Here is a 56,301-nt window from a genome sequence, read left to right on the forward strand (position 1 = left end):
CCCCCCCCCCCCCGCGCCGGCGCCTCGCCGCCTGCCCCCCCCCACCCCCCCCCCCCCGCTTTTCTTAGCTGTAGCGCACCTGCTCCAGCCACTCCAGCAACGGAATCGTGGCCGGCAGCAGCGGTTCGACGCCCACCGTTCCCTGCCATGCAAACGCCTGCCCTTCCAGGCTTTGCGGTTCGCCATGCCAGTCGCGGCTGATGTAGAAATGCAGCCGCACGTGCGCGTGCGGGTACACGTACTCGACGCCGCACCACTCCTCGGCGCTGTTGATGGTCAGCCCCAGCTCCTCGACAAACTCGCGCTTGAGCGCCTGCAGTATCGTCTCGCCCGGATCGACTTTCCCGCCGGGGAACTCCCAGTAGCCGTCGTACGGCTTGCCCGCCGGGCGCTGGCCCAGCAGCACGTCGCCGTTCGGCTTGACCAGGATGCCCACCGCCACGTCGACCGGCTTGACCTTCACCTCCGCGCCGCTCATGCCTGCTTTCCGGCGTAGTCCTTGGCGAACTGCCACGCCACGCGGCCCGAGCGCGAGCCGCGCTGCAGGGCCCAGCGCAGGGCGTCCGCGCGCGCCGCCTCGATCTGCGCCTCGCTGCAGCCCAGCGACGACAGCCAGTGGCCGACGATGGCCAGGTAGTCGTCCTGCTTGAACGGGTAAAAGGTCAGCCACAGGCCGAAGCGCTCGGACAGCGAAATCTTCTCTTCCACCGTCTCGCCCGGATGCAGGTCGCCGTCCTCGTCGTGCTTGTATGTCATGTTATCCGACATCCGCTCCGGCATCAGGTGACGGCGGTTGGAGGTGGCATAGATCAGCACATTGTCCGACTGCGCCGAGATGCTGCCGTCCAGCGCCACCTTCAGCGCCTTGTAGCCGCTCTCGCCTTCCTCGAACGACAGGTCGTCGCAGAAGACGATGAAGCGCTCCGGCCGCCCGGCCACGATGTCGACGATGTCCGGCAGTTCGGCCAGGTCGGCCTTGTCCACCTCGATCAGGCGCAGGCCGTCCTTGGCGAACTGGTTCAGGCAGGCCTTGATCAGCGAGGACTTGCCGGTGCCGCGCGCGCCCGTCAGCAGCACGTTGTTGGCCGGCTTGCCCTGCACGAACTGGCGGGTGTTCTGTTCGATCTGCTCTTTCTGCGGGCCGATGTGCTGCAGGTCGTCCAGCGCGATCGGCGACACGTGGGCCACCGCCTGCAGATAGCTGGCGCCGCCGCCGTTGCGCTTGCGCCAGCGGAAAGCGAAGCCCAGCTTCCAGTCCGGCTCGCGCGGCGCCTGCGGCAGCACCGCCTCCACGCGCGCCAGCAAGGCCTCGGCGCGCACCAGGAATTGTTCGAGAGGCGTCGCCATCTTAGGAACGGTAGTCGGCGTTGATGCTGACGTAGTCGTGCGACAGGTCGCAGGTGTAGACCGTGGCCGCCGCCGCGCCGCGCGCCAGCTTGACGCGCACCAGGATCTCGCTCTGCTTCATCACGCGCTGGCCGTCCTCCTCCTTGTAGTCCGGATTGCGGCCGCCGTTCTTGGCCACCCACACGTCGTCCAGGTACATATTCAGTTTGCTGACATCGAGGTCGTCGACGCCGGCGTAGCCGATGGCGGCCAGGATGCGGCCCAGGTTGGGGTCGGAGGCGAAGAAGGCGGTCTTGACCAGCGGCGAATGGCCGATCGAATAGGCGATCTTGCGGCACTCTTCGACGCTCGCGCCCTCTTCCACGGTGATGGTGATGAACTTGGTGGCGCCTTCGCCGTCGCGCACGATGGCCTGCGCCAGGAACAGCGACAGCTCGGTGACGGCGGCCGCCAGCTCGGCGTATGCCGGCGAGTCCACCGAATCGATCACCAGCGAGCCGGCGCCGGTGGCGATCAGCATGAAGGAATCGTTGGTCGAGGTGTCGCCGTCGATGGTGATGCAGTTGAACGACTTGTCGGCCACCTGCTTGACCAGCACGTCGAGCACCGGCTGCGCGACCTTGGCGTCGAACGCCAGGTAGCCCAGCATGGTCGCCATGTTCGGCTTGATCATGCCGGCGCCCTTGCTGATGCCGCTCATGGTGACGCTGTGGCCGCCGATGGTGACGCTGCGCGAACCGGCTTTCGGCTGCGTGTCGGTGGTCATGATGGCTTCGGCGGCGTTGTACCAGTTGTCGGCCTTCAGGCCGGCGACCGCTTGCGGCAGGCCGGCGATGACCTTGGCGGCCGGCAGCGGCTCGAGGATCACGCCGGTGGAAAACGGCAGGATCTGCGACGCGTCGCAGCCCAGTTGCGCGGCCAGCGCGGCGCAGGTTTCATTGGCCAGCGACAGCCCCAGTTCGCCGGTGCCGGCGTTGGCGTTGCCGGTGTTGATCAGCAGCGCGGCGATCGGCTTGCCGCTTTCCTTGGCTGCCGCCAGGTGGGCCTTGGCGATCTGCACCGGCGCGGCGCAGAAGCGGTTCAGCGTGAACACGCCGGCCACGGTGGCTGTAGGCGCCACTTTCATCACCAGCACGTCCTTGCGGTTCGGCTTCTTGATGCCGGCTTCGGCAAAGCCGATTTCGATGCCGGCTACAGGCTTCAGGGCGGAGGCGACGGGCAGAGGGGAATTGACGGCCATATAAGTGATCTCGTGGGTGGAAAGTGGGAGCCGCTATTGTAATACCTGATGACGCAAACTGCGCAGGGGCATAGTGGACGCCGCATGGCGGCCATGATGGATGTCGTACAACCCCATGATTTCGTTGAGAAAATATTCATTTTTCAACGCAAAAACCACAGAAAATTAGAACACTCGTTCGGTTTTTAATAAATGCGGTTCGTGCCGTACGGAAATTCGTTTATCGTGAGCCCCGAAATGCCCACCCCCGCATGTCACGAGACAAAAAGACGACACGATCGTCTGCCGCAGACCACACGGACAATAAATCAAAGGATACAGACCACATGAAAAAGCAAGTTTTAGCAGCTGCCGTCTTCGCCGCCACCGCCGCTCTGCAAGCGCAGGCCGGCACCCTCGATGACGGCAACCTGAGCATCAGCGGCTTCGGCACGCTGGGCGTCGCCAAGAGCAATACCGATCAAGCGCAGTTTGCCCGCTACAACCAGGCCGAAGGCGTGGCCGACAAGGCCAAGATCGGCCTGGACTCCAACCTGGGCCTGCAGGCGACCTACAAGCTCAACGACTGGCTGTCGGGCACCGCGCAGATCCTGACCCGCAAGAACACCAGCCCGAGCTTCACCACCGACCTGACCTGGGCCTTCCTCAAGGCCCGCGTCAACGATGAAGTCAGCGTGCGCGTCGGCCGCGTCGTGCCGGCCATCTTCCTGATTTCCGACTACCAGAACGTCGGCTACGCCAACACCATGATGCGTCCGCCGATCGAGATGTACGGCCAGGCCCCGATTGAAAACGTCGACGGCGCCGACGTCAACTTCCAGCGCGCCTTCGGCGATTTCAACTTCACCACCCAGGCGTTCGCCGGCGTCAGCCGCGGCAAGCTGTTCATCCCGACCGCCGGCGGCGTCGTCGCCACCTACCGCGCGCCGGCCGTCGGCATCAGCTTCACCGGCGAATACGGCCCGTTCCTGGTGCGCGTCGGCCACGCGCAAGCTGACCTGAAGAGCAACGACCTGACCCCGATCAACAGCCTGACCGCGACGCTGACCAAGGTCGGCTTCGGCCAGCTGGCCAACGACATCGGCCTGACCGACGGCAAGAAGATCGCCTTCACCTCGCTGGGCGCGACCATGGACTGGAACAGCATCCTGGTGCAGACCGAGTACGCGCAACGCCGCGCCAAGGAAGCCGTCTACATCCCGGACACCAACGCCTGGTACGTGCTGGCCGGCTACCGCGTCGGCAAGGTGCTGCCGTACTACGCGCACGCCGCCTACACCGACGCGGGCAGCTCGGTGACTCCGCCGGCCACCTTCCCGAAAACCGGCCCGCTGGGTTCGACCGTGTACGGCCTGCTGAAATCGGCCGAGCAATCGTCCGACCTGATCGGCGTGCGTTGGGACTTCGCCAAATCGATCGCGCTGAAAGTGCAGGTCGACCGCGTCAAGCCCAAGACCAAATCGGGTTCGCTGATCTACGTACCGGCAACCGGCATCACCAACAACGTTACCGTCGTCGGCGCCGCGCTCGACTTCGTATTCTGATCGGGAGGCACACATGAAAAAATTGATTATCGCCGCGCTGCTGTCGTCGCTGGCCGCCGCCGCCTCGGCGGAAACCGTCGTCATCGTCAGCCAGAAGAATCCGGCGACCCGCATGTTCTCGGAACAGGCGTCGCAGTTCTTCCTGGGTAAATCCAACCTGTTCACGCCGATCGACCAGGCCGAAGGCTCCCACATCCGCGCCGAGTTCTACCAGAAAGTCGCGGAAAAGGATCCGGCACAGGTCAAGGCCCTGTGGTCCAAGCTGGTCTTCACCGGCAAGGCCACGCCGCCGAAGGAATATCCGAACAATGCCGAGGTGAAGAAAGCAGTTGCTGCCGATCCGAAGGCGATCGGTTATATTGACAAGTCGGCAGTGGACGATACCGTCAAGGTGATCCTTACCCTGCCTTAACCCCAGGCAGCCGCTTCATCCCGCCGTCCCACAGGGCGGTGGGCGCGCTCCTGGCATACCCACCGGGAGTGCATGTTTTGAGACTATCGCTGCGCGCGAAATTCCTGCTGCTGAGCGCCGTCATCCAGGCGCTGGTGGTCGGCCTGCTGATCTGGAACAGCCTGCGCCTGATGAACCACGCCGTCAGCACCAACGCTGAGCGGGTCGCGCAAGAATACGCGGTAACGCTCAACCTCTCCCTCAGTCCCTACGCCACGCGCGGCCGCCTGCCGGAACTGGCCGGCTACCTGGCCGAAATGCTGTCCGACCCGGACGACAGCTTCCTGCGCTACCTCGTCATCCTCGACCAGGACGAACAACCTATCATCGAAGTGGGCAAGCGCGCCATGCCGCTGCCCGAAATCCTCAGGCAAGGCGGAGGCACCAGCTTCAAAGGCGTGCGCACCCTCATCAGCGGCGCCACGCTGCACGCGCGCTCGCCGCTGCTGCTGCAGGATAACCGCATCGGCTCGGTCAACTTCGGCCTGACCACCAAGGACCTGAAACAGGCGCGCGACGAGGTGATGGTCCAGGGCGGACTGATTTCGCTGGTCGGCCTGGCGCTCGGGCTGGTGCTGTTCTACGCCTTCACCCACGGCATCGGACGCCGGCTGGACGCGCTGACGGGCCAGTCGGAACAGATGGCGCTGGGCGACTACAGCAAGGCGCTGCCGGTCGAGGGCGGCGACGAGATCACCGTCTTCACCCGCGCGCTCAACACCATGAGCGCGACGCTGCGCGAGCGCATCGCCCAGCTGGAGCAGTCGCAATTGCGGCTGTCGGAATCGGAGGCGCGCTTCAAGACCCTGTTCGACATGGCGCCGCTGCCGCTGACGGTATCGGACCGCGACGGCCGCATCGTCGCCGCCAACCGTGCGCTGACGCATACCTTCGGCGCGGCCGCCACCAACCTGATCGGCAAGCGCAGCGACGAGGTGCCGTTCTGGGCCAGCGCCATCGAGCGCGAACGCATCTGGGATATGTACCGGACCGAAGGCGCCGTGCATGGCGCGGTGGCCGGCGTGCTGCTGCCCGACGGCAGCGTGGGCAGCGTGGCGATCTGGTCGTCGTCGCTGACCTTGGACGGCAACCCGTCCATCATCTGGGCGCTGCTGGACCTGACCGAGGAACTCAACGCCAAGCGCGAGCTGAAGGACTTGAACGTGTCGCTGGAGAGCCGCGTGAGCGAACGCTCGGCCGCGCTGGAGCGCGCCAACGCCGACCTGAGCGCGGCGCTCGAGACCCTGCAGCGCACTCAGGACGAGCTGCTGGCGGCGGAGAAGATGGCGTCGCTGGGATCGCTGGTGGCCGGCATCGCGCACGAACTGAACACGCCGATCGGCAACAGCCTGCTGGCGTCGACCGCGCTGCGCGACCGCGTGGTGGAATTCGACCGCCACGTGGCGGCGGGCGCGCTGCGGCGCTCCGAACTGACGGCGCACCTGGACGAGGTGCGCATGGCCAGCCAGCTGATCTCCGGTTCGCTGCACAAGGCGGCGGAACTGATCTCGTCGTTCAAGCAGATCGCGGTCGACCAGACCAACGACCAGCGGCGCACGTTCGACCTGCAGGCGGCGGTGCACGACACGCTGGCCACCTACCTGCCGCGCCTGCGCCGCAGCGGCTGCGAGGCGGTGATGCAGATCGAGGAAGGGCTGGTGTTCGACTCCTATCCGGGCGCGCTGTACCAGGTCTTGAACAACCTGATCAACAACGCGCTCAACCACGCCTTCGAGGGCCGCCACGGCGGCACCATCACCGTGCGCGGCGAGACGGTCGACGAAGGCATCGTCGAGCTGATGTTCAGCGACGACGGCGCCGGCATGCCGGAGGACGTGCTGCGCAAGGTGTTCGATCCGTTCTTCACCACCAAGATGGGCCAGGGCGGCACCGGGCTGGGGATGAATATCGTCTATAACATCGTGACCGGCGTGCTGGGCGGACGCATCACCATCGATTCGGCGCCGGGCGTGGGCACGGCGGTGCGCATGTTGCTGCCGCGCGTCGCACCGCAGCGCGAGACGAAGTAAAACGCCGCCGTGTTCGCGATCCCTTTCTGTTCTCCAGCCTACTTTGCCAGCAGCACGGTGCGGTTCAATACCAGTGTTGTCTGCTGTCCCGCCCCCGCCCCGGGCTGACCGGAGCCGACACTCAGCTTGTACTGGCCGGGCATCAACTGCCGCGTGCCATCGCGCGTAACAAAGCTCAGGTCGCGCGGCGACAGACGGAAGCTGATCTGGCGGCGCTCGCCCGCCTTCAGCGTCACGCGCTGGAAACCGCGCAGCGCCAGCCGCGGCGCGCCCTCGAATGCCGGCGGCGTCAGGTACAGCTGGGCGACCTCGTCGCCGGCGCGGGTGCCGGTGTTGGCGATCTCGGTGGTGACCACCACGCCGTTTTCCGGCGCGCCGCCCACCGGCGCTATCCGCAGCGGCGTATAGCTGAAGGTGGTGTAGCTCAAGCCGTCGCCGAACGAATAGACCGGCGTGCCGGCGTAATAGCGGTAGGTACGCCCCTGCATCGCGTAGTCGTCGAAGGACGGCAGGTCGGCCAGGCCGCGGTAGAAGGTCAGCGGCAGGCGTCCGCCGGGATCGGCGCGGCCCGCCAGCACGTTGGCGACCGCCAGGCCGCCGGCCTGGCCCGGATACCAGGCTTCCAGGATGGCGGCGGCGTTGTCCTTCGCCCACGACAGATCGAGCGCGCTGCCGTTCATCAGGACCACGACCAGGGGTTTGCCCAGCGCCTTGGCGCGCTCCAGCAAACGGCGCTGTTCCGCCGGCAGGTCCAGCGAGGTCTTGTCGCCGCCGGCAAAGCCGTCGATCTTCAGCGCCATCTCTTCGCCTTCCAGATCCGAAGTCAGGCCGACCACGGCGACGATGACGTCGGCGTCGGCGGTGCCGGCCTTCAGGTCGGCGTCGACGTCGGTCGAGACCCGTTTCCAGTACAGGCCGGGCACGCCGCTGCCGCCCGCCTCCGCATGGAAGCGCAGCGGGTAGCGCTGGCCCTGCTCCAGCCGGACCTCATGCAGTTGCAACGGTTCCGCCCATTGCGAATAGGCCACGGCTTCGACCGCCGGCCGGCCGCCCACCGTCAGCGTCCCCTTCACGCCGGTCACGCCGAGGCGGTAGGTGCCGCTCTCCGGCGCGACCAGGTCGCCGCTCCAGACCACCATGTGGTGTTCGTCGACCTGCTTCAGCTCGAGCGCATGCGATTCCAGCCCGGGCTCGATGCGGGTGGCGGCCGGCGTGCCGTCGTACTTGCCGTCGTTGCGGTTGAAGTAGTCCGCGCGCAGGCCGGGCTGGCCGTCGGGCGTGCGCAGCGCGGCCGCCGGAACCGGATCGCCGTCGGTGACCGAGGCGCCGGCGGGCACCAGCGTCACCCGCGCCTGCGGCAGCACGCGGCGCAAGCCGTCGACCACCGACACCGGCGGCGCCGACAGCGTCGAGGAGTAATTGCCGCGCAGGACGCGGGTGGCGTCGGCCAGTGGACCGATCACCGCCAGCTTCAGGCCGGGCTTGAGCGGCAGCACGCCATCGTTCTTCAGCAGCACCAGGCTCTTGGTCGCGGCCTGCAGCGCCAGCTCCTGATGCGCCGCCGTGCCGATGGCGCTGACCGGAACGGCGCTGCCGCCGCGCGGTGCGAATCCCGCTAGGTCGCCGTTGCGATAGCGCGCCGAGAACAGGCGCACCAGCGCGCGGTCGATATCGGCGCCGCCGATCAGGCCGCGCTGCCACGCTTCGCGGTAACGCGCGCTCAAGCCCGGCACGTCGCCCAGCGTCTTGGTGTTGCACTCGTTGTCGGTGCCGGCCTTCAAGGCCACGGCCACCGCGGCGGCCGGATCCGGCGCATATTTGTGCTGCTCCGAGATATCGGTCACGGCATCGCAATCGGACACCACATAGCCCTTGAAGCCCCAGGCGCCGCGCAGGGTTTGCTTGAGCAGCAGTTCGCTGCCGCAGGCCGGCTGGCCGTCGATGCGGTTGTAGGCGCACATGATCGATCCGGCCTTGCCGTCCACGATGGCGGCGCGGAACGCGGGCAGATAGGTGTCTTCCAGGTCATGCGCGGAGACGAAGACGTCGGCGAGGTGGCGGGTCGACTCCGGCCCGCTGTGCACGGCGAAATGCTTGGGCGTGGCGATCACCTGCGGCAGGTCCGGGTTCGGGCCCTGCATGCCCTGGATGAAGGCGACACCCAGCGCCGCCGTCAGCTGCGGGTCTTCGCCATACGTCTCCTGCCCGCGCCCCCAGCGCGGATCGCGGAAGATATTGATATTCGGCGACCACGTGTCGAGGCCGGTGCCGATGCGTCCCAGGTGCCCGGTCGCGCGGCCCAGCGTGTGCAGCGCGCGGACCTCGACGCTGATCGCCGAGGCGACCTGCTGGACGAGGGGGGCGTCGAAACTGGCGGCGAGCCCGATGGGTTCCGGGAAGTTGGTGGTCGGCACCGGTCCCAGCGCGCCGTGCAGCGACTCGGTCCACCAGTTGTAGGCGGGGATACCGAGGCGCGGCAGGGCCGGCGCCACGTTCAGCAACTGGTCTATCTTTTCGTCCAGCGTCATCTGCGCCACCAGGGCGCGGGCCTGCGTTTCCGCCTGGGTCCGCACATCGGCGCCCTGGGCGGCGGCCGGAATGGCCAACGCCAGGAGCAGCGCGCAGTAGGTGGATGTCCCCGTATTTTTTTTCATGTTAGTTCCAATGTTATAGAAGTCAAAAATGGTTGCGGTACCATTTTTGCTCGTGATCCTGTCGTCCAAAGTGCAGCCATGGAAATGTAATGCGGGGATTACTGAATAACCAATAACTTTTTAACGAACACCGATATCACTATGGATATCGCAGCCGTTTGCATGCGCAAAAAAAACCCGTAAAGCCTGGACTTTACGGGTTTGTTTGCTTCACGCCAGGCTGTTCAAGCCAGCTTGCCGTGGCAGGCCTTGTACTTCTTGCCGCTGCCGCAAGGGCATGGATCGTTGCGGCCGACCTTCAGGCCCAGCTCCATCAGCTGTTCGCCGCTCAGGCCTTGCAGTTCCGGCGGCAGGCCGCTTACCTGCGCGGGCGCCAGCAGTTCCTCCGGCGCGGCGTTCGGGTTGAAGTCGGCGTGCTGGTAGTGCACGTTTTCCACGTGCGACTGCTGCATGGCCGCTTCCGCAGCGTCGATCTCTTCGCGCGACTGGATGCGTACCGTCATGATCAGCTTGACCACTTCGTTCTTGATCATGTCCAGCATCTGGCCGAACAGTTCGAACGCCTCGCGCTTGTATTCCTGTTTCGGATTCTTTTGCGCATAGCCACGCAGGTGGATCCCCTGGCGCAGGTGGTCCAGCGCGGCCAGGTGCTCGCGCCAGTGGCTGTCGACGCTCTGCAGCATGACGTTGCGCTCGAAGCCGCCGAACGATTCCTTGCCGACGATATCGATCTTCGACTGGTACAGCGCGTCGGCAGCGGCCAGCACGCGTTCCAGGATGTCGTCGTCGTTCAGGTTCTGTTCCGTTTCCAGCATGGAGCGCAGCGGCAGGTCAATCTGCCACTCCGACGCCAGCGCCGCTTCCAGGCCCTTGATGTTCCACTGCTCCTCGACCGATTCCGCTGGCACGTATTCGCGTACCAGGTCGGTGAAGGCGCCGTGGCGCAGGGACTCGATCAGCTCCGAAATGTCGGTGGTTTCCAGCAGCTCGTTACGCTGCTGGTAGATCACTTTGCGCTGGTCGTTGGCGACGTCGTCGTATTCCAGCAACTGCTTGCGGATGTCGAAGTTGCGTGCCTCGACCTTGCGCTGCGCCGATTCGATCGAACGCGAAACGATGCCCGCTTCGATCGGTTCGCCTTCCGGCATCTTCAGGCGGTCCATGATGGCGCGCACGCGGTCGCCCGCGAAGATGCGCAGCAGCTGGTCGTCCAGCGACAGGAAGAAACGCGACATGCCGGGGTCGCCCTGGCGCGCCGCGCGGCCGCGCAGCTGGTTGTCCACGCGGCGCGATTCGTGACGCTCGGTGCCGACGATGTGCAGGCCGCCGGCGGCAACCACCTGCTCGTGCAACGCCTGCCAGCCGTCGCGCAGCGCCTTGGCCTGCGCGGCTTTGTCGGCGTCGCTCAGTTCAGGATTGGCTTCGACGAACTGGATCTGCTTTTCGACGTTACCGCCCAACACGATGTCGGTACCGCGACCGGCCATGTTGGTGGCGATGGTGATCGCCTTCGGGCTGCCCGCCTGGGCGATGATTTCCGCTTCGCGGGCGTGCTGCTTGGCGTTCAGCACGTTGTGCGGCAGGCCGCCCTTGGTCAGGATGCCCGACAGCAGTTCCGAGTTTTCAATCGAGGTGGTACCGACCAGCACCGGTTGGCCGCGGTCGTAGCACTCGCGGATTTCCAGCATCATGGCGTTGTACTTCTCGGCCGAGGTCTTGTAGACCTGATCCTGGCGGTCCTTGCGCTGCGAAGGACGGTTAGGCGGGATCACCACGGTCTCGAGGCCGTAGATCTCCTGGAATTCGTAGGCTTCGGTATCGGCGGTACCGGTCATGCCGGCCAGCTTCGCATACATGCGGAAGTAGTTCTGGAAGGTGATCGAGGCCAGCGTCTGGTTCTCGTTCTGGATCTTCACGCCCTCTTTCGCTTCGACTGCCTGGTGCAGGCCGTCGGACCAGCGGCGGCCCGTCATCAGGCGGCCGGTGAATTCGTCGACGATCACCACTTCATTGTTCTGCACCACGTAGTGCTGATCCTTGAAGTACAGCGCGTGCGCGCGCAGCGCCGCGTACAGGTGGTGCACCAGCGTGATGTTGGCCGAGTCGTACAGCGAGGCGCCTTCCGGCAGCAGGCCCATCTTGGTCAGGATCGCTTCGGCCTTTTCGTGGCCGGCTTCGGTCAGCAGCACCTGGTGGGCTTTTTCGTCCTTGGTGTAGTCGCCCGGGACTTCGATCTTGCCCTTGCCGTCCGGGGTTTCCTCGCCGATCTGCTGGGTCAGCAGGCGCGGCAGTTCATTGATCTTGTAGTACAGGTCGGTGTGGTTCTCGGCCTGGCCGGAGATGATCAGCGGGGTGCGCGCTTCGTCGATCAGGATCGAGTCGACTTCATCGACGATGCCGAAGTTCAGCGCGCGCTGCACGCGGTCGCGGGCCTCGAACACCATGTTGTCGCGCAGGTAGTCGAAGCCGAATTCGTTGTTGGTGCCGTAGGTGATGTCGGACGCGTAGGCCGCCTGCTTGGTGGCGTGCTCCATCTGCGACAGGTTGATGCCGGTGGTCAGGCCCAGCCAGCTGTACAGCTTGCCCATGGTTTCCGCGTCGCGCTGCGCCAGATAGTCGTTGACGGTGACGATGTGCACGCCCTTGCCCGACAGCGCGTTCAGATAGGCCGGCAGGGTCGCGGTCAGGGTCTTGCCCTCGCCGGTGCCCATTTCGGCGATCTTGCCGTAGTGCAGAACCATGCCGCCGATCAGCTGCACGTCGAAGTGGCGCATCTTGAAGACGCGCTTGCTCGCTTCGCGGCAGACGGCAAACGCTTCGGGCAGGAGCGTATCGAGCTCCTCGCCATTGGCGATGCGTTCCTTGAATGCAGGCGTTTTCGCTTGCAGCTCGGCGTCCGACAGTTTTTCCATCGCCGGCTCGAGCGCATTGATCTCGCGTACCGTTTTTTGGTATTGCTTGAGCAGCCGCTGGTTGCGGCTACCGAAAATCTGGGTCAGTAATGACATGCTTGAATTCTTGAAAAAACGCCGTTAAAAAAAGCTCTGTAGGTGAAAAACGCCTTACCGCACGGAGTTCGACTATGGCAAAAGACGGTGATTTTATCATGCGTCCGCGTCTACATTGGGTTATTGGCTTATATAACAATAGCCCAACAGTGAACAATGTCACAAAATCAAGGCATTTTAACCGGTGGTGACGTTTTTTTGCCGCTGTGATATGTTGCTGCGCATGCGCTTCAACTCTTCCAACCTGTCCATCAAACGCCGCACCGCCGTCGAGGCGACCGATTTCCTGCGCCGCGATGACAAAATGGCAGCATTGCTGCCCGCCATAGAACGCATGGCCTCGCTGCAAAAGGACTGCGCTGCGGCCCTGCCGGCCATGTTCAAGTATTGCGAAATCCTGGCGTTCGAGGATGGGCAGCTGACCTTGTCGCTGCCGAACGCGTCGCTGGCGGCCAAGCTCAAGCAGCAACTGCCCAAGCTGCAGGAGACGCTGGCGCGCCGCGGCTGGCAGGTGCACGGCGTGAAATTGAAGGTGCAGATGACCAAGCCGGCCGAGATCAAGGAGCAGATGCGCTCGCTATCGCTGTCGGATGCGGCCGTCACGGCCTTCGACGAGCTAGGCGATACGCTGGAGGCCACGCCGCAGAACGCCACCTTGATCGCGGCGCTGAAGGCCATGGTGGCGCGCCGCCGGCAAACTTCTTAAGTTAGTGCCCACTCGCGCGCCATCTGGCGCAGATAGGAGGGTGGAGCCACCTCGTTAGTCTCGAACGAGACGATTTCATACGCCTCCGGATGCTTCAGCAGCTCCAGCAGCAGCTGGTTGTTGAGCGCGTGGCCGGACTTGTGCGCCTCGTAGCTGGCCAGCAGCGGATGGCCGACCAGGTACAGGTCGCCGATCGCGTCGAGGATCTTGTGGCGCACGAATTCATCGTCGTAGCGCAGGCCGTCGGTATTGAGGATGCGGTACTCGTCCATCACGATGGCGTTTTCCAGCGAGCCGCCGCGCGCCAGGCCTATGCCGCGCAGCATTTCCACGTCCTGCATGAAACCGAAGGTGCGGGCGCGCGCCACGTCGTGCACATAGGAGACGTCGCCGAAGTCCACGTGGGCGCGCTGCTGGGTGCCGTCGACCGCCGGATGGTTGAATTCGATGAAGAAGTCCAGCTTGAAGCCGTTGTACGGGGTCAGCCGGGCCCATTTTTCCTTGTCGCCCGTGCCTTCGCGGATTTCCACCGGTTTCAGCACGCGGATGAATTTCTTGGCCGACGGCTGTTCCAGCACGCCAGCCTGTTGCAATAAAAACACGAAAGACGAGGCCGAGCCGTCCATGATGGGGATTTCCTCGGCACTGACTTCGATGTACAGGTTGTCGATGCCCAGGCCGGCGCAGGCCGACATCAGGTGCTCGACGGTCGACACGCGGGCGCCGTCCTTGACCAGCACGGACGCCATGCGGGTGTCGCCCACCGCCATGGCGCTGGCCGGGAATTCCACGATGGGCGTCAGGTCGACGCGGCGGAACACGATGCCGGTGTCGGGCGCGGCCGGACGCAGGGTCAGCTCGACCTTGGTGCCGGAGTGCAGGCCCACACCCGTGGTGCGGACCAGTTCTTTGATGGTGCGTTGTTTTAACATCCGGCGATTATAGCGAACTGTAGTTAAGGATGCTCAGCTTCGACATGCACCGCTTCGCGCCGCACCAGATAGATGCCGCTGCCGATGATGATGGCGGCGCCCAGCAGCGTGTAACCGTCCGGCAGCGTCTGCCAGAGCAGCCAGTCGATCGCCACGCCCCAGGCCAGGGCCGAGTATTCAAACGGCGCCACCACCGAGGCCTTGCCGGAACTGAACGCGCGGGTGATCGCCAACTGGCCGAGGAAGCCGCTCAGCGCCAGCGCCAGCAGCACCCAGCCGTCCTCGGCGCGCACCGGCACCCAGTGCTGGACCGACATCGCCAGGCCACCGGCCGCCATCAGCAGCAAATACCAGAACATCATCGACTCGTTGCTGTCGGTGCGCGCCAGCATGCGGCTGACGACGGCCGACAGCGCGTAGCACGCTGCCGAGCCCAGCAGCGCCAGCCCGCCCAGCGACAGGAAGCCCGTCCCCTCGGGACGCAGCACCACCAGCACGCCGAGCAGGCCGACCGCGATGGCCACCCACTGGCCGATGCCGACCTTCTCTTTCAATATGAACACGGACAGCGCGGTGATCAGCGACGGCGCGATGAAGAAGATCGAATACGCTTCGGCCAGCGACAGCGCCTTCAGGCCAAAGGCAAACGAGGTCAACATCGCGATGCCGAGCAGGCTGCGGAAAATATGCATGCCCCAGCGCACGCGGAAGATGCCGCGGAAGGCGCCGCGGTACAGCATGTAGCCGCACAGCAGCGGCAGCGAACTGAGGGCGCGCATGGCGGTCACTTGCGTGGCGGGATAGTGGGCGGACAGCAGCTTCATGGTGGTGTCCATGAACGAGAACATGGCGACCGCGGCCAGCATCGCGTAGATGCTGCGCAGGTTTTCTGAGCGGGTGACGGAGGACAGGGGAAGCTCCTTGCAACAGGTCCGGGGAGGACCACTGGAAACGTCATCATGGCGACGTCCGGAGCCAGGACCGGCAGGCTGTGCCCGGTCGTTTCGATTATAGCAAGGGGCTACTTTCCTTGCTATTCCCGTGCTCCTCTCAGTAAAGTTTCCGGCAGCTCACTCTAAAGCCGTGACCGGCCAGCCGATATGCGCAGCGCGGCGCAGGCTGGCTTTGACGACCATGCGGTGCATGGGCGCGATGCAAAACAGGTAGACCCGCCCCAGCAGATTGTGACAATGGACCACCGTCGAGACGGTCAGCTCGCGCCCGCCGTCGGCCTCCGGCCTGCCGCTGCACAGTACCGACACGCGGAAATCGAGATGCATATCGTCCTCGCCCATCACAATCTCAGTTTCGCTGGTACGGTAGACCTTGAAGATGCCAAGCCGCTCAGCCCTCACATCATGGGCCAGGGTTGCCAGATGCCTGGCGGTCTTCAGACCAAAGCCGGCAACGATCACATCGCGAAGAGTGGTGAGTTTCCCTATCCATGAAGGCTGATGCGCAAAGATGAACCGGGCCAGCAGATCCGGATCACCGGAGGCGCCGGACGGCAGCCGTATGGCAAATGCGTCGGCCAGGTTGACCGACTGGTAGAGGTCGGTGATGCTGGACTGCGCGGGAAGCGCAACCGGCGTTGCAAAGCTGAGTTCGATCGGCATGTGTCAACCATAAGTGGAACGTCAGAACGATGCAGAAACTATAACATCAAATTCCTATCGTCGTTGCCAGGCCAATCAAGTCTGCGGCAGCAGCATCACCAACTTCAGATCGTGCCGCTTGGCCGGGTGCAGCGTCACTTGATTGAGGGCCAGCTCGCCACGCAGCGGATGGCGGAAACGGCGCAGGCCACCTTCCCGGCCGACCACGTCCTGCAAGGTCCACAGTTCGGCGAAGAATGCGCTGGCCTCTGACAGTTCGGCGATCAGCCCGGCCAGCGGCTGCTCACCGGCATGGCGGCCGATGTCCGCGCGGAATTCGGCCACCAGCCGCCGGGCGCGCTCCGGCCAGTCGACGATGAGCTCGCGTGCCGCCGCATTGCCGAACATGTAGCGCAACAGATTGGGCCGGGACTGCTGCGGCTGCGACGGCAGCCAGCCGGCAAACAACCGCGCCGCCTGCGGATTCCACGCCAACGCATCCCATTGCCGGTCGAGGATGTAGGCCGGGGCGCCGATGGCCATGACGATCGCGTCCAGCGCTTCGGCCGTGCCGCCGCCGTCGTCGTGATGCGGATCGAGCCGGTCGGCCAGGCCGAACAGGTAGGCGCGTTCGGCGGCTGACAGATGCAGCACTTCCGCCAGCCGCGCCAGCATCTTGCTGGACGCCTGCACCGCCCTGCCCTGCTCCAGCCACGTCAGCCAGGTTGGGCTCACGTCGCACAGTTGCGCCAACTCTTCGCGCCGCAGGCCGGGCGTGCGGCGCCGGCCGCCGCCGGGCAGGCCCACACTGCCCGGAGTGGTGCGCTCCCGGTGTGCACGGATGAATTCGCCGAGTTTGTTGTGCATGGTAGTCCTTATACCAGGATAAGTACTTGTCTTGTTACAGGATAAAAACACGCCTATTCTGCCCTGACTCGCACAACTTTTGGAGAAAACCATGCAACAGCAAGCCGTCGTCGCCCAGCAGTTCGGCAATACCGCCAGCGCCTACCTGACCAGCACAGTCCACTCGCAAGGGGCCGACCTGGCCGCGCTGCGCGAGCTCGCCGCCGCACTGCCGCGCCCGCCGATCGTGCTGGACCTGGGCTGCGGCGCCGGCCACGCCGGCTTCGCCGTGGCGCCGGTGGCGGAATCGGTGACGGCGCTCGACCTGTCGGCGCAAATGCTGGAAGTGGTGGCCGGCGCGGCGCGCGAGCGCGGACTGACCAACATCGCCACGCGGCAAGGCAACGTCGGCCAGCTGCCGTTTGCCGACGCCTCGTTCTGCATGGTCGTCACGCGCTTTTCCGCGCACCACTGGTTCGACGTGCCGGCCGCGCTGCGCGAGGTCAAGCGCGTGCTCAAGCCACGCGGCCTGTTCGTCGTCATCGACATCACCGCGCCGGAAAATCCGCTGCACGACACCACCTTGCAAGCGGTCGAACTGCTGCGCGACGGCTCGCACGTGCGCGACTACCGGCCGTCCGAATGGTGCGCGATGCTGGCCGACGCGGGCTTCAAATGCGAGCGCGTCAGCGACTGGAAGCTGGAAATGAAATTCGACGAATGGACCGCCCGCATGCGCACGCCGGCCGAGCGGGTGACGGCGATCCGCAGCCTGTTCGGCACCGCGCCGGAAGAGACGCTGCAATACTTCGCCGTGCAGCCCGACTGCTCGTTCTCGATCGACTCGACCTTGTTCAAGGCCAAACACGACTTCGGCGACATCTACTGAGGCGGCCCCGCGCGGGCGAACAACGCTATACTTCTCCTACGTTCAGGGAGAATGCAATGCCGCGCGATGTGCCATCGGAACCGCGCAGCTGGCTGCTGGAGCGCCGCTGCACACTGACCCAGCGTCAACTGGCGCTGGTGTTCGTGACGCTGTGCCTGCCGTCGGGGCTGGTGGCGCTGGCGTTCCTGTGGCAAGGCTATTGGTATGTATTGGTCTATGCGGTGCTGGAGCAGGCGGCGCTGGCGGCCTGCCTCAGCTACTGCGCCCGCCATCGCGGCGACTACGACCGCATCGACATTTCCCCCGCCGCCATCATGGTCGAGCAGCGCCGGGGCAGCAAGCGCAGCGAACGGCGCCTGCATCCCCCTGCCACCCGCCTGCTGCCGCCAAGGGGCGACAGCGATCCCATCCATCTCGAAGACCGTGGCGAGCGGATCGAAGTGGGCCGCTTCCTGAGTTCAGCCCAGCGGCGCAAGCTGGCCGATGAGCTGACCGCCTGCCTGCACAGGCACGGCTATTGATCCCGCCTTATGGATAGCGTCTGCGCGTATGTATCACGCTCAGCAACGTGACTGTAGTCGGACTATCGAGGAATACGGCAACGTAATGTCTATGCACCACCAGTTCAAAAGTTCCTCGAACCCGTCCTCGACGGCGAGGGAAGTTCGGATCAGCCAGCTGATCCACTTGATCATCGATATGATCGGAAAGCCGGGCCGCAGCGGCCGGGTTGTCGCGAGCGACATATCGTTCAATATCGTCCAGATCGGCGAGATACGTCGCTGTCCGGACCACCTGTTTCATGGCGCACCGCGGCCTGACTTTTTAGCGGCACGGATGGCAGCCCACTCTTCCGCCGAAAAAACCCGATTGGACCCATCTGCCAAACCTGCCATCGCGGCACTTATTTTGGCTTTCGCCCAGTCAGCATGTGTCAGCTCCCTGTCGACAATACGCCAGCCACTCATATCGACAGCAACTTGCTGAATGCCTAATTTGCTTAGCAAAGCTAACGCTTCACGAGGATCGCCAAATCCTCGACTAGTAAGACCATCGTCGTCCACCAATTTTGAAGGGCCATTCGTTGTGGCAAGCCGAATTTCAAAAATCTCCCCAACCGCAAATAGGGTGACAGACATTATTTCACCCAAACCGTAATTTTTCGCCAGGTTATCCCAACTCAGAAATATCATCACTGCCTCCCGACCAACACTGCCTGCGAAAATCATACCTCCAAATCATCGGCAGCAACGAGCCGGCGTCTGCCCCGCCTCAAATCAAATGCGAAATATCCTCAAAATGACAAACGGCGCCGCAGCGCCGTTTTGTTACCGCATCCAGCCGAACCGGTGATTAGGCCTGGGCCAGCAGGGTTTCCGCGTTCGATACTTCGAACTTGCCGCCCTGTTCGATGTTCAGCTGGGTCACGACACCGTTGTCGACCAGCATCGAGTAGCGCTGCGAGCGGGTGCCCATGCCGAACTTGCTGAAGTCGGCGTCCAGGCCCAGGGCCTTGGAGTAGGCGGCGTTGCCGTCGGCCATCATGCGGACGATGCCGGTGGCTTTCTGGTCGCGGCCCCAGGCGCCCATGACGAAGGCGTCATTGACCGAGATGCACCAGATTTCATCGACGCCCTTGGCTTTCAGGTCGGCGGCGTGCTTGACGTAGCCTGGCACGTGCTGTGCCGAGCAGGTCGGGGTGTAGGCGCCTGGCAGGCCGAAGATCGCGATCTTCTTGCCCTTGACCAGGTCTTGTACGTTGAACGTGTTCGGGCCGAGCGAGCAGCCTTCGGTTTCGGTTTCGATGAATTCGGACAGGGTGCCTTCTGGCAGGGTGTCGCCAATCTTGATGGTCATGTATGACTCCTTTTATGAATGTTGAACGTAAAAAAGCCGCGCCTAAGCGCGGCTTTCACCGGCATAGAACGAGCAGTATGCCTTAATCGGCCTGTTTGCGCAGGAAGGCTGGAATGTCGTAGGTCTCCATGCCATTCTTCTCCATCGCGCGCACCTGTTCGGAAGCCGATTCGCGACGCCATACCGCCGGCGCCTTCATGCCGTCGAAGGCCGGCGATGCGCCGCCGCCCATGCCGCCGGTCGCGCCCATCGACACGCCCGCCGAGGCGGCGCCGCCGCCCAGTGCAGCCGATGGCATCATCGGGCTGTTGTGGGTGCCGGTGCGCAGCATCTGCTGAGGAACCAGCTGCACGTGCTTCTTGGCCTTGCCCAGGCCGGTCGCCACCACGGTGACGCGGATGTTGTCGCCCATGTCGTCGTCGTAGGCGATGCCCTGGGCGATCGACGCGTCCGGCGCCGCAAACGCGCGCACGGCGGCCATGACTTCCTTGATCTCCTTACCTTTCAGGCCGCGCGAGGCGGTCACGTTGACCAGCACGCCGCGCGCGCCCGACAGGTCGACGCCGTCCAGCAGCGGCGAGGCCACGGCCTGCTCGGCGGCGATGCGCGCGCGGTCGACGCCGGACGCGGTCGCGGTGCCCATCATGGCCTTGCCCTGCTCGCCCATGATGGTCTTGACGTCGTTGAAGTCGACGTTGATGTGGCCCGGAACGTTGATGATCTCGGCGATACCGGCAACGGCGTTGTTGAGCACATCGTCGGCGTGCTGCAGCCATTCGATCAGCGATTCGTCTTCGTAGATCTCTTCCAGCTTCTCGTTCAGGATCACGATCAGCGAGTCGACGTTGGCCGACAGGGCTTCCAGGCCTTCGTCGGCGATGTCCATGCACTTCTGGCCTTCGTGCGAGAACGGCTTCGACACCACGGCCACGGTCAGCGCGCCCAGCGATTTGGCGATTTCCGCCACGATCGGCGCGGCGCCGGTGCCGGTGCCGCCGCCCATGCCGGCGGCGATGAACACCATGTGCGCGCCGCGCAGCGAGTCCTCGATGCGCTGGCGCGACTCCTCGGCCAGCTTGCGGCCGACGTCAGGCTTCATGCCGGCGCCCAGACCGGTCTCGCCGATCTGGATGATGTTGTCGGCCTTGGAGGTCGACAGCGCCTGGGCGTCGGTGTTCGCGGCGATGAATTCCACGCCGGACATGCCCTTGTTGATCATGTGTTGAACTGCGTTGCCACCTGCTCCGCCGACTCCGACGACCTTGATGACGGTACCCAAAGCTGCGTTATCGACCATATCAAACTCCATGATGTACTCCCTATCAGAATGCGGTTTTCAAGCGCCAGTCCTCATATTTTTTAGAAGAACTGGGGATTGAAAACTGCGGTTTCAATATTAAAAAAACGTCGCGTTTTACTTCAAAAATTACCGAGGAACCATTCCTTCATGCGCTGCCATACTGCCTTTACCGATCCATCCTGCCGCGTGACGATATGGCCACGCAGGTACTGCTTTTTCGCTTCCAACAACAGGCCCAGCACCGTCGCGTAGCGCGGGCTGCGCACCACGTCGGCCAGCTGGCCGCGGTAGTCCGGCGTGCCCAGGCGCGCCGGCTTGAGGAAAATGTCTTCCGCCATCTCGACCATGCCCGGCATGATCGCGGTGCCGCCGGTCAGCACGATGCCCGACGAGAGCACGCCTTCGTAGCCGGACTCGCGCACCACCTGGTGCACCATCGCGAACAGCTCCTCGACGCGCGGCTCGATCACGGCGGCCAGCGCCTGGCGCGACAGGTTGCGCGGACCGCGGTCGCCCAGGCCCGGCACTTCCAGCGTCTCGCCCGGATCGGCCAGCACCTGCTTGGCCACGCCGTAGCGGATCTTGATCTCTTCCGCTTCCGAGGTCGGCGTGCGCAGCGCCATCGCGATGTCGTTGGTGATCTGGTCGCCGGCGATGGGGATCACGGCGGTGTGGCGGATCGCGCCGTCCGAGAACACGGCGACGTCGGTGGTGCCGCCGCCGATGTCGATCAGCACCACGCCCAGTTCCTTCTCGTCCGGCGTCAGCACCGCGTCGGCCGAAGCCATCGGCTGCAAAATCAGGTCCGATACTTCCAGTCCGCAGCGGCGCACGCACTTGACGATGTTCTGCACCGCGGACACGGCGCCGGTCACGATATGGACTTTGACTTCCAGCCGGATGCCGCTCATGCCGATCGGTTCGCGCACGTCTTCCTGGCTGTCGACGATGAATTCCTGCGGTACCGTATGCAGCAGCTGCTGGTCGGTCGGAATGTTAACCGCCTTTGCCGTTTCGATGACGCGCGCCACGTCGGTCGCCGTCACTTCCTTGTCCTTGATCGCCACCATGCCGCTGGAATTGAAGCTGCGGATATGACTGCCCGCGATGCCGGCGTAGACATTGCGGATCTTGCAGTCGGCCATCAGCTCCGCCTCTTCCAGCGCGCGCTGGATCGATTCGACGGTCGCTTCGATGTTGACCACCACGCCTTTCTTCAGGCCCTTGGACTCGTGCTGGCCCAGGCCTATCACTTCGTGGCGTCCATCGCCCATCACCTCGGCCACCACGGCCACCACTTTCGAGGTGCCGATGTCGAGGCCAACGATCAGGTTTTTAGCGTCTTTAGTCATTTATCTCTGCCTACTGAATTTTTTTCTTCACTATCGGTTTTGGCTTGGTTCCCTCTGTCGGAATCTTCAATCCCGTCGCGCTCAGGGCCAGCCCGTTCTGGTACCGCATATCGATCGTGTCGATGTTCTGCAAGTGCTCCACCAGCTGCGGATAAATCCCGGTCAGGCGGTCCACCCTTTCCTTCAACGTGGTGCTGGTCTGTTCACGCCCCAGCGCCACACTCATGCCGTTACTCAGTTTCACCGTCCACGCATACCGGCCCGACAGCGACAGCGACTCCGGCACCAGCTTGAGCGGCGCGAACCACGCGCGCAGCTCGTCGTAACGCGACAGCACTTCCTTCTCGCTGCCGTCCGGCCCATCGAACTCCGGCAGCGTATGGTCCTCTTCCGCCTCGGCCAGGTTGGCGGTGAACACATCGCCCTTGGTCGACAGCAGCTTGCCGTCCTCGCCCCACGTTCCCAACGCCTCATGCTCTTCCAGCGCCACGATCAACTGGTCCGGCCATTCGCGGCGTACCGTTGCGCGGCGCACCCAGGGCACCGATTCAAACGCCTGACGCACCGCATCCAGGTTGGTCGTGAAGAAGTTGCCCTTGATGCGGCCCAGCGCGTTGCTGCGCAGCGTCAGGTGATTCACATGCTTTAACTCGTCCTGCCCTATCGTCTCGATGCGGATGGTGCGCAGGTTGAACATCGGACGCTGCGCCACCCACCACACGCCGGCCCCGATGCACGACAACAGCGCCAGCACGAAAATGGCACTGGCGGTCGCATTCAAGGCTTTTGCGTCTTGCCACATCCTGCCGCTTATCCCTTCATCTTCAAGCGCGCCGTGCGCAGGATTTCCACGCACAGGTCCTCATAGCTGATGCCTTCCGCGCGCGCGGCCATCGGCACCAGCGAATGGCTGGTCATGCCAGGGGAAGTGTTCACCTCCAGCAGGAACGGCTTCTGATCGCGCTCGCGCAGCAGCACGTCGACCCGGCCCCAACCCTCGCAACCCAGCGCCAGATAGGCTTGCAGGGCGATGCGGCGCATCTCTTCGCTCAGCGCTTCCGGCAGCGCGGCGGGGCAGAAATACTTGGTGTCGTCGGTGAAGTACTTGTTCTGGTAGTCGTAATTGCCTTCCGGGGCGACGATCTCCACCACCGGCAGCGCGCGCGCGGCAGCGCCCGAGCCGAGGATGGCGACCGTGAATTCGCGGCCGGTGACGAATTCCTCGGCCAGCACCGAATCGTCCAGCGCGGCGGCGATGTCGTAGGCGGCTTTCAGTTCATCGGCGGCGTTGACCTTGGTGATGCCGATGGTCGAGCCTTCATGCGGCGGCTTGACGATCAGCGGCAGGCCCAGGTCGGCGGCCACGGCATCCAGGTCGGAGCCGGCGTTGAGCACCGCGTAGCGCGGCGTCGGCACGCCGGCGGCCAGCCAGACGATCTTGGTGGTGATCTTGTCCATGCCCACCGAGCTGGCCATCACGCCGCTGCCGGTGTAGGGTATGCCCAGCAGTTCCAGCGCGCCCTGCAGGCTGCCGTCTTCGCCGTAGCGGCCGTGCAGCGCGATGAAAACGCGGTCGAATTTTTCAGCGGCCAGTTCGGCCAGCGAGCGCTCGCCGGTGTCGAACAGATGGGCGTCCACGCCCTTGCTTTGTAGCGCCTTCGCAACGCCGGTGCCGGACATGATCGAGACTTCGCGTTCGGCGGAACGGCCGCCGAACAGCACGCCGACCTTGCCGTATGCTTTTGCGTCAGTAGAAGTAAGGTGATTCACTTTCAGACCTTAGTGTAATTAGTCAGTTTTGCCGGGACGCCGCTGATCGAGCCTGCGCCCATGGTCATCACGACGTCGCCGTCGCGCACTACGCTCATGATGGTTTCCGGCATATCGCCGATCGCCTCCACGAAAATCGGTTCCGTCTTGCCGCGTGCGCGCAATGCGTGCGCCAGCGCGCGGCCGTCGGCGGCCACCACCGGCGCTTCGCCGGCGGCGTAGACTTCGGCCAGCACCAGCACGTCCGGCGCGCCCAGTACCTTGACGAAGTCCTCGAACAGGTCCCGCGTACGGCTGTAGCGGTGCGGCTGGAAAGCCAGCAGCAGGCGGCGGCCCGGATAGGCGGCGCGCGCGGCGGCCATCGTCACTTCCATTTCCAGCGGGTGGTGGCCGAAGTCGTCGACCAGCGTAAAGGTGCCGCCGCCTGGAATGGCGACGTCGCCGTACTTGGTGAAACGGCGGCCGACGCCGGCAAAGCCGGCCAGGCCGGCCTGGGTGGCGCTGTCCTCGATGCCGATTTCACGCGCGATGGCGATCGCCGAGCAGGCGTTCTGCACGTTGTGCAGGCCGGGCTGGTTCAGCACCACGTCCAGGTCCGGATAGCCTTCCTGGATCACGGTGAAGTGCATCTCGACGCCGACGGCGCGCGCGTTCACGGCGCGCACTTCCGCATCCTCGGCAAAGCCGTAGGTGGTCACCGGCTTGGTCACCTGCGGGATGATGGCCCGCACATGCGGATCGTCGATGCACAGCATCGCGCGGCCGTAGAACGGCAGGCGGTGCGTGAAATTCACAAAGGCCTGCTTGAGCTTCTCGAAATCATGCTCGTAGGTTTCCATGTGATCGGCATCGATGTTGGTGATGACTTCGATCATCGGCGTCAGGTTCAGGAACGATGCATCCGATTCGTCGGCTTCCGCGACCAGGTAGTCGCCGGTACCCAGCTTGGCGTTGGCGCCGGCGGACGTCAGGCGGCCGCCGATGACGAAGGTCGGATCCAGCCCGCCCTGCGCCAGCACCGACGCCACCAGGCTGGTGGTGGTGGTCTTGCCGTGCGTGCCGGCGATGGCGATGCCGCGCTTCAGGCGCATCAATTCGCCCAGCATCACCGCGCGTGGAACGATAGGGATCTTGCGGCTGCGCGCGGCCACCACTTCAGGATTGTCCTGCTGGACGGCGGTCGAGGTGACGACGGCGTCGGCCTTGCCGATGTTCTCAGCCGCATGGCCCTGGAACACCTGCGCGCCCATGTCGGCCAGGCGTTGCGTGACGGCGTTGCTGCCCAGGTCCGAGCCGGACACGGTATAGCCCAGCGTCAGCAGCACCTCGGCGATGCCGCTCATGCCGCTGCCGCCGATGCCGACGAAGTGAATATTCTGTACTTTATGTTTCATGCTAACTGTTCCAATACGGTGGCGATAGCGTCGTTGGAGTCGCGCTTGCCGACGCCCAGGGCCGCGTTAGCCATGGTCAGGCAAGCGCCGCGGGTCAGCGTTTCCAGCAGCGTCGCCACACTTTGCGCGCTCATTTCCGTCTGCGGCATATGAATCGCCGCGTTTTGTTTCGCCATCCACTTCGCGTTTTCGCGCTGGTGGCTGGTGGTCGATGCGACCAGGGGAACCAGCACGCTGGCCACGCCGGCCGCCGTCAGTTCCGACAGCGTGATCGCGCCGGCGCGGCAGATCACCACGTCGGCGGCGCTGTAGGCGGCCGCCATGTCGTCGATGAAGTCCACCACGTTCGCTTCCACGCCCGCCTGCGCATACGCCGCACGCAGGGCATCGATATTCTTCTTGCCCGACTGGTGCGTCACCACCGGACGCTGCGCGGCCGGGATCAACGCCAGCGCGGCCGGCAGGTTGTCGTTCAGCGCTTTCGCCCCCAGGCTGCCGCCCACCACCAGGATGCGCAGCGGGCCTTCGCGGCCGGCGAAGCGCAGCGCAGGCATCGGCATGTCCAAAATCTCCTTGCGCACCGGGTTGCCGGTGACGACAGCCTTGCTGGCGGCCTTGCCGAAATTGGCGGGGAAGCCGAAGCACACGCGGTCCGCGAACGGCACCAGCGTCTTATTCGACAGCAGCAGCGCCGCATCCGCATTCACCAGCACCAGCGGCACGCCGCGCATGCGCGACATCAAGCCTCCCGGTACCGTCACGTAACCGCCCATGCCCATCACCACATCCGGTTTGCGCTTGCCGATGAAGCCGAAGCAGTCGACGAACGCCTTGACCATCTTCAGCGCGCCGGCAAGGGAATGCTTGATGCCCTTGCCGCGCATGCCGGTGAAGTCGATGCTGTCCATCGCGATGCCGTGCTTCGGCACCAGGTCCTGCTCCATGCCGGCGGAAGTGCCCAGCCAGCTCACTTCCCAGCCGCGCGCGCGCATGGTTTGCGCGATCGCCAGGCCGGGGAAAATATGACCGCCCGTACCGGCCGCCATAATCATTAATCGTTTCATAATCTGCCACCACGCATCAGGACCCGGTTCTCGTAGTCGATCCGGAGCAGGATCGCGAGCCCGACGCAGTTAATCACAACACCCGTGCCGCCATAGCTCATCAGCGGCAAGGTCAAGCCCTTGGTCGGCAGCAGTCCAAGGTTGACACCCATATTAATAAACGTCTGTACGCCGATCCAGATGCCGATGCCCTTGGCCGTCAGGCCGGCAAAGGTCTGGTCGATGGCGATGGCCTGGCGGCCGATGTCGAAGGCGCGCTTGACGATCCAGTAGAACAGCGCGATCACCACCAGCACGCCGGCCAGGCCGAGTTCCTCGCCGATCACCGCCATGATGAAGTCGGTGTGCGCTTCCGGCAGGTAGTGCAGCTTTTCCACGCTGCCGCCGAGGCCGACGCCAAACAACTCGCCGCGCCCGAAAGCGATCAGCGAGTGCGTCAGCTGGTATGCCTTGTTCAAGGCGTTGTCCTCTTCCCACGGATTGAGGTAGGCGAAATAGCGCTCGCGGCGGAACTTCGACAGAGCGATGATCGACCCGAAGATCGCCACCAGCACCAGGCCGATACCGCCGAACCAGACGGCGTTGATCCCGCCCAGGAACAGGATGCCCATCGCGATGCAGACGATCACGCCGAAGGCGCCCAGGTCCGGCTCCAGCAGCAGCAGCAGGCCGACCACGCCGACCGCCGCGGCCATCGGCATGAAGCCCTTGGTCAGCTTGTGCATGTATTCCTGCTTGCGCACGGTGTAGTCGGCGGCGTACAGCACGGCGACCACCTTCATCAGCTCCGACGGCTGGATCTTGATCACCACCAGCGACAGCCAGCGGCGCGAGCCGTTGACCACCGAGCCCAGGCCGGGCACCAGCACCAGGAACAGCATCACCAGCGTACCGGCGAACAGATAAGGCGCGGCCTTCTGCAAATCGGCGATGCGGATGCGGAACACGAACAGGCCGACGACCAGCGAAACCACGATGAACATCGCCTGCCGCTGCAGGAAGTAGGTGTTCTGCCAACGGACGTAGTTGACGTACTTCGGCGAGTCCGGCAGCGAGATCGAGGCCGAATACACCATCACCATCCCGAACAGCATCAGCAACAGCGTGACCCAGACCAGCGGCTGGTCGTATTCCATCATCTTCGACTGACGCGCGCGGCTGTCCATCGACATGCCTGTCGACTTTTCAGCGAAGCGGAACGGCAGCTGGAAGGCCATCAGATCTCCTGTCCTGCGTCGAGTGCGATATCGCGCACGGCGTCGATGAACACCTGGGCGCGATGCGCGTAGTTCTTGAACATGTCCATGCTGGCGCGCTTGACGGCCAGCGGCAGGTCGGTGCCGCAGTCTTCCAGCTCGACGCCGGATGGCTCCAGCGCGGTGCGCAGCAGCGGCGCGTCGCGGCCGATCAGCAGCACGGCGCGCGCATAGCGCGATACCGGCTCGGCCAGCGGCGTGAAGTCCTGGCCCTTGCCGTCGCCGCCCATGATGACCACCAGGCGCTGTTCCGCGCCGGTGAAGGCCTTGCCCAGGCCGTTCAATGCGGCCACGGTGGCGCCGACGTTGGTGCCCTTGCTGTCGTCGTAGTACTCGACTTCGTTGATGGCGCCGACCAGCTCCACACGATGCGGCTGGCCGCGATACTCGCGCAGGCCGTGCAGCAATGGCGCCAGCGGCAGGTCTATGGCGCGGCACAGCGCCAGCGCGGCCAGCGCGTTGGATGCGTTGTGCACGCCGCGGATCTGCAACGCGTCGGCCGGCATCAAGTTCTTGACCGTGCACTCGACCGGCGGTGGCGGCGGATCGTTCTTCTTGCGTTTCTTCGGTTCGCCCTCTTCCTCGGCGGGAACGGCGGTGGCCAGCCACAGCACGCCGCGCTCATTGTTCAGGCCAAGGTCGTCGCGCAGCGTCGGCGCGTCGGTGCCGAAGGTGACATTGACGCCGGTGGCGCTGGCCATGCGCATGACGGTGGCGTCGTCGCGGTTCAGGACGCGCACCGTGTCGGCGGCGAAGATGCGGTGCTTGGCGGCGGCGTAGGACGGCATGTCGCCGTGCCAGTCCAGGTGGTCCTGGGTCACGTTCAGCACCGTGGCGGCATCCGCCTCCAGCGTGTAGGTGGTCTGCAGCTGGAAGGAGGACAATTCCAGTACCCACACTTCGGGCAACGCTTCGTTGTCCATCACTTCGCGCAGCACGTCCAGCGCTGCAGGGCTGATGTTGCCGGCCACGCGCACCGTCTTGCCGGCGCGTTCGCACAGTTGGCCGACCAGCGTGGTGACCGTGGTCTTGCCGTTGGTGCCGGTGATGGCGATGACCTTGGGCGTGTAGGCGCGTTCATTTTCCAGCGCTTCCAGCGCCTGCGCGAACAATTCGATCTCGCCCCATACCGGGATGTTCGCCGCGGCGGCGGCCGGTGCGATCTCTTTCAGTTCGCGGCCGGGCGCCAGGCCGGGGCTGACGGTGACGAAGTCCACGCCATCCAGCAGCGTAGCGCCGAACGGACCGGCGATGAATTCCACGTCGGAGATCGCTTCGCGCAACGCAGGCAAACGGTCCGGCGACTCACGGGTATCGGCAACGCGCACGCGCGCGCCGCTGCGGGCGAGCCACAGCGCCATCGCCAGACCGGACTCACCCAGTCCCAATACCAGTGCGTTTTTGCCTTCGTAAATCATCAGCGCAGCTTCAGCGTAGACAAACCAATCAGTACCAGCATCATCGTGATAATCCAGAAACGCACGACGACCTGGGTCTCTTTCCAGCCTTTTTGTTCAAAGTGGTGATGCAAGGGCGCCATCAGGAACACGCGGCGGCCGACGCCGAAGCGCTTCTTGGTGATCTTGAACCAGCCCACCTGGATAATCACGGACAACGTTTCAGCGACGAAGATGCCGCCCATGATGAACAAGACGATTTCCTGGCGCACGATCACGGCGATGGTGCCCAGCGCGCCGCCCAGCGCCAACGCGCCGACGTCGCCCATGAATACTTGCGCAGGGTGCGTGTTAAACCACAGGAAAGCCAAACCCGCGCCGGCCAGTGCGCCGCAGAAGATAATCAGTTCGCCCGCGCCGGGAATGTGCGGAATGAACAGGTACTTCGAATACGTCGCGCTGCCCGTCAGGTAGGCGAACAGGCCCAGTGCCGAGCCGACCATAATCGTCGGCATGATCGCCAGGCCGTCCAGCCCATCGGTGAAGTTAACGGCGTTGCTGGTGCCGACGATGACACAGTAGGTCAGCGCGATGAAGCCCCACACGCCCAGCGGATAGCTGATGGTCTTGAAGAACGGGACGATCAGGTCGGCTTTCGGCGGCAGGTCCATCGAGAAGCCGGACTGCACCCAGGCGAAGAACAGCTCGAACACCTTGCCCGCGTTCGGCGCGGACACCGAGAACGCCAGGTACAACGCCGCTGCCACGCCGACCAGCGACTGCCAGAAGTATTTTTCCGCCGAACGCATGCCTTCGGGATCCTGGCGCACCACCTTGCGGTAGTCGTCGACCCAGCCGACCGCGCCGAAGCCCAGCGTGACCACCAGCACAGGCCAGATCAGGCGGTTCGACAGGTCGCACCACAGCAGCGTCGATACGCCGATGGCGATCAGCAGCAGCACGCCGCCCATGGTCGGGGTACCGTGTTTTTTCAGGTGCGTTTGCGGACCGTCGGTGCGCACGGCCTGGCCGTACTTCATGGCCGTCAGTTTGCGGATCACGGCCGGGCCGGCGCCCAGGCCGATGACCAGCGCCGTGATCGTCGCGAAGACGGCGCGGAAGGTGATGAAGTTGAAGACGCGGAGTGGTCCGAGGTCCTGCTGGAAATATTGTGCGAGCCAGAGCAGCATGATTAGTGACTTTCCTTGTTAGCTTGTTGCGATCCAATCAAATGCTGCACGACCCGTTCCATCTTCATGAAGCGGGAGCCCTTGATTAATACGGTTGCATCCGGCGTTACCGCTGCATCGACAGCAGCCAGCAGATCGCCGAAGTTTTCAAAATGACGAATGGACGCGCCTTTCATGTGCAAGGCCAGTTCGCCCGTTACCAGCACCTGTTCGATGCCTTTGGTCTGCGCATATGCGCCGATTTCTTCATGAAACTCCGGCCCCTGCGTGCCGACTTCGCCCATGTCGCCCAGCACCAGCACGCGCGGCGCGGCGGCCTTGGACAATACGTCGATGGCGGCGCGCACCGAATCCGGGTTCGCGTTGTAGCTGTCGTCGATGACCACGGCGCCGTTGGCGGCGGCCTTCTTCTGCAGGCGGCCGCTGACGGGCGCGAAGGTGTCGAGGCCCAGCTTGATCTTGTCCAGCGCGATGCCGGCGGCGTAGGTGCAGGCGACGGCGGCCAGCGCGTTGCGCACGTTGTGCTCACCGGCTGCCTGCAGGTTGACGAAGAACTGTTCAGGCTCGCCCTCGCCTTCGCGGATGGTGACGAACATCTCGTTGCCGAAATCTCCGGCACGGAAGGTGCAGCTCACTTCCGCGTCCTTGGTCAGGCCGAAGCGCAGCACGCGGCGGCCTGCCGACAGCTCTTCCCATATCGGCGTGAATTCGTCGCCGTGCGGGAACACGGCCACGCCGTCCGCCGGCAGGCTGGCCAGCACGGCGCCGTTTTCGCGGGCGACCGCTTCGACGGTGTGCATGAATTCCTGGTGCTCGCGCTGGGCGTTGTTGACCATGGCGACGGTCGGCTCGGCGATGGCGCTGAGGCGGCCGATTTCGCCGGGGTGGTTCATGCCCAGTTCGACGACGGCCGACTGCTGCTTCGCTTCCATGCGGAACAGCGTCAGCGGCACGCCGATTTCGTTATTCAGGTTGCCGCGCGTGGCCAGGCGGCCTTCTTCGCCATGTGCCGCCGCGAGGATGGTCGCGATCATTTCCTTGACCGTGGTCTTGCCGTTGCTGCCCGTGACGCCGATGACCGGCATCGCGAACTGGCGGCGCCAGTAGTTGGCGATCTGGCCCAGCGCGGTCAGCGTGTCCGGTACGACGATGGCCGGAAGATTCCAGCCTTCAGGCAGTTCTTCGACGATGGCAGCGGCGACGCCCTGCTCCGCCACCTGCGCGAGGAACTGGTGGGCATCGAACACTTCGCCGCGCAATGCGACAAACAAATTGCCGGCCATGACGCTGCGGCTGTCCGTGGAGACGCCGTTAAACACCACTTCGCCGGCGCCAATCAGCCTGGCGCCCGCGATCGAAGGCAGAATCTGTGCGAGTGCTGCGCGCATCAATTCGTCCTCATCATGGTTAAACGTGCCGACAGCGCCAGCTGCGCGTGCTCGGCATCCGAGAATGGCAGTTTCTTGCCCTTGATTTCCTGATAGGGCTCGTGGCCTTTACCGGCCAGCAGGATCACGTCCGGCTTGCCGGCATGCTTGATCGCCGACAGGATGGCGGCGGCGCGATCGTCCAGCGCCTGCACCGTCGATGCCGGATTGTTCTGGTCCATGCCGGCCAGGATCTGCTCGATGATCGAATGCGGATCTTCGCTGCGCGGATTGTCGCTGGTGACCAGCACGTGGTCGGCGATCTGCGCGATCTTGCCCATCTGCGGGCGCTTGCCCGGATCGCGGTCGCCGCCGCAGCCGAACACGCACCACAGCTGGCCGCCGCGATCGCTGGCCACCGGACGCAGCGCGGCCAGGGTCTTCTCCAGCGCGTCCGGCGTGTGGGCGTAGTCGATGACGATCATCGGCGCATCCTGGCCGCCGACCTGCTGCATGCGCCCGGGCGCGGGCTGCAGCGCCTCGGCCGCTTCGATGGCGGCGCGCAGGCCGGCGCCCTTGGCCAGTATCGCGCCCATCACGCCCAGCGCGTTGCTGATGTTGAAGTTGCCGACCAAATGCGTTTTGACCAGCGCCACGCCCAGCGGGCAATCCAGATGGAATTCGGTGCCGAGGCTGCGGCTGCTGCGCATCTGGCTGGCGCGCAGCATCAGCACGCCGTCGATGTCCGGCCGCGCGGTCGTGTCGCGCAGCGTGTAGCCGATCAGCGGGATGTTGCCGGCCAAAGGAGCCGGCCTGGCTTTCAGGTGATCGATAATGCGCACGCCGGCGGGATCGTCCAGGTTGACGACCGCCGTTTTCAGGCCGGGCCAGTCGAACAGCTTGACCTTGGCGGCCTCGTAGGCCTCCATCGTGCCGTGGTAGTCCAGATGGTCGCGGGTCAGGTTGGTGAACAGCGCGACGTCGAAGTGCATGCCGGCCACGCGGCCTTGTTCCAGGCCGATGGACGACACTTCGATCGCCAGCGATGCCGCGCCCTGCCCGCGCAGGTCGGCCAGCGTACGCGCCAGCAGCACCGCGTCCGGCGTGGTGTAGCCGGTGACGTCGTATTCGACTTCGCCGCGCGCGCGGAACAGGCCCACGCCCAGCGTGCCGACCACGGCGGCCGGTTCGGCGCCGCGCGACAGGACCTGGCCCAGCCACACGGCGCTGGAGGTCTTGCCGTTGGTGCCGGTCACGCCGACGGTGAACATCGTCGCATCGGGCTGCTGGTAGAAGGCGTGCGCGATCGGGCCGGCGTTCTGCTTCAGGTTATCCACGGCCAGGTGGGGCACGGTCCAGCTGTCGTTCCAGGTGAAACCGGCGGGGTCCAGCACGATCAGCGACGCGCCCTGCTCGATGGCGTTGTCGATAAAGCTGCGCCCATCGCCGGCGTCGCCGGGATAAGCGAAAAACACATCGCCCAGCTTGATGCGGCGCGAATCCGACGCCAGCTGCGCGCTCGGCGCCAGCTTGCGGATCGCGGCTGCAATAGCCATCGGGTCGAAGTCAGAAGTGGTCACATGTTCTCCTGTGCTGCATTATCAGGAATGATGATATGGGTAAGGGTTGAATCCGGCGTGATGTTCTTGGCGCGCAGCGCATTGGCGGCCAGCGCGGAGAACACGGGACCGGCGACGTCGCCGCCGACGTGCACCGGGCCGCCCGGTTCGTCGATCATGACGGCGATGATGAAGCGCGGGTTCGACATCGGCGCCATGCCGACGAAGTTGCCGATGTATTTGGTCTGCGAATAGTGCCCGTTGAGGAACTTCTGCGCCGTGCCGGTCTTGCCGCCGACGCGGTAGCCCGGCACCTGCGCCTTGACGGCCGAGCCGCCCGGCTGGGTCACCATCTCCAGCATCTCGCGCATCTCGGCGGCGGTCTTGGCGCTCACCACCTGCGTGCCGTGCGGCGCCTCGCTGACCTTCTGGAACGACAGCGGAATGATGTCGCCGTCGCGGGCGTAGATCATGTAGGCGCGGGCCAGCTGGATCAGCGACACCGAGATGCCCTGGCCGAAGCTCATGTTGGCCTGCTCGATGGGGCGCCAGGATTTATAAGGACGCACGCGGCCGGCCACGGCGCCGGGGAAGCCCCACTTGGGCTGCTGGCCGAAGCCGACCTTGGTGAACATCTCCCACATCTCCTGCGGCGGCATGGCCAGCGCGATCTTGGAGGTGCCGATGTTGGACGATTTCTGGATGATGCCCTGCACGTCGATCATGTAGTGCGGATGGGTGTCGTGGATCACGTGGTCGGCGATCACCATCGAGCCGGCGCCGGTGTCGAACATGGTGTGCGGCGTGATGCGTTTTTCATCCAGCGCCAGGCCGACGGTGAACGGCTTGAGCGACGAACCCGGCTCGAAGGTGTCGGTCATGACGCGGTTGCGCAGTTGCTCGCCAGTCAGCTTGGAGCGGTCGTTCGGGTTGTAGGTGGGCCAGTTGGCCAGCGCCAGCACCTCGCCGGTGTGCACGTCCAGCACCACGGCGGCGCCGGCCTTGGCATGGAACTTCTCGACCGACTCCTTCACCTGCGTGAAGGCGATGTACTGGATCTTGCTGTCGATCGACAGCGTCAGGTCCTTGCCGTCGTGCGGTTCGCGCACCGATTCGATGTCTTCGACGATATGGCCCAGGCGGTCCTTGATCACGCGGCGGCTGCCCGGCTGGCCGACCAGGGTTTTCTGCTGCGCCAGCTCCATCGATTCCTGGCCCACGTCCTCGACGTTGGTGAAGCCCACCACGTGGGTGGTCACTTCGCCCTGCGGGTAGAAGCGCTTGTATTCCTTGCGGGTCTGGATGCCGTCGATGCCCAGCTTGGTGATCTGGTCGGCCACGTCCTGCTCGACCTGGCGCTTCAGGTAGACGAAGCCGCGGTCGGAATCGAGCTTCTTCTGCAGGTCGGCGTTGCTCATGTCGAGCAGCCTGGCCAGCTCTTTCAATTTGGCCGGCGGCGCGTCCTGCACATCGTCCGGGATCGCCCAGATGGCCTTGACGGGAATCGACGAGGCCAGCACCTGGCCTTCGCGGTCGGTGATCTTGCCGCGCGTGGCCGGCAGGTCCAGCGTGCGGGCGTAGCGGATCTCGCCCTGCTTCTGCAGGAACTGGGTCGACAGGCCTTGCAGCCACAGGGCGCGGCCGGCCAGGCCGGCGAAGGCGGCAAACAAGACGAACAGCACGACGCGCGAACGCCATACCGACAGACGCACCGCCAGCACAGGGTTCTTCGAGAACGGCACGCCCCTGGAGGCGGCTACGCGCGAGGTGTTCGCATTGCTGCCGCGGCTCATTTCGATCCTTCCGGCGTCAGGTACTGCGTGCGGGCCGCGGTCAGCGGGGTCATGTTCAGGTCGCGGCGGGCGATTTCCTCGATGCGCGCGTGCTTGCCCAGCGTCGACTGGTCCAGCTGCAGCTGCGCCCATTCGATGTCCAGCTGGCGCGCCTGCGACTGCGCCCGTTCCAGCTCGATGAACAGGTGGCGCGCCTGGTATTGCGCGTTAACCAGCGACAGGCCGCAAGCGACCAGCATCGCCGCCAGCACCAGGTTGATCTTGCCGCTCATGCCGCACCTTCCGCGATTGAAGGAATCGGCAGCCGGCGCGCCACGCGCATCACGGCGGAGCGGGCGCGCGGGTTGGCGTCGACCTCGGCGTCGGACGGCTTCATCTTGGCCAGCAGCTTCAGCTCCGGCTGCGGCAGGTCGACCGCGCGGATCGGCAGGCGGCGGTCGGGCTGCTCGACATTGGCCTTGGACGCGAAGAAGCGCTTGACCATGCGGTCTTCCAGCGAGTGGAAGCTGATGATGGCGATGATGCCGCCCGGCGCCAGGCTGTCGTAGGCCTGGTTCAGACCGATCTCGAGATCTTCAAGCTCTTTATTGATGAAAATCCGGATAGCCTGAAATGTGCGGGTTGCCGGATCCTTGCCCTTTTCCCGAGTCTTGACCGCGCCTGCCACGATGCCGGCAAGCTGTCGTGTGGTTGAAATTGGCTCGACTGCCCGGCGAGCAACAATCGCCTTTGCAATCTGAAAAGCAAACCGTTCTTCCCCATATTCTTTTATCACCTTTTCCAGTGTCTGTTCGGTTTCAGTGGCGATCCACTGCGCCGCCGACATGCCGCGCGTGGTGTCCATGCGCATATCGAGCGGGCCATCGTTACGGAAGCTGAAGCCGCGCGCGGCGTCGTCCACTTGCGGCGAGGAGATGCCCAGGTCGAGCAGGATGCCGTCCGCCTTGGGCGCGCCGCGTTCGGCCAGCGCCGCGCTCATGGTGGCGAAGCTGTCATGGACGATGGTGAAGCGCGGGTCGGCGATCTGTTCGGCGGTGGCGATGGCCTGCGGGTCCTTGTCGAAGGCGATCAGGCGCGCGTTGGCGCCCAGCCTGGACAGGATCAGGCGCGAGTGGCCGCCGCGGCCGAAGGTGCCGTCGACGTAGACGCCGTCGGCGCGCGCGCCGTCCAGCGCCAGCGCGTCGACCGCTTCGTCTAGCAGCACCGTCCGATGCTGAAATTCCGGCACCGATGTCATGGTCATCACGGAGCCTTAGAAGGAGAAATTGGCGAGTACATCGGGGGTGCCGGCATCCATCGCCTGCTGCTCTTTTTCCGCCATTTTCGCGGCATCCCAGATTTCGAAATGGGAGCCCATGCCCATCATCATGACTTCGCGGTCGAGGCCGACGGCGCTGCGCAGTTCCGGCGAGATCAGGATGCGGCCGGCCGTGTCCATTTCGACGTCGACGGCGTAACCGAGGAAAATACGCTGCCAGGCGCGGGCCTGCATGGGCCAGCTGGCGATCTGTTGACGGTGTTGTTCCCACACGGGGCGGGGGAACAGCATGACGCAGCCATCGGGATGGCGGGTCAGCGTGAGGCGGCCTTCGCACTGGATCGACAGCGCGTCACGGTGCTTGGCAGGAATAGACATCCTGCCTTTGGCATCGAGATTGATTGCGGACGCGCCTTGAAACACGGGATTACCTTTTGACCTCAGTATGGTTAGCGGAGCATGAACAGCACTTTCCTTGTTTCATCTCCCCCGCCGCTAAGTCGGGTGAAATTTCCCACAAAAAGACACTTTTTCACACAGATGCCCACTTTAGAGGAAGCAAGAATAGTGGTCAAGCGCTTTCAGGCAAACGAAACAGCGATTTTATTAATGAAATTAAGGACTTAGCGCGATTCCTTGAAGCCGCATAGAAATAAAATAGTTAGCCAAATTAAGCACTTATGAAAGAGTGTGAATGTGCTACCTCATCTGTGCACATGTGTTTGGGCGCACTAAAAAGGGGAAAATGGCTTTAATAAAATAGTGAAATAAATGCATATAGTTGCAGTTCGCCAACATTGCAGTATCAAATCGACAATGTGGCGATTCGGCGCTGGGTCGGCGGAAAACAGGGTGATTTAAGGGAGGAATTGCGGGTATGTCGCGCCAGGAGCGCCGTTACGCGGAATGGGAAACCTTCAAAAAGCAGCTACAGCGATTTCTAATACTATTACCAAGGCCAATGACGTTCGCAAACTTGTCTATACAAATTTTGCAGTGCAGCACGTCGACTCACCTGCCATTATACGCCCGGGCCGAGGACACTCGATACGGAATTCAGGTCGAAAGACTGCTGACGGTGATGACCGAGCGGCCCGCGCGGGCGAAAAAAGATGTCCCCATGGCGGCTTTATTGCTCAAGGCTGACGGCGCCTTTCAGTGCCGCAACGGCCGACCTGGCATCCCTGGCACGGCCGGCGGCGACATCATCCAAACCTTTGGAAGCCTCGTCGATCAACAGCAGATGTACCCGCCCGCGTTCGAGCTGATGATGATAATCCAGCCGCGCCGCGTCTATCAACGCAACGTAGCTCACTCCGTTCTTGGTAATAATCTTCTCAGCGCCGGCCTTGACCTCGTCCGCCAATTCAGAAAGATTGGCGCGTGCTTGCGAAAGCGGCACGATATCAGCAGCAGAAATCGCCATAACACCTCCGGATAGTACAAAATTTTGGACATGATACGCCAGTGACGGCAGCCGCTCGGCTGCTGCGTGAGCGGCCGGATAGCGGCCATCGCCGCACTGAAACCTTGCTGCCTGAATACATACGCTGGGTGTCTCCCCGATGTCCCTCTAGCAAATCTACTGAAATTTTTACTGAAATCTGCTGAATTGAACTTTGCCTTACTGAGCTGGTCTAACTCAGTAGGACTCAGAGAATTTCAGTAGACCTCAGTGAGGAGAACAGCATGTTTGCTACAGTAAGCGTGAATGTCGCACCCGCCACCCTGCTCGCCCTGATGGATCGGCTCCGCGAAACCGGTTCGCCCGCCGATCCGGCCGAAGCGGTTGATGCCGCGATCCGCCACTGGCTCGCGACCTCGGCAAGCGTGCCGCCGGCCGAACCGCGCGGCTACCAATGGAAAACGCTGTTCCTGCCCGAGGGCACGTGGTTGCGCATGGCTTACCGCAACGACCATGAATATGCAATCGTCGAAGGCGACCACATCATGTACAAAGGCCGCGCCGTCTCGCCCAACCAGTTTGCCAGCGCTTTCGCCGACAGCGTGCGCAACGCCTGGCAAGATATCTCGATTCGCATGCCCGGAGAAAAGAACTGGAAAAGGGCCAGCCTGCGCCGCAGGGAACTGGCCCGCGCCGCAGCCGACGCTCCCCCCTGCTCCGTTGCAAGCCCACCAGCGACGCCAGCCGCTCCTGCCGCGCGCGCTGATCTCACAAAATCAACGGCCACGATCCAGTCATTGACGCCCTCTGTGCCTCGCAACACCGGCCCCGGCCAGGGCTGGACCGAACCGGAACGCCGCAAATACCGCTTCCGGCTTGAAGATGTGGCCTTCGAGTGAGCCCTCTATGTAGCAATCCAGGCTTTTGAGCGCTCCACCGCGCGCCCCCACTGCCCCAGCAACTCAGCGCGGCGGTCGGCCGGCATGGCCGGCTCGAAGCGGCGCTCGCACGACCACTGCGCGGAGATTTCTTCCTGCGTGTCCCAGAAGCCCACCGCCAGCCCGGCCAGATAGGCCGCGCCCAGCGCGGTGGTCTCCGTCACGGTCGGCCGCACCACCGGCACGCCCAGCAAATCGGCCTGGAACTGCATCAGCAGGTCGTTGCGGGCGGCGCCGCCGTCGGCGCGCACCTCGGCCAGCGGTATCGCCGCATCCTTCTGCATCGCCGCCATCAGCTCGGCGCTTTGATAGGCGATCGCCTCCAGCGCGGCGCGGGCGATGTGGGCGCGGTTGCTGCCGCGGCTCATGCCGACCAGCGTGCCGCGCGCGTACGGATCCCAGTGCGGCGCACCCAGCCCGACAAAGGCCGGTACCATGAACACGCCGCCGCTGTCGGGCACGCTGGCGGCCAGCGCCTCGACGTCGCTGGATTTCTCGATGATGCCCAGGCCGTCGCGCAGCCACTGCACCGTGGCGCCACCCATGAACACGCTGCCTTCCAGCAGGTAGTCGGTGGCGCCGTCGATCCGCCAGCCCACCGTGGTCAGCAGGCGGTTGTGCGAGGCCACCGGATGCCGGCCCAGGTGCATCAGCATGAAGCAGCCGGTGCCGTAGGTATTCTTGACCATGCCCGGCAGGTGGCAGGCCTGGCCGAACGTGGCCGCCTGCTGGTCGCCGGCGATGCCGGCCACCGGGATCTCCGCGCCGAACAGCGCGGCCCTGGTATTGCCCACCTCCTCGCTCGACGACACCACCTGCGGCAGCATCTCTTCCGGAATATCGAACAGCTGCAGCAGGTCGTGGTCCCAGCGCATCAGGTGTATGTTGAACAGCATCGTGCGGGCGGCATTGCTGACGTCCGTCACGTGGCGCCCGGTCAGCTTGTAGACCAGCCAGCTGTCGATGGTGCCGAACGCCAGCGCGCCGTTGCGGGCCCGCTCGCGCGCGCCCGGCACGTGGTCGAGCAGCCATTTGAGCTTGGTGGCGGAGAAATAGGCGTCCAGCTCGAGGCCGGTGATCGACGTGATCTTTTTAGCCTTGCCGTCGGCGCGCAGCGCTTCGCAGACGTCGGCCGTGCGGCGGTCCTGCCAGACGATGGCCGGCGCGATCGGCTCGCCGCTCTTGCGGTCCCACACCACGGTGGTCTCGCGCTGGTTGGCGATGCCGATGGCGAGGATCTGGTGGCTGTCGACGTGATGGTCGTGCAGCACCTTGCGGGCCACGGTGAGCTGGCTGTTCCAGATCTCGTTCGGGTCGTGCTCGACCCAGCCGGGCTGCGGAAAATGCTGGGGAAACTCTTGCGCCGCGCTGCCGCAGATCTGTCCCTGATGGTCGAACAGGATGGCGCGCGAACTGGTGGTGCCTTGATCCAAGGCCAGTATGTATTTTTTCATCGGCAATGTCCCCGGTCGTCGCAGCGTGCGCTTCGATCCGGCGGCCGCCGCGAAATCATTGTTAGTTGAAGCAAGCCGATAGGCCGGATTTTGTTACGGCGCAGGCGAACCTGCGCTATGACAGCCATTCCTCTAGGCGCTGGATTACTCCAGCGCTCAAGCTTCCTACCCGCACGCTCCGCGAGCAGCATCATCGCGTGCCTATTTGGAATTGCACCAGGTGGAGGTTACCGCGTTTCACCGTAACTTAATACGCTCGTCTCTGTGGCCCTATTCCTCGCCTTATACCCTGGGCTTGCGCTTGCGGCTTTCAGCGGACGGCCGTTAACCGTCACCCCGCTCTGTGGAGTCCGGACCTTCCTCCCGCCAGGCATTACGCGCTGGCCAGCGGCTGTCTGGCTTGCTTCAGGCGGTATTGTACCAGTCCGGCCATCCAAATCTGAAATTTGGTGTCGCCATTAGAAAAGCCGCTGCCCCGCCCCGGCCGTAGAATGAGGCACACCGTGATGTACACCTATAATATCGATAAGGCCCGCACAATGACGCAACCATCCCGCACCGGCGGCCAGATCCTGGTCGACGCCCTGAAGATCCACGGCGTGGACACCGCTTTCGGCGTACCCGGCGAAAGCTATCTGGACGTGCTCGACGCGCTGCACGATTCCGACATCCGCTTCATCATCAACCGCCAGGAGGGTGGCGCCGCCTTCATGGCCGACGCCTACGGCAAGATGACCGGCAAGCCCGGCATCTGCTTCGTCACCCGCGGACCGGGCGCGACCAACGCCTCGATCGGCGTGCACACCGCGTTCCAGGATTCGACGCCGATGATCCTGTTCATCGGCCAGGTCGGCAACGACTTCGTCGACCGCGAAGCGTTCCAGGAAATCGACTACCGCCGCATGTACGGCCAGATGGCCAAGTGGGTGGCGCAGATCGACCGCGCCGACCGCGTGCCCGAATATATCGCCCGCGCCTTCCAGATCGCCACCAGCGGCCGTCCGGGCCCGGTGGTGCTGGCGCTGCCGGAAGACATGCTGACCGCGATGGCCACCGTGGCCGACACGCGCGCCTACCAGCCGGTGCAAGCCTCGCCCGCCGCGTCGCAGATCGCGCAAGTGCGCGGCATGCTGGCCGGCGCGAAGAAGCCGCTGGTCCTGCTGGGCGGCGGCGGCTGGAACGCGCAAGCCTGCGCCGACCTGCAGGCCTTCGCCGAAGCCAACCACCTGCCGGTGGCCTGCGCCTTCCGCTTCCAGGACCTGCTCGACAACGCCCACCCGAACTACATCGGCGACGTCGGCATCGGCATCAATCCGAAACTGGCCGCGCGCGTGCGCGAAGCCGACGTGATCCTGGCCATCGGCCCGCGCCTGGGCGAGATGACCACCGGCGGCTACGCGCTGATCGCCGCGCCGGTGCCGGCCCAGCGCCTGATCCACGTCCACGCGGACGCCGAGGAACTGGGCAGCGTCTACCAGGCCGAGTTGATGATCAACAGCGGCATGCCGCAAATGACGGCGATGCTGGCCGCGATGGCGCCGCTCGACAGCGGCGCGTGGCAAGCCAGCGTGGCCGAAGCGCGCGCCGACCTGGCCGCGTGGCAGAAGCAGCCTCCGATCTTCCAGGACGGCGCCGCGCCGCTGGACCTGTGGCAGGTGGTGCAGCAGATCGACCAGATCGCCCCGCACGACACCATCATCACCAACGGCGCCGGCAACTACGCCACCTGGGCGCACCGCTTCCACAGCTACGGCGGCATGCGCACGCAGCTGGCGCCGACCAGCGGCGCGATGGGCTACAGCGTGCCGGCCGGCGTGGCGGCCAAGATCATCGCTCCCCGGCGCACCGTGATCACCTTTGCCGGCGACGGCGAGTACATGATGAACGGCCAGGAGCTGGCCACCGCCGTGCAGTACCGGGCGGGCGTGGTCATCATCGTGTTCAACAACGGCATGTTCGGCACCATCCGCATGCACCAGGAGCTGCACTACCCGGGCCGCGTGTCCGGCACCCAGCTGCACAACCCGGACTTCGCGGCGCTGGCCGTGGCCTATGGCGGTCATGGCGAGGTGGTCGATACGACGGCGGCATTCGGCCCGGCGCTGGAACGCGCGCTGGCCTGGGCCAACGGCAAGAACCTGCCGGCCGTGATCGAACTGCGCTACGACGGCAACCTGATCACGCCGGGTGCGACCCTGGAAACCATCCGCAAGAACGCGCAGGCGGCCAAGGCCGCGAAGTAAGCCGCCAATGGAAAAACCGCCGGCTCAGAGGCCGGCGGTCGTGGTCTTGACTGGATCGACGTACGGCGCCGGGGCCGTCTCTCCGTCTTCATCCTTCTCTTTCTTGTGCTTGGGCGCGGGACAGGCGCGGCAGGCGCCGGCCTTGCGCCCGAAATCGGTCACCAGCGACAGCCGCATCGGCACCGCCTCGTCGCCGCAATAGCCGCCGTCGAGCACCAGCGTCCTGCCGCCATCGGCCAGCTTGCCGTTGATGGTGCGCTCATCCTCGTCCGGCGGCTGCACGGTGAAATACAGCTGCTGGCCGCGCGGGTCTATCGTGACGTCGCTGGCCACCACCGGCCAGCTCAGGCCGCCGGCCGTGTATTCATACAACACCGTATCCACTTCTGAAAACCGTTGCAGCGTGATGCGCTGGCCGCCGAACTCGCCGCTGTCCGGATGGATGCACAGGTCGGAGTACACCACCATGCCGTAGCGCGGCAGGCCGCCGGGGGCGGACTTGCGCGACAGCTTGGGCGCGGCGAACACCGCGCAGGACGCCAGCAGGATGGAACCGGCCAGCACGGCACGTCGGGTAGTCATCATGGTAAGGGCTTTCAGAAATGAACAACGGCTGCACCAGGCAGCCGTTGTTGATTCTAACTGATTAAATCAGATTAGAAGGAGTGACGCATGCCGACGTTGAACGCCTTGTCGCCGCTACCGACGTCGGTGTTGCCACCAACGGTGTAGCTTGCGCCGTTCTTGTTCTTGATCTTGGCGTACGACACGTAGGTGCTGGTGCGCTTCGACAGAGCGTAGGAGTAACCCACTGCCCATTGGTCGGCGTCGCGGTTAGCAACTTCTTTGTCGTTCTTGCGGATCCACGAAGCCATCACGGTACCAGCGGTGTCGCCCACTGGTGCGGTCAGACCCAGCAGGGTGTCGTTGCTGTCTTGCGAAGCCACTGGCGCCACGGTGTAGCCGTATGGGTTGCTGGTGTTGGCCAGGGCGGCGCTGTTCAGGCCCTTGTCCTTGCCGAAGGCGACGTATGCCTTGACGACTTTGAAGTCGTAGTTGGCAGCGATCAGGGCGTTGTGGCCCATGCCGTTGGTTTTCACGGTGGCGGTGTCGTTGTTGCGGCTGTTGTAAGCCGCGGCAACGTTCAGAGGACCGTTGGTGTAGCCAACCGAAGCGCCGATCTGACGGTTTGCCGAAGCGTCGCCAGCGGTTTCACCGACGCTGTACGAAACCGCGCCCTGGAAGCCTTCCAGGTTAGGGGTTTTGTAGACAACGGCGTTGTCGTTGCGGGTCTGTGCGCCAGCAACTGGGAAGATGTTCTTGGCGGTACCAGCGTAGCCCAGTGCGAATGGATCGGCCACGTCGCGCAGGGTTTCGTAGTACGGGGTGTACTGACGACCCAGGGTCAGGGTGCCGGCGGTCTTCGAACCGATGCCGACGTAGGCTTCGCGGTTGAACAGCTTGTTGTTGGTGTTGTCCAGCGAGCCGTCGTCGATTTTCACGCCGGCTTCCAGTTTGAAGATGGCGCTCAGACCGCCACCCAGATCTTCGGTGCCTTTGAAGCCCAGGCGGGAAGCCGAAGCGGTGCCGCTGGCTACTTTGGTGACATTGCCAGCTGCGCCACCGCGCTCGCTAACGATACCGGCGTCGACGATACCGTAGATCGTTACGTTCGACTGTGCGAAGGCTGCGGAGCTCATTGCGCCCAGTACGGCGATGGAGATAAGGGATTTTTTCATTGCGTGTTTCCTTCAGTTGTGTTGCTGTAAAAAGGTAAAGCTAGTCTTACGCTTAAATTCGGTGCTTATCGGCGCCACCAGCAGGCGCCGTCTGTGCGTGAGGGCATACTCCCCAGCTGCCACTGTGCGGTCCCGGTAGCCGGGACGGCGTTCACATAAGTTGCGGCCGATTTAATCGACGCCGGCTTTATCGCAGTGCACAAAGGCACCGGAGGCGGCACTATACTGATGCTTTGCTTTTCTATCAAGTGTAAATGCATTCATGTTGACTGTTGTTATGCATGCCAGATGATCAAAGCGCCAGCATTTTACCGCATCGCAATATTTCTTGCCGAGCAAGCGAACTAGCCCAGTATTTCCGCACGATGAACCAGTGCAGCAGCCCGTTGTGCGGGCTGCCCTGGTAACAAATGCAAGATCTATGCATGCGCGACCACATCGTTGTCGGACCAAGTAAAAATAGCCACTTTGCTATTTCTGACGCCATTTTATACTGAAGCCCCCGCGCGCCCGCCTCTACCGAATGGTAATAAGCTTACAACTCAAGACAATGTTCGGCAGTTTCCGACGGCAAAATAGCCCAGGCGCCAACTTTGCTCATAGTGATACCCCTTTATTTGTGTACTAAATTTTGTGCCGTCGGAAAAGTGTTGCGTTGCATCAGCAATTTGTAAGAAATTGCTACTTGTTGCTGTTTTACGACAAAACCAGCGACAACTCTTGCATATTTCCATGGAATGCGCTGCGAATGGTGCAGCGTCTGCATGAATGAAATGCATACAGGCAAGCGGCATGTCGTTTCGAGAAATTCCGCCGCTTGCAACACATTTTTCCCCCGTTACAAAAAATTTTGTCTATGACAAAACCGGGGGATGGGCGATAAATAGTTAATTAGTTCCCGATGTCAACTGTGTGTCGTGGACAAGGTGTTTTCCATGACTTATACAGAGCAAAACACGATGTGCATGCATTACTTTCAGGCGCGAAAGGAATGTAAAATGCAGGTCGCGTTATGCCCGCCTCACGCTAGCGCACTGTGCACCCAGACCCTGTGCCAACCCTCGCGACTGTCAAAAACGGCGGCCGCATATGCCTGATGACAACTACAGCTTCTTCACAAACAGTTCCTAGCACGATCAGCGACGTCGAGCGCGACACCGGCGTCGCCAAGGAAACCCTGCGCGTGTGGGAGCGGCGCTACGACTTCCCCCAGCCCCTGCGCGACCCGAACGGCGAGCGCGTCTACCCCATCGAACAGGTGCAAAAGCTACGGCTGGTCAAGCGCCTGATCGACCTCGGCTTCCGTCCCGGCAAGGTGATCCAGTACAGCGCGGACGAGCTGCAGGCGCTGACCGGCCAGGCCACCAGCAAGCTCGGCGGGCCGTCGGTGCCGCCGCCGGAGCTGCAAACCTATCTGGACCTGTGCAAGAGCCATCAGATGGAGGCGCTGCGCCGCAAGCTGTCGCAGGCGCTGCTGATGATGGGCCTGAAGAGTTTCGTCATCGAACTGGTCGCCCCGCTGACTTCGCTGATCGGCGAGGCCTGGGCCAGCGGCCAGCTGGCCACATTCGAGGAACATCTATATACCGAGTCGCTGACGGTGGTGATGCGCAGCGCCATCTTCGCCATGCCGCAGGCCAACGCCAACAACGTCGGCGCGCCGCGCATCATGCTGACCACCTTGCCGCAGGAGCGCCACGGCCTGGGCCTGCTGATGGCCGAGGCCATGTGCGTGGCCGAAGGCGCCCACTGCATCTCGCTGGGCGTGCAGACGCCGCTGCTCGACATCGTCGAGGCGGCGCGCGTGCAGCGGGTCGACATCATCGCCCTGTCCTTCTCCGTGGCCATGAACGCGCGCCAGGCGCTGGACGGCCTGGCCGAGCTACACTTGCGCCTGAACGGCAGCGTCGAGCTGTGGGCCGGCGGCGGCAATGCCGCGCTCAAGCGGCGCCGGCCGTCGTACGTGCGGGTCTACGCGCTGTCCGACATCAGCGCCGCCATCGCCGAATGGCGCCAGCGCAACGGTCCCGCCGCCAGCTGAAACGTTGTCATTCCGGTAGCAATCCGGGGCCGCCAGGCCGGGCTCTGGTAAAATACGCGCATTTCCCCGTGTCCGGCGCTGCCGGGCATCTGCTTGAAGCGCCCCCAACCACATATCCATGTTTAGTTTCTTCAAGAAAAAACCTGTCGCCCCGGAAGTGCCTGAGCTTAAACCCCTGGCACCGGCCCCCACCCCTACCGTTGAAACCGCCCCCGCTGCCGTCGAGCCGCTGCTGCCGATCGAAGAGCCGGCGCAGAAACTGTCGTGGATGTCGCGCCTGAAGGCCGGCCTGTCCAAGACCTCGAACAACCTGTCCATCCTGTTTGTCGGCGCCAAGATCGACGACCAGCTGTACGACGAGCTGGAAGCGGCGCTGCTGATGTCCGACGCCGGCATCGACGCCACCCAGTACCTGCTGGACGCGCTCAGGCAAAAGGTCAAGGACGACAAGCTGCTGGACGCGGCCGCCGTCAAGGCCGCGCTGAAACAGCTGATGATAGACCTGCTGCTGCCGCTGCAAAAGCCGTTCGAACTGGGCCGCCATAAACCGATGGTGATGATGATTTCCGGCGTCAACGGCGCCGGCAAGACCACCACCATCGGCAAGCTGGCCAAGCACATGCAGGCCAACGGCCAGTCGGTGCTGCTGGCCGCCGGCGACACCTTCCGCGCCGCCGCCCGCGAGCAGCTGATGGTCTGGGGCCAGCGCAACAACATCACCGTCATCTCGCAGGAGTCCGGCGACCCGGCCGCCGTGTCGTTCGACGCCGTGCAGTCCGGCAAGGCCAAGGGCCTGGACGTGGTCATGATCGACACCGCCGGCCGCCTGCCGACCCAGCTGCACCTGATGGAAGAGCTGAAAAAGATCAAGCGCGTCATCGGCAAGGGCCTTGAAGGCGCACCGCACGAAACGCTGCTGGTGATCGACGGCAATACCGGGCAAAATGCGCTGGCGCAAGTCAAAGCCTTCGACGACGCCCTGCAGCTGACCGGCCTGGTGATCACCAAGCTCGACGGCACGGCCAAGGGCGGCGTGCTGGCGGCGATCGCCCGCGTGCGTCCGGTGCCCGTGTATTTCATCGGCATCGGCGAAAAGATTGAAGACCTGCAGCCGTTCGTGGCTGCCGAATTTGTCGAAGCCCTGCTTGGATAACCCTTCGGATCCTTACATGATCGAATTCCGGAACGTCTCGAAACAATATTCCCCCGATGCGACGGCGCTGCGCGACGTCACGCTCACGGTAGAAAAAGGCGAACTGGTCTTTCTCGCCGGCCCGTCCGGCGCCGGCAAATCCACGCTGCTGAAGATGATCGCGGCCATGGAGCGCCCCAGCGCCGGCCAGGTCATCGTCAACGGCCAGGACATCGCCCGCATCAAGCCGGCCGCCGTGCCTTTCCTGCGGCGCAACCTGGGCCTGATTTTCCAGCAGCAGCGCCTGCTGACCGACCGCTCCATCCTGGCCAACGTCATGCTGCCGCTGCTGGTCACCGGCGCCTCGCGCGGCCAGGCCGAGCAGCGCGCCCGCGCCGCGCTCGACAAGGTCGGCCTGCTCGAACGCGCCCATGCCCAGCCGCTGGCCCTGTCCGGCGGCGAGCAGCAGCGGGTATCGATCGCGCGCGCCATCGTCAACCGGCCGCAGGTGATCCTGGCCGACGAGCCGACCGCCAACCTGGACCGCGCCAGCGCCAACAAGGTGCTCGATGCGCTCAAGGCCTTCCACTCGGTCGGCGTGACCTGCGTGATCTCCAGCCACGACGAGCAGATGCTCGACTCGGCCGCGCGCGTCATCCACCTCAATCAAGGTCAGCTGGAGGTGGCGGCATGACGCACTGGTTCCGCCAACACCGCTACGCGCTGGCCGCCGCGCTGGTCCACCTGCGCCGTTCGCCGGGCGGCTTCCTGTTCAATATATTAGTGGTGGCGATCGCGCTGGCGCTGCCGTTCACCGGCGTCACCCTGCTCGACAATGTGCGGCCGATGTCCGAGCAGCTGTCGGTCGATCCGGAAATCAGCGTGTTCCTCAAGCAGGACACGCCGCGCGAGCAGGCCGAGGCGCTGGCCGCGCCGCTGCGCCAGACGGTCAAGGACAAGCAGGCCAAGATCATCTTCACGCCGCGCGAAAAGGCGCTGGACAACCTGAAGGACAAGAGCGGCCTGGCCGACGTGCTGACCACGCTGGGCGAGAACCCGCTGCCCGACAGCTACGTGCTCAAGCTCGACGCCTTCCGCAACGCCCAGGCCGGCGGCGACGTCGACCAGCTGGCCGAACAGATCCGCGCGCTGCCCGGCGTCGACACGGTGCAGGTCGACTCGGCCTGGGTCAAGCGCCTGGCCGCGCTGCTCAACGTGCTGCGCCTGGCCCTGCTGCTGCTGGCCGCGACCCTGGGCACGGTGGTGGTGGCGGTGATCTTCAACACCATCCGCCTGCAGGTGATGACGCAGCGCGAGGAAATCCTGGTGTCCAAGCTGATCGGCGCCACCGACAGCTTCATCCACCGCCCCTTCTATTACACCGGCGCCCTGCTGGGCCTGTGCGCCGGCGGCCTGGCGCTGGGCGCGGTGTCGCTGGCGCTGCGCCCGCTGAACATCGCGATTGCTGAATTTGCAAGATTGTACGCGTCCGAGTTCCAGCTGGCGCCGCTGCCGCCGCTGGCCATGGCCGCCCTGCTGGCGCTGTCCGCCGGCCTCGGCCTGATCGGCGCGCTGCTGTCCGTGCAGCGCCATCTGTCCAAGCTCAACTGATCCCTCAGCCTTTCCGTGCGTCCGCGCACGGAAACGGCTCCCGCCCCGCCCTATCATTAAGCTTGGCCTAAGCTCCAACGCGCATGCTTGATTTATCAGAAGCCATGATGCTTAAAAACGTCATAGTATTTTTACTATCAGGGCGATAAATATCTGGTGATTGGCACTCAACGAAGGAGAGTGCTAATATATGTGAACTGAAGAGCAAATGAGTTCTCTGCAGCAACAGTCACACCATCGAGCAAAGGAATGAAAATGAATATGATGTCCGCACCGACTGCATTGGTCCCCGCCACCAATAGCGCACTGGGACTCGGGTTCACTGGCAACCTGGGGAACCTGGACGCCTATATTTCGGCCGTCAACCGCCTGCCGATGCTGACCCACGCTGATGAAATCTCGCTGGCCAAGCGGCTCAAGGAAAAGAACGACCTCGGCGCCGCCCAGGAACTGGTGCTGTCGCACCTGCGCCTGGTGGTGTCGATCGCGCGCGGCTATCTGGGCTATGGCCTGCCGCACGCCGACCTGATTCAGGAAGGCAATATCGGCCTGATGAAGGCCGTCAAGCGCTTCGACCCCGACCAGGGCGTGCGCCTGGTGTCGTACGCGATGCACTGGATCAAGGCCGAGATGCACGAGTACATCCTGAAAAACTGGCGCCTGGTCAAAGTGGCGACGACGAAGGCACAGCGCAAGCTGTTCTTCAACCTGCGCAGCCACAAGACCGGCCTGGACGCGATGACGCCGGCGCAGATCGACAGCCTGGCCAAGCTGCTGGACGTCAAGCGCGAAGAAGTGATCGAGATGGAAACCCGCTTGAGCGGCCGCGACATCGCGCTGGAATCGCCGAACGACGACGAGGACGACAAGTTCGCCCCGATCGCCTACCTGTCGTCCGAGGCCAGCGAGCCGACCCGCGTGCTGGAAGCCGAACAGGTGACCCGTTTGCAGTCGGAAGGCCTGGAAGAAGCGCTGGGCAAGCTGGACGCCCGTTCGCGCCGCATCGTCGAAGCCCGCTGGCTGGCCAATGACGACGGCTCCGGCGCCACGCTGCACACGCTGGCCGACGAATTCGGCGTATCGGCCGAGCGCATCCGCCAGATCGAATCGGCCGCGCTGAAGAAAATGAAGGGCTCGCTGGCCGCTTTTGTTTAAGCCAGCCGGGTAAAAAATCCCCTCCTGCCCGAACGCATGCAAGATCGCGTTCGGTGCCGCAGGGGATTTTTTTGCTTTACGCTGCCAGGCCCTTGGCCAGCAGCTCGGCGACCAGCTGGTTCATCTCCAGCTCGCGCGCCTTGGCCTGGGCATGCAGCTGCTGCACCAGGTCGCCGTTGAGCTTGACCGCGAACGGCACCAGCCCCAGTTCCTGGTCGCGCTTGCGCTGCTCGCGCTTGTCGACGACGTCGGCCACCTTGCCGAAACCAGCCGCTCCTGGGGCCGCCACCTTGCCCATCAGTTTTTTGGCGTCACTTTTCGCCATGCCGGTTTTTTTCATGAGGGATATCCTGATTGATTCAAAGCAGACATTCTACGCAGCTTGTGCCGGCCGCGCCGACTTAGTTTGAGCCAGCGCTGTCGGCGTGCAGTTCGTGCGCCGCCGGTATGATCTTTTTGTTAAGCTTGCTTCCACTTGGATGGAGGTCCACAATGAAAACCACGAATTTGCGTGCCATATTGCGTCCGATGCTGCGCCAGCTGATCGTCCTGCCCGTGCTGGTCGCCATCATGGGCATGCTGCACGCCTGCGGCTCCGCGTCCGGCATGGGCAAGGCGGCCGCTCCCGCGGCGCAACGCTTCACCGCCACCTACGTGCTGCAGCAAGGCGGCAGCGTGACCATCGCGCAGGCCGCCACGCCAGGCCTGGCCGGCGCCACCGCCAGCGCCCCCGTCGTCAAGCTGGAACGCGTCAACGACAGCCGCTGCCGTATCGGCGCGGTCTGCGTCTGGGCCGGCTACATCAGCTACAGCTTCACGCTGACCGGCACCGACGGCAGCACCAGCAGCTTCGTGCTGTCCGACAGCATGCCGAACGGCAAGCCCAGCGTCACGCAAAACGGCCTGACGTTCACGCTGGCCGGCGTCGAGCCGCAAGCGGTCCCGGCCAAGAATGAAGCGACGCCGGATTATCGGGTAAGCTTGAGGGTAAGCAACGCTCCCTCATCCTAACCCGACCCAGCGACCACATGACAACGATACGCCGTCCCGCCCGCACCGTCCTCGTTTCTTCCATCATCCTCACGCTGGTCCTGCCGCCGGCCGCCTTCGCCAAGACGCCGGTGGCCACCGGCACCGGCGGCGCCGTCGCCACCATCAGCGAACCGGCGTCGAAAGCCGCGCTGGCCATTCTCAACAAGGGCGGCAACGCCATCGACGCGGCGGTTGCGGCGGCGGCCACGCTGGGCGTGACCGATCCGTTCAGCTGCGGCATCGGCGGCGGCGGCTTCATGGTCATCTACCTGGCCAAGGACAAGCGCGTCATCACCATCGACCACCGCGAAACGGCGCCGGCCAGCTTCACGCCGACCGTGTTCCAGGAAAACGGCAAGGAGATGAACTTCGAGCAGGTGGTCGCCAGCGGCATGTCGGTTGGCGTGCCCGGCGCGGTGCGCGGCTGGCACGAGGCGCTGGACCGCTACGGCTCGATGTCGTTCAAGCAGGTGCTGGCGCCGGCGATCGCCGTCGCCACCGACGGCTTCAAGGTCAACGAGAATTTCTCCCACCTGATCGAGATGAGCCGCGACAAATTCAGCATGTTCCCCGATACCGCCGCGCTGTACCTGAAGGACGGCAAAGCCATCGCGCCCGGCGCCACGCTGCGCAATCCCGGCATGGCCAAGGCCTACCGCGAAATCGCGGCCGGCGGCGTCAAGGTCTTCTACGAAGGCAAGATCGGCCGCGCGGTGGTCGATACCGTCAACCAGCCGAAAGTGGCGGCCGGCGTGCGCGTGCGCTCCGGCAGCATGACGATGGCCGACCTGGCCAACTACGAAGTGCGCCTGCGCCAGCCTGTGCACAGCACCTATCGCGGCTACGACTTGTACGGCATGCCGTTGCCGAGCAGCGGCGGCGTTGCCGTGGCCGAAGCGCTGAACATCCTCGAGGGCTACGACCTCAAGTCCATGCCGCGCGAAAAAGCCGAGCACCTGTACATGGAAGCGAGCCGCCTGGCCTTCGCCGACCGCAACGCCTACCTGGCCGACCCGGAATACGTCGAGGCGCCGGTGGCCGGTCTGCTGAACAAGGATTACGCCGCGCGCCGCCGTGAACTGATCAATCCGGCCCAGGCCAGCGTGCAGGCCCCGGCCGGCGACCCGTATCCATTCCAGAACGACGTCAGCGTGCCTCTGCGTCCCAACGCCAACAAGCTGCTGGCCGAAGGCGCGCACACCACCCACCTGACGGTGTCGGACAAGGACGGCAATATCGTCTCCTATACCTACACCATCGAATCGTGGGGCGGCAGCGGCATCACCGTGCCGGGCTATGGCTTCCTGCTGAATAACGAGATGACGGACTTCGATTTCTCCGGCCCGCATCCGAACGTGCCGGAAGCGGGCAAGCGCCCGCGCAGCAGCATGTCGCCGACCTTGGCATTCAAGGACGGCAAGCCGGCGTTCTCGGTCGGCAGCCCTGGCGGCGCCACCATCATCACCACCGTGCTGCAGACGATCTTCAACTACGTCGACCTCGGCATGTCGATGCCGGACGCCGTCAACGCGCCGCGCCTGTCCGAACGCAACGGCATGGCGACCGATGTGGAACCGGGCTTCGCCGGCACACCGCAAGCGCTGGCGCTGGAGAAAAGCGGCCAGCACTGGAGCAAGACGCCGGAGGAAATCGGCGCCGCCAACGCGCTGGTGTTCAACCCAGACGGCACCGTCACCGCCGTCAGCGAAGGCCACCGCCATGGCGTCGGCAGCGCGCTGGTGCAGAAATCAGCGCACTAGGCTGAATAGCGGGATGCGGGCGTTGGGCGAACGGCGGTAAGTCCAGTTCAATGCCTTCAGCATCGCCGCCCCAGGGGCGACGGCGATCGCCGACATCAGCGACTCCATGGCGCCGGTGGCGATCGCACAGGCCAGCGCATTGCCAGGGCAGGCGTGGATGCCATGGCCGAAACCGAACTCGCGGCCCTTGCCCAGCGGATCGCGGCTGGCGGCGGCCAGCACCAGCAGGATTGTTTGGCCGGCCCTCAACTGCGCGCCGCCGATCTCGCAATCCCGCGCGACGAAGCGGCGCGTGTTCTGCACCGGCGGATCGAAACGGCTCACCACCCGCACCAGCGCTGCGGCGTCTTCCGGACCGCTGCGTTCTTCCTCCGGCTGGCGTGCCAGCGCCAGCACGCTGTTGCCGACCAGGCCAGCCGTGGCTTCATACGTCTGCGACAGCAGGCCGACCAGATTGGCCAGCAAGGCGTGCGATTCGTTCCACCCCACCGCCTCTGCCTCCGCAATCACCAGCGACAGCAAGCTGCCCTCCGAGGCAGCAGGTGCGCTGCGCATCAGCGTCTTGAAGCTCTCCAGCAGCGCCTGCGCCGCCATGTGGGCGCGCTCGATTTGCGAAGCGTCGCTGAACGGTGACAGGCAGGCCACAAACTCGCCCATCCATGACGCCACCGCAGGCAGCTGGCTGTCCGCAAAGCCGATCAGGCTGGCCATGGCCGACACCGGCACCTCGAACATCCACGACGCCAGGCCATCATCACGCCACAGCTCAGCGCCTATCCGCGCCGCGCGCCGCCGGGCCTCATCGGTGCCGACACCGGCCAGCGCCCGCTGCAAGGCCAGCTTGGGCTGCGTGTGCCGCTCGCCATCATTCATGCGCACCAGCGCGCCGAACACCTGGCCCGCCGCGCCGCCCGCAATCGCCGCCGGCACCGGCTCGGCCAGCGGCCGTACGCGGCAATCCGGGTGCTGCATCACCGCTGTCACGCCGGCGGCGCTGGCGGCGATCCACAAGCCGAGGCCGTCGTCGAAATGCAGCCCTTGCCGCGCGGCGAGGCTGTCGTAATATGGATAGGGATCGGGATGCGTGACCGCGTCCAGGGCGTTTCGGGGAGGAGTGTGAGAGGTCGTCATGTGGATAGAATGCCAGCAATTTCACCGCGATAGTTAGGCCTGCGCCGAAGCAAGGCCGTTGCTAAGCCATGTTTAAGGATACAACGTCAACATGCCGCTACGGTATCGCTCACAAGGGAGATGAAATGAAAAACTGGATGCGCGCCAACAAGGGCTTCTTGCTGTTCCTGATGCTGTTCGGGATCTTCCGCACCGCTGTCGCCGACTGGAATCCTATCCCGTCCGCCTCGATGCACCCCAACCTGCTTGAAGGCGACGTGGTCTTCGTCAACCGCCTGGCCTACAACGTCAAGGTGCCGCTGACCGACATCGTCATCGGCACCACCGGCGAGCCGCAGCGCGGCGACATCGTCACCTTCTCGTCGCCCACCACCGGCATCCGCCTGATCAAGCGCGTGATCGCCTTGCCGGGCGACCGCGTCGAGATGCGCAACGAGCAGCTGATCATCAACGGCGAGCAGGCCGGCTACGCGGCGCTGGGCCACGGCACCGAAACCATCAAGGGCGTGGGCGACCTGGCCGCCGTGCGCGTGCGCGAATCGCTGGGCCAGGATCAAGGCACAGGGCATCCTATCCAGCTGCTGCCGCAGTTGCAGGCGCGCCGCAATTTCGAGCCGGTCACCGTGCCGCCCGGCCAGTACATGATGTTGGGCGATAACCGCGACAACAGCGAAGACTCGCGCTACATCGGCCTGGTGCCGCGCGCGCTGCTGATCGGCCGCGCCGAGCGCGTGCTGGCCTCGGCCGACATCACCGGCAACTGGCATCCGCGCACCGAACGCTTCGGAATGAGCCTGTATCCCTCCCCGTGATGCTGCCCTTCGCGCCATGGCGATGTTATGATAGCTAGATAATTTCATAACATTGCCGAGGCCGTCATGGCGGCGGCGCGAGGGTTAACATGATCGAATTCCAGGGACTGTCCAAGATCTATGGCGGCTTCAGCGCCGTCAAACCGCTGACGCTGACCGTCAAACGCGGCGAAGTGTTCGGCTTCCTCGGCCCCAACGGCGCCGGCAAAACCACCACCATCCGCATGATGATGGGCATCCTGGTGCCCAGCGCCGGCCACGTGCTGATCGACGGCCTCGATTGCCACGCCGAGCCGGCGGAGGTCAAGCGCCGCGTGGGCTACCTGCCCGACACGCCGATCTTCTACGACTACCTGCGCGGCCGCGAGATCCTGCAATTCGTCGCCGAGATGCACGGCTTCGAGCGCGCCGAGGCGGCCCGCCGCGGCGCCAGCCTGCTGGCCGAGTTCGGCCTCGAGGAAGCGGCCGAGGACTACGCCGTCAACTACTCGCTGGGCATGAAGAAGCGCCTCGGCCTGGCCTGCGCGCTGATCCACGACCCTGCGGTGCTGATCCTCGATGAACCAATCAACGGCCTCGATCCGCGCGCCTCGCGCGACGTGCAGGAGCGCCTGCTGGCGGCAGCTGCGCGCGGCGTCACCATCTTCGTCTCCACCCACCTGCTGGACATGGCGGAAAAGCTGTGCGACCGCGTCGGCATCATCCACCACGGCCAGCTGGCGGCCACCGGCACGCTCGACGAAATCCGCGCAGAGGCTTCGGCCAGCGGCTCGCTGGAAGACGTGTTCCTGAAGATCACCGACGAAGCGGCGGCGGAGAGCGCCGAATGACGCAGCAAACAGCACAACCGCCGACGCAGGCGCGCGCCATCTGGCTGATGACAAAAATGCGCCTGACCCGCCAGCGCAATATGGTGGCCAATAACCTGTTCCGCAAATTCCGCAAGAAGAAGGCGCGCGACGGCATCGCCGGCAAAAAGAGTAGTCTGTGGGTGCTGACCTTGCTGATGGTGCTGTTCATGTCGTTCTCTTTCCTCAGCCTGTCGCGCAACGTGGTGCTCAACATGCAGTGCCACCTGGTGGCCGACAGCGCCTGCAACCAGGTCGACCAGCACGGCGCCCGCCAGGGCAATCTTGAAGCGTCCGCCGTCGAACTGCACAAGGCCCCGTTCGAGCCCGAGCTGGCCGGCGGCCTGACGATGGTGGTCACGCTGCTGTTCGGCATCGCCGTCCTGCTCCCGCTGGGCAGCAAGGAGCTGGCGCAACCCGACTGGGACATGGAATGGCTGGTGACCATGCCGGTCGAACGCTCGACGCTGTTGTGGGGACGGCTGCTGGAGCGCAGCGCCGCCAACTTCAGCGGCATGTTCGCGCTGTTGCCGCCACTGGCCATGATCGCCTGGTATTCGAACCTGGCCTGGTTCGCGCCGCTGGCGGCGCTGCTGGCGGCGCTCATGCTGCTGCCGCTGGCCGCCTTGCTGCATACGCTGGCCGACACCGGATTGCGTATGTGGCTGCCGGCCTCGCAGCTGCGCAACCTGCAGGCCGTCACCGGTTTGTTCAGCATGCCGCTGATCTACTTCGTCATGGCGCTTGGCATGCCCGGCGCCAGCGGCTTTGTGATGGACTGGGCGCGCGCCTTCCCGGCATGGGCCGGCTGGACGCCGCCGGGGCTGGTGCTGCAAGCGATGCAGGCGCCCGACTGGGGCCGGGCCGTGCACATCATCGCGATGCTGCTGGCGCAGACCGCGGTGCTGCTGTGGGCCGGGGTAGCGCTGATGCGCTACCAGCTGCGCAATGGCGTCGTCAATTCAGGTTCAAGGGAGAGCGTGCGGCGCAAGCTGCCGGCTGCCTCCAGCGGCAACCTGCGCAGCCGGCTGTCCAACGCGCTGTCGCCGATCAAGCGCCGCGAGCTGCGGCTGCTGAGCCGCGACCGCAACTTCCTGGTGCAAACGCTGCTGCTGCCGGTGGTGATCGTCGTCAGCCAGATGGTCTTCAACGGCAAGCTCAATAGCCTGGCGGAGCTGGGCCAGCACCACACCACCGCCGC

Annotated in this window: 51 protein-coding genes and 1 other RNA gene (1 of these 52 only partly in view); 18 read left to right on the forward strand and 34 right to left on the reverse strand. The window is 64.3% G+C overall.

Features of this window, described 5'->3' with window-relative positions; genetic code table 11:
* Positions 1-64: 64 nt before the first annotated feature.
* From mutT to argJ, 3 genes are read right to left on the reverse strand one after another with little or no spacing between them, the layout of a single operon-like run.
* The gene (gene mutT, locus ACCD07_RS07800) at positions 65-478 is read right to left on the reverse strand and encodes an 8-oxo-dGTP diphosphatase MutT (protein ID WP_176654616.1); all 414 of its coding nucleotides are present in this window, start codon (positions 476-478) and stop codon (positions 65-67) included.
* Complete coding sequence (locus ACCD07_RS07805) at positions 475-1,347, reverse strand: ATP-binding protein (RefSeq protein WP_353399837.1); 873 nt, start codon at positions 1,345-1,347, stop codon at positions 475-477. The genes mutT and ACCD07_RS07805 overlap by 4 nt, the downstream gene beginning before the upstream one ends.
* A 1-nt stretch (position 1,348) precedes the next feature.
* A complete protein-coding gene (gene argJ / locus ACCD07_RS07810) occupies positions 1,349-2,587 on the reverse strand; it encodes a bifunctional glutamate N-acetyltransferase/amino-acid acetyltransferase ArgJ (protein WP_176654618.1) in 1,239 nt (412 codons plus the stop codon).
* 326 nt (positions 2,588-2,913) lie between these two features.
* Here argJ and ACCD07_RS07815 point away from each other — a divergent pair, with 326 nt between their 5' ends.
* From ACCD07_RS07815 to ACCD07_RS07825, 3 genes are all read left to right on the forward strand, one after another.
* Positions 2,914-4,131: a porin gene (locus tag ACCD07_RS07815; RefSeq protein WP_413447019.1), complete on the forward strand. Its 1,218-nt coding sequence runs from the start codon at positions 2,914-2,916 to the stop codon at positions 4,129-4,131.
* A gap of 13 nt (positions 4,132-4,144) precedes the next feature.
* On the forward strand, positions 4,145-4,543 hold the full coding sequence (locus ACCD07_RS07820) for a hypothetical protein (RefSeq protein ID WP_176654620.1): 399 nt from the start codon (positions 4,145-4,147) through the stop codon (positions 4,541-4,543).
* A gap of 77 nt (positions 4,544-4,620) precedes the next feature.
* Entirely contained in the window at positions 4,621-6,612 is a 1,992-nt protein-coding gene (locus tag ACCD07_RS07825) for an ATP-binding protein (protein WP_176654621.1), read from the forward strand.
* A gap of 38 nt (positions 6,613-6,650) precedes the next feature.
* On the opposite strand, the gene ACCD07_RS07830 is transcribed toward ACCD07_RS07825, so the two are convergent.
* Positions 6,651-9,266, reverse strand: coding sequence for a glycoside hydrolase family 3 C-terminal domain-containing protein (locus ACCD07_RS07830; RefSeq protein ID WP_413447020.1), 2,616 nt, complete (start codon positions 9,264-9,266; stop codon positions 6,651-6,653).
* 224 nt (positions 9,267-9,490) lie between these two features.
* Entirely contained in the window at positions 9,491-12,274 is a 2,784-nt protein-coding gene (gene secA / locus ACCD07_RS07835) for a preprotein translocase subunit SecA (protein ID WP_176654623.1), read from the reverse strand.
* Positions 12,275-12,485: 211 nt separating this feature from the next.
* On the opposite strand from secA, the gene ACCD07_RS07840 reads away from it, so the two are divergent.
* Positions 12,486-12,980, forward strand: coding sequence for a DciA family protein (locus ACCD07_RS07840; protein ID WP_176654624.1), 495 nt, complete (start codon positions 12,486-12,488; stop codon positions 12,978-12,980).
* Here ACCD07_RS07840 and lpxC read toward each other — a convergent pair.
* From lpxC to ACCD07_RS07860, 4 genes are all read right to left on the reverse strand, one after another.
* Positions 12,977-13,912: a UDP-3-O-acyl-N-acetylglucosamine deacetylase gene (lpxC, locus tag ACCD07_RS07845; RefSeq protein ID WP_176654625.1), complete on the reverse strand. Its 936-nt coding sequence runs from the start codon at positions 13,910-13,912 to the stop codon at positions 12,977-12,979. The genes ACCD07_RS07840 and lpxC overlap by 4 nt on opposite strands.
* A gap of 23 nt (positions 13,913-13,935) precedes the next feature.
* On the reverse strand, positions 13,936-14,778 hold the full coding sequence (locus ACCD07_RS07850) for a DMT family transporter (protein WP_176654626.1): 843 nt from the start codon (positions 14,776-14,778) through the stop codon (positions 13,936-13,938).
* 204 nt (positions 14,779-14,982) lie between these two features.
* Positions 14,983-15,528, reverse strand: a complete 546-nt coding sequence (locus tag ACCD07_RS07855) for a DUF2867 domain-containing protein (RefSeq protein ID WP_413447021.1) — start codon at positions 15,526-15,528, stop codon at positions 14,983-14,985.
* A 75-nt stretch (positions 15,529-15,603) separates the two neighbouring features.
* On the reverse strand, positions 15,604-16,374 hold the full coding sequence (locus ACCD07_RS07860) for a helix-turn-helix transcriptional regulator (protein WP_413447022.1): 771 nt from the start codon (positions 16,372-16,374) through the stop codon (positions 15,604-15,606).
* Positions 16,375-16,465: 91 nt separating this feature from the next.
* Here ACCD07_RS07860 and ACCD07_RS07865 point away from each other — a divergent pair, with 91 nt between their 5' ends.
* Entirely contained in the window at positions 16,466-17,242 is a 777-nt protein-coding gene (locus ACCD07_RS07865) for a class I SAM-dependent methyltransferase (protein ID WP_413447023.1), read from the forward strand.
* Between the two features lie 56 nt (positions 17,243-17,298).
* Positions 17,299-17,763 carry a DUF2244 domain-containing protein gene (locus ACCD07_RS07870; RefSeq protein WP_413447024.1) on the forward strand — a complete coding sequence of 155 codons (465 nt, stop codon included), beginning with the start codon at positions 17,299-17,301 and terminating at the stop codon, positions 17,761-17,763.
* A 7-nt stretch (positions 17,764-17,770) separates the two neighbouring features.
* On the opposite strand, the gene ACCD07_RS07875 is transcribed toward ACCD07_RS07870, so the two are convergent.
* The 19 genes from ACCD07_RS07875 to ACCD07_RS07965 form a co-directional block, all read right to left on the reverse strand.
* Positions 17,771-18,046 (reverse strand): type II toxin-antitoxin system RelE/ParE family toxin, encoded by a 276-nt coding sequence (locus ACCD07_RS07875; protein WP_413447025.1) that lies wholly within the window; start codon positions 18,044-18,046, stop codon positions 17,771-17,773.
* Positions 18,043-18,435, reverse strand: coding sequence for a hypothetical protein (locus tag ACCD07_RS07880; protein ID WP_413447026.1), 393 nt, complete (start codon positions 18,433-18,435; stop codon positions 18,043-18,045). The genes ACCD07_RS07875 and ACCD07_RS07880 overlap by 4 nt, the downstream gene beginning before the upstream one ends.
* A 160-nt stretch (positions 18,436-18,595) precedes the next feature.
* Complete coding sequence (locus ACCD07_RS07885) at positions 18,596-19,099, reverse strand: peroxiredoxin (RefSeq protein WP_176654631.1); 504 nt, start codon at positions 19,097-19,099, stop codon at positions 18,596-18,598.
* A gap of 82 nt (positions 19,100-19,181) precedes the next feature.
* A complete protein-coding gene (gene ftsZ / locus ACCD07_RS07890; RefSeq protein ID WP_176654632.1) occupies positions 19,182-20,408 on the reverse strand; it encodes a cell division protein FtsZ in 1,227 nt (408 codons plus the stop codon).
* Between the two features lie 110 nt (positions 20,409-20,518).
* Positions 20,519-21,751: a cell division protein FtsA gene (ftsA, locus tag ACCD07_RS07895; RefSeq protein ID WP_008445439.1), complete on the reverse strand. Its 1,233-nt coding sequence runs from the start codon at positions 21,749-21,751 to the stop codon at positions 20,519-20,521.
* Positions 21,752-21,761: 10 nt separating this feature from the next.
* Positions 21,762-22,553, reverse strand: coding sequence for a cell division protein FtsQ/DivIB (locus tag ACCD07_RS07900; RefSeq protein WP_176654633.1), 792 nt, complete (start codon positions 22,551-22,553; stop codon positions 21,762-21,764).
* An 8-nt stretch (positions 22,554-22,561) separates the two neighbouring features.
* Complete coding sequence (locus ACCD07_RS07905) at positions 22,562-23,521, reverse strand: D-alanine--D-alanine ligase (RefSeq protein WP_176654634.1); 960 nt, start codon at positions 23,519-23,521, stop codon at positions 22,562-22,564.
* 2 nt (positions 23,522-23,523) lie between these two features.
* Complete coding sequence (murC, locus tag ACCD07_RS07910) at positions 23,524-24,915, reverse strand: UDP-N-acetylmuramate--L-alanine ligase (protein WP_176654635.1); 1,392 nt, start codon at positions 24,913-24,915, stop codon at positions 23,524-23,526.
* Positions 24,912-25,979: an undecaprenyldiphospho-muramoylpentapeptide beta-N-acetylglucosaminyltransferase gene (gene murG / locus ACCD07_RS07915; protein WP_413447027.1), complete on the reverse strand. Its 1,068-nt coding sequence runs from the start codon at positions 25,977-25,979 to the stop codon at positions 24,912-24,914. Before murG ends, murC begins: the two co-directional genes overlap by 4 nt.
* Positions 25,976-27,196 carry a putative lipid II flippase FtsW gene (gene ftsW, locus ACCD07_RS07920; RefSeq protein ID WP_176654636.1) on the reverse strand — a complete coding sequence of 407 codons (1,221 nt, stop codon included), beginning with the start codon at positions 27,194-27,196 and terminating at the stop codon, positions 25,976-25,978. The genes murG and ftsW overlap by 4 nt, the downstream gene beginning before the upstream one ends.
* On the reverse strand, positions 27,196-28,653 hold the full coding sequence (gene murD / locus ACCD07_RS07925; RefSeq protein WP_413447028.1) for a UDP-N-acetylmuramoyl-L-alanine--D-glutamate ligase: 1,458 nt from the start codon (positions 28,651-28,653) through the stop codon (positions 27,196-27,198). The genes ftsW and murD overlap by 1 nt, the downstream gene beginning before the upstream one ends.
* A complete protein-coding gene (gene mraY, locus ACCD07_RS07930; RefSeq protein ID WP_176654638.1) occupies positions 28,653-29,822 on the reverse strand; it encodes a phospho-N-acetylmuramoyl-pentapeptide-transferase in 1,170 nt (389 codons plus the stop codon). Before mraY ends, murD begins: the two co-directional genes overlap by 1 nt.
* Positions 29,823-29,824: 2 nt before the next feature.
* Positions 29,825-31,210 carry a UDP-N-acetylmuramoyl-tripeptide--D-alanyl-D-alanine ligase gene (locus tag ACCD07_RS07935; protein ID WP_413447029.1) on the reverse strand — a complete coding sequence of 462 codons (1,386 nt, stop codon included), beginning with the start codon at positions 31,208-31,210 and terminating at the stop codon, positions 29,825-29,827.
* Positions 31,210-32,745, reverse strand: coding sequence for a UDP-N-acetylmuramoyl-L-alanyl-D-glutamate--2,6-diaminopimelate ligase (locus ACCD07_RS07940; RefSeq protein WP_413447094.1), 1,536 nt, complete (start codon positions 32,743-32,745; stop codon positions 31,210-31,212). The genes ACCD07_RS07935 and ACCD07_RS07940 overlap by 1 nt, the downstream gene beginning before the upstream one ends.
* Before the next feature lie 20 nt (positions 32,746-32,765).
* A complete protein-coding gene (locus ACCD07_RS07945; RefSeq protein ID WP_176654640.1) occupies positions 32,766-34,541 on the reverse strand; it encodes a peptidoglycan D,D-transpeptidase FtsI family protein in 1,776 nt (591 codons plus the stop codon).
* Positions 34,538-34,813, reverse strand: coding sequence for a cell division protein FtsL (gene ftsL / locus ACCD07_RS07950; RefSeq protein WP_176654641.1), 276 nt, complete (start codon positions 34,811-34,813; stop codon positions 34,538-34,540). Before ftsL ends, ACCD07_RS07945 begins: the two co-directional genes overlap by 4 nt.
* A complete protein-coding gene (gene rsmH / locus ACCD07_RS07955) occupies positions 34,810-35,784 on the reverse strand; it encodes a 16S rRNA (cytosine(1402)-N(4))-methyltransferase RsmH (protein WP_413447030.1) in 975 nt (324 codons plus the stop codon). Before rsmH ends, ftsL begins: the two co-directional genes overlap by 4 nt.
* A 9-nt stretch (positions 35,785-35,793) precedes the next feature.
* Positions 35,794-36,222 carry a division/cell wall cluster transcriptional repressor MraZ gene (gene mraZ / locus ACCD07_RS07960; protein WP_176654643.1) on the reverse strand — a complete coding sequence of 143 codons (429 nt, stop codon included), beginning with the start codon at positions 36,220-36,222 and terminating at the stop codon, positions 35,794-35,796.
* A 706-nt stretch (positions 36,223-36,928) separates the two neighbouring features.
* Positions 36,929-37,225, reverse strand: a complete 297-nt coding sequence (locus ACCD07_RS07965) for a type II toxin-antitoxin system Phd/YefM family antitoxin (RefSeq protein ID WP_413447031.1) — start codon at positions 37,223-37,225, stop codon at positions 36,929-36,931.
* A 263-nt stretch (positions 37,226-37,488) separates the two neighbouring features.
* On the opposite strand from ACCD07_RS07965, the gene ACCD07_RS07970 reads away from it, so the two are divergent.
* A complete protein-coding gene (locus ACCD07_RS07970; RefSeq protein ID WP_413447032.1) occupies positions 37,489-38,103 on the forward strand; it encodes a hypothetical protein in 615 nt (204 codons plus the stop codon).
* A 5-nt stretch (positions 38,104-38,108) separates the two neighbouring features.
* On the opposite strand, the gene glpK is transcribed toward ACCD07_RS07970, so the two are convergent.
* Positions 38,109-39,596 carry a glycerol kinase GlpK gene (gene glpK / locus ACCD07_RS07975; protein ID WP_413447033.1) on the reverse strand — a complete coding sequence of 496 codons (1,488 nt, stop codon included), beginning with the start codon at positions 39,594-39,596 and terminating at the stop codon, positions 38,109-38,111.
* 63 nt (positions 39,597-39,659) lie between these two features.
* Positions 39,660-40,003: RNase P RNA component class A (rnpB, locus tag ACCD07_RS07980), an RNA gene on the reverse strand.
* Positions 40,004-40,135: 132 nt separating this feature from the next.
* Here rnpB and ACCD07_RS07985 point away from each other — a divergent pair.
* Entirely contained in the window at positions 40,136-41,839 is a 1,704-nt protein-coding gene (locus tag ACCD07_RS07985) for a thiamine pyrophosphate-binding protein (protein ID WP_413447034.1), read from the forward strand.
* A 24-nt stretch (positions 41,840-41,863) separates the two neighbouring features.
* On the opposite strand, the gene ACCD07_RS07990 is transcribed toward ACCD07_RS07985, so the two are convergent.
* A complete protein-coding gene (locus tag ACCD07_RS07990) occupies positions 41,864-42,424 on the reverse strand; it encodes a hypothetical protein (protein ID WP_353399785.1) in 561 nt (186 codons plus the stop codon).
* A 71-nt stretch (positions 42,425-42,495) separates the two neighbouring features.
* Entirely contained in the window at positions 42,496-43,578 is a 1,083-nt protein-coding gene (locus ACCD07_RS07995; protein ID WP_176654649.1) for a porin, read from the reverse strand.
* A 1,096-nt stretch (positions 43,579-44,674) separates the two neighbouring features.
* On the opposite strand from ACCD07_RS07995, the gene ACCD07_RS08000 reads away from it, so the two are divergent.
* From ACCD07_RS08000 to rpoH, 5 genes are all read left to right on the forward strand, one after another.
* The gene (locus ACCD07_RS08000) at positions 44,675-45,619 is read left to right on the forward strand and encodes a MerR family transcriptional regulator (protein WP_176654650.1); all 945 of its coding nucleotides are present in this window, start codon (positions 44,675-44,677) and stop codon (positions 45,617-45,619) included.
* Positions 45,620-45,737: 118 nt separating this feature from the next.
* A complete protein-coding gene (gene ftsY / locus ACCD07_RS08005; RefSeq protein WP_413447035.1) occupies positions 45,738-46,772 on the forward strand; it encodes a signal recognition particle-docking protein FtsY in 1,035 nt (344 codons plus the stop codon).
* 16 nt (positions 46,773-46,788) lie between these two features.
* Positions 46,789-47,445, forward strand: a complete 657-nt coding sequence (locus ACCD07_RS08010; protein WP_176654652.1) for an ATP-binding cassette domain-containing protein — start codon at positions 46,789-46,791, stop codon at positions 47,443-47,445.
* Positions 47,442-48,362: a permease-like cell division protein FtsX gene (ftsX, locus tag ACCD07_RS08015; protein WP_413447036.1), complete on the forward strand. Its 921-nt coding sequence runs from the start codon at positions 47,442-47,444 to the stop codon at positions 48,360-48,362. Before ACCD07_RS08010 ends, ftsX begins: the two co-directional genes overlap by 4 nt.
* Positions 48,363-48,617: 255 nt before the next feature.
* A complete protein-coding gene (rpoH, locus tag ACCD07_RS08020) occupies positions 48,618-49,517 on the forward strand; it encodes an RNA polymerase sigma factor RpoH (protein WP_176654654.1) in 900 nt (299 codons plus the stop codon).
* A 76-nt stretch (positions 49,518-49,593) separates the two neighbouring features.
* Here the strand turns inward: rpoH and ACCD07_RS08025 are convergent, their stop codons facing one another.
* Entirely contained in the window at positions 49,594-49,857 is a 264-nt protein-coding gene (locus ACCD07_RS08025; protein WP_413447037.1) for a hypothetical protein, read from the reverse strand.
* Between the two features lie 152 nt (positions 49,858-50,009).
* Between ACCD07_RS08025 and ACCD07_RS08030 the strand changes: the two genes are divergently transcribed.
* Positions 50,010-50,528: a hypothetical protein gene (locus ACCD07_RS08030; RefSeq protein ID WP_413447038.1), complete on the forward strand. Its 519-nt coding sequence runs from the start codon at positions 50,010-50,012 to the stop codon at positions 50,526-50,528.
* Positions 50,529-50,545: 17 nt separating this feature from the next.
* The gene (gene ggt / locus ACCD07_RS08035; RefSeq protein WP_413447039.1) at positions 50,546-52,309 is read left to right on the forward strand and encodes a gamma-glutamyltransferase; all 1,764 of its coding nucleotides are present in this window, start codon (positions 50,546-50,548) and stop codon (positions 52,307-52,309) included.
* On the opposite strand, the gene ACCD07_RS08040 is transcribed toward ggt, so the two are convergent.
* Positions 52,298-53,440: a cytochrome P450 gene (locus ACCD07_RS08040; RefSeq protein WP_413447040.1), complete on the reverse strand. Its 1,143-nt coding sequence runs from the start codon at positions 53,438-53,440 to the stop codon at positions 52,298-52,300. The genes ggt and ACCD07_RS08040 overlap by 12 nt on opposite strands.
* Positions 53,441-53,565: 125 nt before the next feature.
* Here ACCD07_RS08040 and lepB point away from each other — a divergent pair, with 125 nt between their 5' ends.
* From lepB to ACCD07_RS08055, 3 genes are all read left to right on the forward strand, one after another.
* The gene (lepB, locus tag ACCD07_RS08045; RefSeq protein ID WP_176654658.1) at positions 53,566-54,252 is read left to right on the forward strand and encodes a signal peptidase I; all 687 of its coding nucleotides are present in this window, start codon (positions 53,566-53,568) and stop codon (positions 54,250-54,252) included.
* An 89-nt stretch (positions 54,253-54,341) separates the two neighbouring features.
* Positions 54,342-55,082, forward strand: a complete 741-nt coding sequence (locus ACCD07_RS08050; RefSeq protein WP_176654659.1) for an ABC transporter ATP-binding protein — start codon at positions 54,342-54,344, stop codon at positions 55,080-55,082.
* Positions 55,079-56,301 carry the 5' portion of a CPBP family intramembrane glutamic endopeptidase gene (locus tag ACCD07_RS08055; RefSeq protein WP_413447041.1) on the forward strand. It continues 1,159 nt past the right edge of the window, so the window shows 1,223 of its 2,382 coding nt (coding positions 1-1,223); its start codon is at positions 55,079-55,081; the stop codon falls past the right edge of the window. The genes ACCD07_RS08050 and ACCD07_RS08055 overlap by 4 nt, the downstream gene beginning before the upstream one ends.

It is taken from the genome of Duganella sp. Dugasp56 (assembly GCF_047304105.1).
In the GTDB taxonomy this organism is placed as follows: domain Bacteria; phylum Pseudomonadota; class Gammaproteobacteria; order Burkholderiales; family Burkholderiaceae_D; genus Rugamonas; species Rugamonas hordei.

Coding starts and splice junctions, on each gene's coding strand:
- mutT (WP_176654616.1), bottom strand. CDS start 478: ATGAGCGGCGCGGAGGTGAAGGTCAAGCCGGTCGACGTGGCGGTGGGC.
- ACCD07_RS07805 (WP_353399837.1), bottom strand. CDS start 1,347: ATGGCGACGCCTCTCGAACAATTCCTGGTGCGCGCCGAGGCCTTGCTG.
- argJ (WP_176654618.1), bottom strand. CDS start 2,587: ATGGCCGTCAATTCCCCTCTGCCCGTCGCCTCCGCCCTGAAGCCTGTA.
- ACCD07_RS07815 (WP_413447019.1), top strand. CDS start 2,914: ATGAAAAAGCAAGTTTTAGCAGCTGCCGTCTTCGCCGCCACCGCCGCT.
- ACCD07_RS07820 (WP_176654620.1), top strand. CDS start 4,145: ATGAAAAAATTGATTATCGCCGCGCTGCTGTCGTCGCTGGCCGCCGCC.
- ACCD07_RS07830 (WP_413447020.1), bottom strand. CDS start 9,266: ATGAAAAAAAATACGGGGACATCCACCTACTGCGCGCTGCTCCTGGCG.
- secA (WP_176654623.1), bottom strand. CDS start 12,274: ATGTCATTACTGACCCAGATTTTCGGTAGCCGCAACCAGCGGCTGCTC.
- ACCD07_RS07840 (WP_176654624.1), top strand. CDS start 12,486: ATGTTGCTGCGCATGCGCTTCAACTCTTCCAACCTGTCCATCAAACGC.
- lpxC (WP_176654625.1), bottom strand. CDS start 13,912: ATGTTAAAACAACGCACCATCAAAGAACTGGTCCGCACCACGGGTGTG.
- ACCD07_RS07850 (WP_176654626.1), bottom strand. CDS start 14,778: ATGCTGGCCGCGGTCGCCATGTTCTCGTTCATGGACACCACCATGAAG.
- ACCD07_RS07855 (WP_413447021.1), bottom strand. CDS start 15,528: ATGCCGATCGAACTCAGCTTTGCAACGCCGGTTGCGCTTCCCGCGCAG.
- ACCD07_RS07860 (WP_413447022.1), bottom strand. CDS start 16,374: ATGCACAACAAACTCGGCGAATTCATCCGTGCACACCGGGAGCGCACC.
- ACCD07_RS07865 (WP_413447023.1), top strand. CDS start 16,466: ATGCAACAGCAAGCCGTCGTCGCCCAGCAGTTCGGCAATACCGCCAGC.
- ACCD07_RS07870 (WP_413447024.1), top strand. CDS start 17,299: ATGCCGCGCGATGTGCCATCGGAACCGCGCAGCTGGCTGCTGGAGCGC.
- ACCD07_RS07875 (WP_413447025.1), bottom strand. CDS start 18,046: ATGAAACAGGTGGTCCGGACAGCGACGTATCTCGCCGATCTGGACGAT.
- ACCD07_RS07880 (WP_413447026.1), bottom strand. CDS start 18,435: ATGATATTTCTGAGTTGGGATAACCTGGCGAAAAATTACGGTTTGGGT.
- ACCD07_RS07885 (WP_176654631.1), bottom strand. CDS start 19,099: ATGACCATCAAGATTGGCGACACCCTGCCAGAAGGCACCCTGTCCGAA.
- ftsZ (WP_176654632.1), bottom strand. CDS start 20,408: ATGGAGTTTGATATGGTCGATAACGCAGCTTTGGGTACCGTCATCAAG.
- ftsA (WP_008445439.1), bottom strand. CDS start 21,751: ATGACTAAAGACGCTAAAAACCTGATCGTTGGCCTCGACATCGGCACC.
- ACCD07_RS07900 (WP_176654633.1), bottom strand. CDS start 22,553: ATGTGGCAAGACGCAAAAGCCTTGAATGCGACCGCCAGTGCCATTTTC.
- murC (WP_176654635.1), bottom strand. CDS start 24,915: ATGAAACATAAAGTACAGAATATTCACTTCGTCGGCATCGGCGGCAGC.
- murG (WP_413447027.1), bottom strand. CDS start 25,979: ATGAAACGATTAATGATTATGGCGGCCGGTACGGGCGGTCATATTTTC.
- ftsW (WP_176654636.1), bottom strand. CDS start 27,196: ATGGCCTTCCAGCTGCCGTTCCGCTTCGCTGAAAAGTCGACAGGCATG.
- murD (WP_413447028.1), bottom strand. CDS start 28,653: ATGATTTACGAAGGCAAAAACGCACTGGTATTGGGACTGGGTGAGTCC.
- mraY (WP_176654638.1), bottom strand. CDS start 29,822: ATGCTGCTCTGGCTCGCACAATATTTCCAGCAGGACCTCGGACCACTC.
- ACCD07_RS07935 (WP_413447029.1), bottom strand. CDS start 31,210: ATGCGCGCAGCACTCGCACAGATTCTGCCTTCGATCGCGGGCGCCAGG.
- ACCD07_RS07940 (WP_413447094.1), bottom strand. CDS start 32,745: ATGGCTATTGCAGCCGCGATCCGCAAGCTGGCGCCGAGCGCGCAGCTG.
- ACCD07_RS07945 (WP_176654640.1), bottom strand. CDS start 34,541: ATGAGCCGCGGCAGCAATGCGAACACCTCGCGCGTAGCCGCCTCCAGG.
- ftsL (WP_176654641.1), bottom strand. CDS start 34,813: ATGAGCGGCAAGATCAACCTGGTGCTGGCGGCGATGCTGGTCGCTTGC.
- rsmH (WP_413447030.1), bottom strand. CDS start 35,784: ATGACCATGACATCGGTGCCGGAATTTCAGCATCGGACGGTGCTGCTA.
- ACCD07_RS07965 (WP_413447031.1), bottom strand. CDS start 37,225: ATGGCGATTTCTGCTGCTGATATCGTGCCGCTTTCGCAAGCACGCGCC.
- ACCD07_RS07970 (WP_413447032.1), top strand. CDS start 37,489: ATGTTTGCTACAGTAAGCGTGAATGTCGCACCCGCCACCCTGCTCGCC.
- glpK (WP_413447033.1), bottom strand. CDS start 39,596: ATGAAAAAATACATACTGGCCTTGGATCAAGGCACCACCAGTTCGCGC.
- ACCD07_RS07985 (WP_413447034.1), top strand. CDS start 40,136: ATGACGCAACCATCCCGCACCGGCGGCCAGATCCTGGTCGACGCCCTG.
- ACCD07_RS07990 (WP_353399785.1), bottom strand. CDS start 42,424: ATGATGACTACCCGACGTGCCGTGCTGGCCGGTTCCATCCTGCTGGCG.
- ACCD07_RS07995 (WP_176654649.1), bottom strand. CDS start 43,578: ATGAAAAAATCCCTTATCTCCATCGCCGTACTGGGCGCAATGAGCTCC.
- ACCD07_RS08000 (WP_176654650.1), top strand. CDS start 44,675: ATGACAACTACAGCTTCTTCACAAACAGTTCCTAGCACGATCAGCGAC.
- ftsY (WP_413447035.1), top strand. CDS start 45,738: ATGTTTAGTTTCTTCAAGAAAAAACCTGTCGCCCCGGAAGTGCCTGAG.
- ACCD07_RS08010 (WP_176654652.1), top strand. CDS start 46,789: ATGATCGAATTCCGGAACGTCTCGAAACAATATTCCCCCGATGCGACG.
- ftsX (WP_413447036.1), top strand. CDS start 47,442: ATGACGCACTGGTTCCGCCAACACCGCTACGCGCTGGCCGCCGCGCTG.
- rpoH (WP_176654654.1), top strand. CDS start 48,618: ATGAATATGATGTCCGCACCGACTGCATTGGTCCCCGCCACCAATAGC.
- ACCD07_RS08025 (WP_413447037.1), bottom strand. CDS start 49,857: ATGAAAAAAACCGGCATGGCGAAAAGTGACGCCAAAAAACTGATGGGC.
- ACCD07_RS08030 (WP_413447038.1), top strand. CDS start 50,010: ATGAAAACCACGAATTTGCGTGCCATATTGCGTCCGATGCTGCGCCAG.
- ggt (WP_413447039.1), top strand. CDS start 50,546: ATGACAACGATACGCCGTCCCGCCCGCACCGTCCTCGTTTCTTCCATC.
- ACCD07_RS08040 (WP_413447040.1), bottom strand. CDS start 53,440: ATGACGACCTCTCACACTCCTCCCCGAAACGCCCTGGACGCGGTCACG.
- lepB (WP_176654658.1), top strand. CDS start 53,566: ATGAAAAACTGGATGCGCGCCAACAAGGGCTTCTTGCTGTTCCTGATG.
- ACCD07_RS08050 (WP_176654659.1), top strand. CDS start 54,342: ATGATCGAATTCCAGGGACTGTCCAAGATCTATGGCGGCTTCAGCGCC.